The sequence below is a fragment of the Alcaligenes sp. YSL9 genome, from assembly GCF_030515105.1.
Taxonomy (GTDB): domain Bacteria; phylum Pseudomonadota; class Gammaproteobacteria; order Burkholderiales; family Burkholderiaceae_B; genus Alcaligenes; species Alcaligenes phenolicus.
Map to the genome: position 1 here is coordinate 288,358 of NZ_JALXJU010000002.1, position 57,671 is coordinate 346,028.

The 57,671-nt window shown below is 56.4% G+C and carries 49 protein-coding genes and 1 other RNA gene (1 of these 50 running past the window's edge); 12 read left to right on the plus strand and 38 right to left on the minus strand.

Annotation, left to right across the window (positions count from 1 at the left end):
- Both M2Q46_RS09475 and M2Q46_RS09480 read right to left on the minus strand, forming a co-directional pair.
- Positions 1-232 carry the 5' portion of a response regulator transcription factor gene (locus tag M2Q46_RS09475; RefSeq protein ID WP_009457946.1) on the minus strand. 434 nt of this gene lie to the left of the window's left edge, so the window shows 232 of its 666 coding nt (coding positions 1-232); the start codon lies at positions 230-232; the stop codon falls past the left edge of the window.
- Position 233: 1 nt separating this feature from the next.
- Positions 234-782 (minus strand): PepSY domain-containing protein, encoded by a 549-nt coding sequence (locus M2Q46_RS09480; protein ID WP_052159339.1) that lies wholly within the window; start codon positions 780-782, stop codon positions 234-236.
- A gap of 223 nt (positions 783-1,005) precedes the next feature.
- Here M2Q46_RS09480 and M2Q46_RS09485 point away from each other — a divergent pair, with 223 nt between their 5' ends.
- Together M2Q46_RS09485 and M2Q46_RS09490 are read left to right on the plus strand one after the other, a co-directional pair.
- On the plus strand, positions 1,006-1,422 hold the full coding sequence (locus M2Q46_RS09485; RefSeq protein WP_035270962.1) for a hypothetical protein: 417 nt from the start codon (positions 1,006-1,008) through the stop codon (positions 1,420-1,422).
- Between the two features lie 209 nt (positions 1,423-1,631).
- On the plus strand, positions 1,632-3,257 hold the full coding sequence (locus M2Q46_RS09490) for an acyl-CoA synthetase (RefSeq protein ID WP_035270964.1): 1,626 nt from the start codon (positions 1,632-1,634) through the stop codon (positions 3,255-3,257).
- Between the two features lie 230 nt (positions 3,258-3,487).
- On the opposite strand, the gene pstB is transcribed toward M2Q46_RS09490, so the two are convergent.
- The 5 genes from pstB to ppk1 all read right to left on the minus strand — a co-directional run bounded on the left by pstB (position 3,488) and on the right by ppk1 (position 9,548).
- Positions 3,488-4,267: a phosphate ABC transporter ATP-binding protein PstB gene (gene pstB, locus M2Q46_RS09495; protein ID WP_009463840.1), complete on the minus strand. Its 780-nt coding sequence runs from the start codon at positions 4,265-4,267 to the stop codon at positions 3,488-3,490.
- Between the two features lie 33 nt (positions 4,268-4,300).
- Positions 4,301-5,164: a phosphate ABC transporter permease PstA gene (pstA, locus tag M2Q46_RS09500; RefSeq protein ID WP_022983498.1), complete on the minus strand. Its 864-nt coding sequence runs from the start codon at positions 5,162-5,164 to the stop codon at positions 4,301-4,303.
- 12 nt (positions 5,165-5,176) lie between these two features.
- Entirely contained in the window at positions 5,177-6,115 is a 939-nt protein-coding gene (pstC, locus tag M2Q46_RS09505; protein WP_026485253.1) for a phosphate ABC transporter permease subunit PstC, read from the minus strand.
- Positions 6,116-6,335: 220 nt separating this feature from the next.
- Positions 6,336-7,379, minus strand: a complete 1,044-nt coding sequence (gene pstS / locus M2Q46_RS09510) for a phosphate ABC transporter substrate-binding protein PstS (RefSeq protein ID WP_035270965.1) — start codon at positions 7,377-7,379, stop codon at positions 6,336-6,338.
- A gap of 96 nt (positions 7,380-7,475) precedes the next feature.
- Positions 7,476-9,548 (minus strand): polyphosphate kinase 1, encoded by a 2,073-nt coding sequence (gene ppk1, locus M2Q46_RS09515; RefSeq protein ID WP_009463101.1) that lies wholly within the window; start codon positions 9,546-9,548, stop codon positions 7,476-7,478.
- 239 nt (positions 9,549-9,787) lie between these two features.
- Between ppk1 and M2Q46_RS09520 the strand changes: the two genes are divergently transcribed.
- Positions 9,788-11,278 carry a Ppx/GppA phosphatase family protein gene (locus tag M2Q46_RS09520; RefSeq protein WP_026485250.1) on the plus strand — a complete coding sequence of 497 codons (1,491 nt, stop codon included), beginning with the start codon at positions 9,788-9,790 and terminating at the stop codon, positions 11,276-11,278.
- A gap of 282 nt (positions 11,279-11,560) precedes the next feature.
- Here M2Q46_RS09520 and M2Q46_RS09525 read toward each other — a convergent pair whose 3' ends face one another.
- The 5 genes from M2Q46_RS09525 to M2Q46_RS09545 all read right to left on the minus strand — a co-directional run bounded on the left by M2Q46_RS09525 (position 11,561) and on the right by M2Q46_RS09545 (position 17,280).
- Positions 11,561-12,343 (minus strand): GNAT family N-acetyltransferase, encoded by a 783-nt coding sequence (locus M2Q46_RS09525; RefSeq protein ID WP_009463097.1) that lies wholly within the window; start codon positions 12,341-12,343, stop codon positions 11,561-11,563.
- 68 nt (positions 12,344-12,411) lie between these two features.
- Positions 12,412-13,755: a phosphoglucosamine mutase gene (gene glmM, locus M2Q46_RS09530; protein WP_302357138.1), complete on the minus strand. Its 1,344-nt coding sequence runs from the start codon at positions 13,753-13,755 to the stop codon at positions 12,412-12,414.
- Positions 13,752-14,594, minus strand: a complete 843-nt coding sequence (folP, locus tag M2Q46_RS09535) for a dihydropteroate synthase (protein ID WP_031232995.1) — start codon at positions 14,592-14,594, stop codon at positions 13,752-13,754. Before folP ends, glmM begins: the two co-directional genes overlap by 4 nt.
- Positions 14,595-14,620: 26 nt before the next feature.
- Positions 14,621-16,534 carry an ATP-dependent zinc metalloprotease FtsH gene (gene ftsH / locus M2Q46_RS09540; RefSeq protein ID WP_009463092.1) on the minus strand — a complete coding sequence of 638 codons (1,914 nt, stop codon included), beginning with the start codon at positions 16,532-16,534 and terminating at the stop codon, positions 14,621-14,623.
- Between the two features lie 107 nt (positions 16,535-16,641).
- Complete coding sequence (locus M2Q46_RS09545; RefSeq protein WP_009463090.1) at positions 16,642-17,280, minus strand: RlmE family RNA methyltransferase; 639 nt, start codon at positions 17,278-17,280, stop codon at positions 16,642-16,644.
- A gap of 17 nt (positions 17,281-17,297) precedes the next feature.
- On the opposite strand from M2Q46_RS09545, the gene M2Q46_RS09550 reads away from it, so the two are divergent.
- Positions 17,298-17,894 carry a YhbY family RNA-binding protein gene (locus M2Q46_RS09550; RefSeq protein ID WP_026485246.1) on the plus strand — a complete coding sequence of 199 codons (597 nt, stop codon included), beginning with the start codon at positions 17,298-17,300 and terminating at the stop codon, positions 17,892-17,894.
- A 96-nt stretch (positions 17,895-17,990) separates the two neighbouring features.
- Here M2Q46_RS09550 and greA read toward each other — a convergent pair whose 3' ends face one another.
- Together greA and M2Q46_RS09560 are read right to left on the minus strand one after the other, a co-directional pair.
- Complete coding sequence (greA, locus tag M2Q46_RS09555) at positions 17,991-18,467, minus strand: transcription elongation factor GreA (protein ID WP_022983494.1); 477 nt, start codon at positions 18,465-18,467, stop codon at positions 17,991-17,993.
- A 407-nt stretch (positions 18,468-18,874) separates the two neighbouring features.
- A complete protein-coding gene (locus M2Q46_RS09560) occupies positions 18,875-20,200 on the minus strand; it encodes a solute carrier family 23 protein (RefSeq protein WP_035270974.1) in 1,326 nt (441 codons plus the stop codon).
- A 319-nt stretch (positions 20,201-20,519) separates the two neighbouring features.
- Here M2Q46_RS09560 and M2Q46_RS09565 point away from each other — a divergent pair, with 319 nt between their 5' ends.
- On the plus strand, positions 20,520-21,158 hold the full coding sequence (locus M2Q46_RS09565; RefSeq protein ID WP_302357139.1) for a histidine phosphatase family protein: 639 nt from the start codon (positions 20,520-20,522) through the stop codon (positions 21,156-21,158).
- Between the two features lie 294 nt (positions 21,159-21,452).
- On the opposite strand, the gene M2Q46_RS09570 is transcribed toward M2Q46_RS09565, so the two are convergent.
- From M2Q46_RS09570 to carA, 4 genes are all read right to left on the minus strand, one after another.
- Complete coding sequence (locus tag M2Q46_RS09570; RefSeq protein ID WP_302357140.1) at positions 21,453-22,223, minus strand: SDR family oxidoreductase; 771 nt, start codon at positions 22,221-22,223, stop codon at positions 21,453-21,455.
- Positions 22,224-22,236: 13 nt separating this feature from the next.
- A complete protein-coding gene (gene lpxO, locus M2Q46_RS09575; protein WP_026485242.1) occupies positions 22,237-23,133 on the minus strand; it encodes a lipid A hydroxylase LpxO in 897 nt (298 codons plus the stop codon).
- Positions 23,134-23,274: 141 nt separating this feature from the next.
- On the minus strand, positions 23,275-26,517 hold the full coding sequence (gene carB / locus M2Q46_RS09580; RefSeq protein WP_035270977.1) for a carbamoyl-phosphate synthase large subunit: 3,243 nt from the start codon (positions 26,515-26,517) through the stop codon (positions 23,275-23,277).
- An 8-nt stretch (positions 26,518-26,525) separates the two neighbouring features.
- The gene (gene carA, locus M2Q46_RS09585; protein WP_256868629.1) at positions 26,526-27,653 is read right to left on the minus strand and encodes a glutamine-hydrolyzing carbamoyl-phosphate synthase small subunit; all 1,128 of its coding nucleotides are present in this window, start codon (positions 27,651-27,653) and stop codon (positions 26,526-26,528) included.
- Positions 27,654-27,858: 205 nt separating this feature from the next.
- Between carA and tal the strand changes: the two genes are divergently transcribed.
- Positions 27,859-28,821 (plus strand): transaldolase, encoded by a 963-nt coding sequence (gene tal / locus M2Q46_RS09590; protein WP_302357141.1) that lies wholly within the window; start codon positions 27,859-27,861, stop codon positions 28,819-28,821.
- Between the two features lie 141 nt (positions 28,822-28,962).
- On the opposite strand, the gene M2Q46_RS09595 is transcribed toward tal, so the two are convergent.
- From M2Q46_RS09595 to M2Q46_RS09655, 13 genes are all read right to left on the minus strand, one after another.
- On the minus strand, positions 28,963-30,063 hold the full coding sequence (locus M2Q46_RS09595) for a YncE family protein (protein WP_226349561.1): 1,101 nt from the start codon (positions 30,061-30,063) through the stop codon (positions 28,963-28,965).
- An 85-nt stretch (positions 30,064-30,148) separates the two neighbouring features.
- Positions 30,149-32,572: a TonB-dependent receptor gene (locus M2Q46_RS09600; protein ID WP_302357143.1), complete on the minus strand. Its 2,424-nt coding sequence runs from the start codon at positions 32,570-32,572 to the stop codon at positions 30,149-30,151.
- 194 nt (positions 32,573-32,766) lie between these two features.
- The gene (locus tag M2Q46_RS09605; RefSeq protein WP_302357145.1) at positions 32,767-33,753 is read right to left on the minus strand and encodes a FecR domain-containing protein; all 987 of its coding nucleotides are present in this window, start codon (positions 33,751-33,753) and stop codon (positions 32,767-32,769) included.
- A complete protein-coding gene (locus M2Q46_RS09610; RefSeq protein ID WP_088450973.1) occupies positions 33,743-34,246 on the minus strand; it encodes a sigma-70 family RNA polymerase sigma factor in 504 nt (167 codons plus the stop codon). The genes M2Q46_RS09605 and M2Q46_RS09610 overlap by 11 nt, the downstream gene beginning before the upstream one ends.
- A 352-nt stretch (positions 34,247-34,598) precedes the next feature.
- The gene (locus tag M2Q46_RS09615) at positions 34,599-35,393 is read right to left on the minus strand and encodes an ABC transporter permease (RefSeq protein WP_009463067.1); all 795 of its coding nucleotides are present in this window, start codon (positions 35,391-35,393) and stop codon (positions 34,599-34,601) included.
- A gap of 1 nt (position 35,394) precedes the next feature.
- Positions 35,395-36,201, minus strand: coding sequence for an ABC transporter ATP-binding protein (locus M2Q46_RS09620; RefSeq protein ID WP_115634139.1), 807 nt, complete (start codon positions 36,199-36,201; stop codon positions 35,395-35,397).
- Complete coding sequence (locus M2Q46_RS09625) at positions 36,194-37,234, minus strand: ABC transporter substrate-binding protein (RefSeq protein ID WP_035271448.1); 1,041 nt, start codon at positions 37,232-37,234, stop codon at positions 36,194-36,196. The genes M2Q46_RS09620 and M2Q46_RS09625 overlap by 8 nt, the downstream gene beginning before the upstream one ends.
- A gap of 105 nt (positions 37,235-37,339) precedes the next feature.
- The gene (gene recR, locus M2Q46_RS09630) at positions 37,340-37,951 is read right to left on the minus strand and encodes a recombination mediator RecR (protein ID WP_003803396.1); all 612 of its coding nucleotides are present in this window, start codon (positions 37,949-37,951) and stop codon (positions 37,340-37,342) included.
- Complete coding sequence (locus tag M2Q46_RS09635) at positions 37,951-38,277, minus strand: YbaB/EbfC family nucleoid-associated protein (RefSeq protein ID WP_009463063.1); 327 nt, start codon at positions 38,275-38,277, stop codon at positions 37,951-37,953. Before M2Q46_RS09635 ends, recR begins: the two co-directional genes overlap by 1 nt.
- 41 nt (positions 38,278-38,318) lie before the next feature.
- Positions 38,319-40,724, minus strand: coding sequence for a DNA polymerase III subunit gamma/tau (gene dnaX / locus M2Q46_RS09640; RefSeq protein ID WP_302357148.1), 2,406 nt, complete (start codon positions 40,722-40,724; stop codon positions 38,319-38,321).
- A 115-nt stretch (positions 40,725-40,839) separates the two neighbouring features.
- Positions 40,840-40,937, minus strand: an RNA gene (gene ffs, locus M2Q46_RS09645) — signal recognition particle sRNA small type.
- 16 nt (positions 40,938-40,953) lie between these two features.
- Positions 40,954-44,256 (minus strand): exodeoxyribonuclease V subunit beta, encoded by a 3,303-nt coding sequence (locus M2Q46_RS09650; RefSeq protein WP_302357149.1) that lies wholly within the window; start codon positions 44,254-44,256, stop codon positions 40,954-40,956.
- Entirely contained in the window at positions 44,256-46,904 is a 2,649-nt protein-coding gene (locus M2Q46_RS09655) for a PD-(D/E)XK nuclease family protein (RefSeq protein ID WP_302357150.1), read from the minus strand. Before M2Q46_RS09655 ends, M2Q46_RS09650 begins: the two co-directional genes overlap by 1 nt.
- 108 nt (positions 46,905-47,012) lie before the next feature.
- Between M2Q46_RS09655 and M2Q46_RS09660 the strand changes: the two genes are divergently transcribed.
- Positions 47,013-47,825, plus strand: coding sequence for a TOBE domain-containing protein (locus M2Q46_RS09660; RefSeq protein ID WP_137431442.1), 813 nt, complete (start codon positions 47,013-47,015; stop codon positions 47,823-47,825).
- Here M2Q46_RS09660 and M2Q46_RS09665 read toward each other — a convergent pair.
- Genes M2Q46_RS09665 through modA form a run of 3 tightly spaced genes read right to left on the minus strand, consistent with a single transcriptional unit; the run spans position 47,815 to position 49,961 of the window.
- Positions 47,815-48,516 (minus strand): sulfate/molybdate ABC transporter ATP-binding protein, encoded by a 702-nt coding sequence (locus M2Q46_RS09665; protein ID WP_035270991.1) that lies wholly within the window; start codon positions 48,514-48,516, stop codon positions 47,815-47,817. The two genes, M2Q46_RS09660 and M2Q46_RS09665, sit on opposite strands and share 11 nt — an antisense overlap.
- Complete coding sequence (gene modB / locus M2Q46_RS09670; protein ID WP_009461324.1) at positions 48,513-49,193, minus strand: molybdate ABC transporter permease subunit; 681 nt, start codon at positions 49,191-49,193, stop codon at positions 48,513-48,515. The genes M2Q46_RS09665 and modB overlap by 4 nt, the downstream gene beginning before the upstream one ends.
- An 18-nt stretch (positions 49,194-49,211) precedes the next feature.
- Complete coding sequence (gene modA / locus M2Q46_RS09675; protein WP_266108091.1) at positions 49,212-49,961, minus strand: molybdate ABC transporter substrate-binding protein; 750 nt, start codon at positions 49,959-49,961, stop codon at positions 49,212-49,214.
- Positions 49,962-50,148: 187 nt separating this feature from the next.
- Between modA and xerD the strand changes: the two genes are divergently transcribed.
- The 3 genes from xerD (at position 50,149) to M2Q46_RS09690 (ending at position 53,107) form a co-directional block, all read left to right on the plus strand.
- The gene (gene xerD, locus M2Q46_RS09680) at positions 50,149-51,045 is read left to right on the plus strand and encodes a site-specific tyrosine recombinase XerD (RefSeq protein WP_302357151.1); all 897 of its coding nucleotides are present in this window, start codon (positions 50,149-50,151) and stop codon (positions 51,043-51,045) included.
- Between the two features lie 15 nt (positions 51,046-51,060).
- Positions 51,061-51,555, plus strand: coding sequence for a Cys-tRNA(Pro) deacylase (ybaK, locus tag M2Q46_RS09685; protein ID WP_035270993.1), 495 nt, complete (start codon positions 51,061-51,063; stop codon positions 51,553-51,555).
- Positions 51,556-51,883: 328 nt separating this feature from the next.
- The gene (locus M2Q46_RS09690; protein WP_302357152.1) at positions 51,884-53,107 is read left to right on the plus strand and encodes an MFS transporter; all 1,224 of its coding nucleotides are present in this window, start codon (positions 51,884-51,886) and stop codon (positions 53,105-53,107) included.
- Positions 53,108-53,329: 222 nt separating this feature from the next.
- Here the strand turns inward: M2Q46_RS09690 and M2Q46_RS09695 are convergent, their stop codons facing one another.
- A complete protein-coding gene (locus M2Q46_RS09695) occupies positions 53,330-53,809 on the minus strand; it encodes a nuclear transport factor 2 family protein (protein ID WP_083054084.1) in 480 nt (159 codons plus the stop codon).
- A gap of 16 nt (positions 53,810-53,825) precedes the next feature.
- Positions 53,826-54,437, minus strand: coding sequence for an NAD(P)-dependent oxidoreductase (locus M2Q46_RS09700; RefSeq protein ID WP_009461315.1), 612 nt, complete (start codon positions 54,435-54,437; stop codon positions 53,826-53,828).
- A 151-nt stretch (positions 54,438-54,588) separates the two neighbouring features.
- On the opposite strand from M2Q46_RS09700, the gene M2Q46_RS09705 reads away from it, so the two are divergent.
- On the plus strand, positions 54,589-54,978 hold the full coding sequence (locus M2Q46_RS09705; RefSeq protein ID WP_203145041.1) for a helix-turn-helix domain-containing protein: 390 nt from the start codon (positions 54,589-54,591) through the stop codon (positions 54,976-54,978).
- A 62-nt stretch (positions 54,979-55,040) separates the two neighbouring features.
- Here the strand turns inward: M2Q46_RS09705 and M2Q46_RS09710 are convergent, their stop codons facing one another.
- Positions 55,041-55,466 (minus strand): PACE efflux transporter, encoded by a 426-nt coding sequence (locus M2Q46_RS09710; RefSeq protein ID WP_009461311.1) that lies wholly within the window; start codon positions 55,464-55,466, stop codon positions 55,041-55,043.
- A gap of 325 nt (positions 55,467-55,791) precedes the next feature.
- Here M2Q46_RS09710 and M2Q46_RS09715 point away from each other — a divergent pair, with 325 nt between their 5' ends.
- Positions 55,792-56,403 carry a hypothetical protein gene (locus M2Q46_RS09715; protein ID WP_302357153.1) on the plus strand — a complete coding sequence of 204 codons (612 nt, stop codon included), beginning with the start codon at positions 55,792-55,794 and terminating at the stop codon, positions 56,401-56,403.
- A gap of 28 nt (positions 56,404-56,431) precedes the next feature.
- Here the strand turns inward: M2Q46_RS09715 and M2Q46_RS09720 are convergent, their stop codons facing one another.
- Complete coding sequence (locus M2Q46_RS09720) at positions 56,432-56,911, minus strand: low affinity iron permease family protein (RefSeq protein WP_026485221.1); 480 nt, start codon at positions 56,909-56,911, stop codon at positions 56,432-56,434.
- Positions 56,912-57,671 lie beyond the last annotated feature (760 nt).

Here is a 57,671-nt window from a genome sequence, read left to right on the forward strand (position 1 = left end):
GAATCAGCACCGGCATATTGATATCCGAAGCACGCCAACGACGCAAGACTGATACCCCATCCATGCCCGGCAAACCCAGATCCAGAACTACCGCATCAAAGGCTTCTACCTCGCCTTGATAATGGCCTTGCTCACCATCATGAGCCACCTGAACGGCATAGCCAGCCCGTTCCAGAGCCTGCTGCAATTGCGCTGCCAAGGTAGGTTCGTCTTCAACAACCAGTATCCGCATCTTAATGTCCTCGGGAATGCGAGCGTTTCACGCCGCGCACAAGCAGCACTTTGGCGGTCAAGGCGTCCACTTTCAGACGTAACAGGCGGTTGTCATCAACCAGCATGCGCAAGTCATACACCCAAAGCTCAAAGCGCTCGTCATATTCAAACTGCACACGCAGCACTCGTCCGGGATAGGTCTCGCGCACCCGCTTCAAGACTTCCCGCAGCGGCAAGGCTTCACCACGGCGCACGGCTTCGCGGGCCTGATCGTGGCCCCGATAGGCCGGGCCCGGAGGCCAGTACGGGCTGGGGCCGAAACGCTCATTAGGAGGGGGAGGCGGGGGGGGAGGCGGCGGAGGGGGCAAACGACGAAAACAGTCATCGTCCCCGAGGTAATCATGTCCAGACCAATCCGAACGCTGATCCCTGTCCCACGACGAATCACCCTTCTGCTTTTTGCTGCCGCAGTCAGGGTAATCGTGAGAATGGGCCAGTGCCAATGGCATCACCGCCGTCAAAACGGCGGCCAAACTCATCAGCAAGGCGGATTGTTTAATGGACGTCATAAGAATCGGTACGTGCAGAAAAAAAAGAGGGATCAAACGATCACTCCCCCTTATATAGCAAGCTGCGGATGAACATAACATGAACAGCGGCTTCAGTTTAGATTCAGAGCCACCTGTCCATAATGGGCACCAGGCTGACAGGACAAACAAACCTTCCCACCTCAAAAGGAAGCTACCCAGGAATCTGACAGCACCACTTTTTGATTACATGAAGGAGCTATACATGAAACGCACTTCCCTCTTTTCTGCCCTTGTATTGAGCGCAAGTCTGTTGGGTGGCACCGCTGCCATTGCACAGGAAGCCACAAGCGCAGCCCAAACACAGAGCACGCAGAAACAAGCCCGTCAGGCCCGCGACCACAAACCGCTGACCGCTGATCAAGTCACCGATATCGGTCCCGCCTACCAGCGCCTGAAAGATGCCGGCTACACCAAAGTGGGCAGCCTGCATCAGCGAGGCGACAACATCATGGCCATGGTGGTCGATAAGGACGGCAAGGTTGTACGTGTCCGTTCCGAGGGTGCCAATGGCGAGTTTACGGTTGTAGAGCGCAAGAACGACGGTCAGCATCGTCGCGGCCACCGCTCCGGTCACGATCAACAACGTGACAGCGCCACGAAAGAGGCCACCAAGTCCTGATCATCACATCACTTTCCCCTAAGCAGTTGATGTTCGCAAGCAGTAGCAGTGACAACACGCAGTTGTTTTAGCAGTAGAAGTCGGTAGCAGGACGAAAAACGGCGCCCCCCCAGCGCCGTTTTTCTTTTCTACTGATTAGCCCGGATAGGGTCATCCCGCTCAAGGCGTTAGGATGGGAGTCTGTTTCACCTTTGGGAAAAGTGTCTCTCATGCTGTCTGCTGATTCGGTTTACTCACAAAGCTACTCGGAATTTCACTGGTCCATCCCCGAGCACTACAACATCGCTCACGACACCTGCGACAAATGGGCTGACGGGTCCGGGCGTCTGGCCCTGATCCAGCAATTGCCCGATGGTCAGATCAAGCGCTACACCTTCGATCAGCTCAAAGCCTGGTCCGATTCTTTAGCGGCTGCCTGGCAAGCCCAGGGTATTCAGGCAGGCGACCGTATCGCCATCTTTCTGGCTCAAGGACTCGAAACGGCGCTGGCGCATTTGGCGACCTACAAGATTGGCGCCATTGCCATGCCCTTGTTCACCCTGTTTGGTACGGATGCGCTGCGCTATCGTCTGAATGATTCCGGCGCCAGCACCTTGATTACCGATCAACAAGGCCTGGAGACGGTGTTGCCCTTGCGCGAGCACCTGCCACAGCTCAAACATCTTTACCAAAGTGACAGCCAGCAGGATCAAGGCGATGCACTTTCCTTATGGCAAGCCATTGCCGCCCACCCCGAACCGGCACCGCGCACATTGAACACCCGCGCAGACGACCCTGCCGTGCTGATCTATACCTCCGGCACCACAGGTTCGGCCAAAGGTGCTCTACATGCCCACCGTGTGCTGCTGGGGCATCTGCCGGGCGTAGAGATGTCGCACAACTTCCTGCCCACAGGCGAAGGCCTGATGTGGACACCTGCCGATTGGGCCTGGATTGGTGGCTTGCTGGATGTGCTGCTACCGGCCTGGCATCACGGCATACCCGTACTGGCCTACCGCTTCCCCAAATTCGATGCCGAGGCTACCTGGAAACTGATGTCCGAGCACGGTGTCACGCATACTTTCCTGCCCCCTACTGCCCTGAAAATGCTGCGTCGCAGCCAATGGTCACGCGAGCAATGGCCTTTGAAGCTGCAATCCATTGCCAGTGGCGGGGAGTCACTAGGCGTACAGTTGCTGGATTGGGCGAAGCAGGAACTGGGCATCACCATCAACGAGTTCTACGGACAAACCGAGTGCAATATGATCGTGTCCTCTTGCTCGGCCTGGTTTCCAGGACAGGCGGGCAAGATCGGCAAGGCCGTGCCTGGTCACAAGGTCGCGATTGTGGATGATCAGGGGCAAATTCAGAAACCCGGCATCGAAGGCCATATTGCCGTGCAGTCCCCCGATCCGGTTATGTTCCTGGGTTACTGGCAACGGCCTGAAGCCACTCGCGAGAAATTTGTGGGTGACTGGCTGCTGACCGGCGACAAAGGCATGCAGGACGAGGATGGCTATATCCAGTTCGTAGGCCGCGATGATGATGTCATCACCAGCTCCGGCTACCGCATTGGGCCCGGCCCGATTGAGGATGGCCTGATGGGGCATCCCGCTGTCGCCATGGCGGCAGTGATCGGTGTCCCCGACCCCGAACGCACCGAAGTCGTGAAAGCTTTTGTGGTGCTGAAGGAGGATATCGAACCGTCCCAGGAGCTGGTCAAGGAGATTCAGGAGCACATCAAACGCCGGGTGGCTGCACATGAGTACCCACGGCTGATTGAGTTTGTCGATGCCCTGCCCATGACAACCACCGGCAAAGTCATACGTCATGCTTTACGCAAATTGAGCCAGTAAAGGCACAAGCTGCAGGCGGCACCCGCACAACACAAGGCCGTCGCTACTCCCTTTACTGGAGCCAACACTGTATCGCCGCCCCAATGGATAAAAAAACACCCCAATCCTTGGACGTAAATCCAGCGATTGGGGTGTGTGCCACACAGGAACGACTGTCCCGATGTGGGGGTATGGCTTTATTCAAACTCCAGGCAAAGCGCCGCAAGGCCGCTCTGCCCGCATCCGTCTGATTAACCGAAACGACCCGTGATGTAGTCTTCGGTTTCCTTGCGAGCGGGCTTCACGAAGATCTGGTCAGTTTCACCAAATTCCATCAGCTCGCCCAGATACATATAGGCGGTGTAATCCGAGCAACGAGCCGCTTGCTGCATGTTGTGGGTCACGATCACCACGGTGTAATCCGCTTTCAGTTCAGCAATCAGCTCTTCAATCTTGGCCGTGGAAATCGGGTCCAGTGCCGAGCAAGGCTCGTCCAGCAGCAGAACTTCGGGTTTGATCGCCACACCACGGGCAATGCACAGACGCTGTTGCTGACCACCGGACAGGCCGTTACCGCTTTGGTGCAGCTTGTCTTTCACTTCGTTCCACAGCGCAGCTTTGGACAAGGCCCATTCCACACGCTCGTCCATTTCGCCTTTGCTCAGGCGCTCGAACAAACGCACGCCAAAGGCCACGTTGTCATAAATGCTCATGGGGAACGGTGTCGGTTTCTGGAACACCATGCCCACTTTGGCGCGGATCAGGGAAATATCCTGCTTGGAAGTCAGCAGGTTCTCATTGTCCAGCAGGATTTCACCTTCAGCGCGCTGGCCGGGGTACAGCTCGTACATGCGGTTCAGCGTGCGCAGCAAGGTGGATTTACCGCAACCGGATGGTCCGATAAAGGCCGTGACCTTCTTTTCCTTGATAGACATGTTCACATTGCGCAGGGCATGGAATTTGCCATAGAAGAAATTCAGGTTGCGGATTTCAATCTTGGTCGATTCGTCGGAGGTAATAATTTGACTCATAGCGTTGGCCGACTAGGGCGCTCCGTGAAAACGTTATTTTTGGCGGAAAAGGCTGCGAGCCAGGATATTGATACCCAAGACCAGCAAGGTAATCAGCACCGCACCTGCCCAGGCCAGACGGTTCCAGTCCTCAAAGGGGCTGGCAGCATATTGGAAAATCACCACCGGCAAGTTGGCCAGCGGCGCGTTCATGTTCAGGGACATGAACTGGTTGTTCAAGGCGGTGAACAACAAGGGAGCCGTTTCACCCGCAATACGAGCCACAGCCAGCAGAACGCCCGTCACGATACCGGGCAAGGCAGCACGGTAGGAGATGGACATCACAATCTTCCACTTGGGGCAGCCCAGAGCCGCCGCGGCTTCGCGCAGACCGTTGGGAACCAGCATCAACATATTGTCTGTGGAACGTACCACCACGGGGATCACCAAAATAGCCAAAGCCAAGGAACCGGCCCAACCCGAGTAGTGCCCCACCTGTGCCACGTATACGGCATAGATGAACAGACCAATAATGATGGACGGTGCCGACAACAGCACGTCGTTCAAAAAGCGGGTGGCCGGAGCCAGCCAGCCACGCTGACCGTATTCGGCCAGATAGGTGCCGGCCAGAATGCCGATAGGTGTGCCGATCAGAGTACCGACGCCAGCCATCATGACGCTGCCGACAATGGCGTTCAGCAAACCACCCTCACCACCAGGAGGCGGGGTGCTTTCAAACAGCAGGGACCAGGCCATGGCACTGCTGCCCTTTTCGATCAGGGTCCAGATGATCCAGAACAGCCAGAAAAGGCCAAAGATCAAGGCAGTAAAAGACACACCCAGCATCAGGCGGTTAAACACCTGCCTGCGTTTGTAAATCGGGTTGCTCAGACTAATTGCGGATTTTTTATCAAACATGGTAGGTGATCCTTAGCGCGACGTGCCTTCGTTCTTGGCCAGACGCAACAAGAGCAACTTGGAGATCGCCAATACAACCGTGGTGATCAGGAACAGGATCAGACCCAGCTCCAGCAAGGCGGATTTCTGCATGCCACCGGCTTCGTTAAACTCGTTGGCCAGTGCAGACGCAATCGAGTTCGAGGGCGAAAACAGCGAGCTTGGCAAGTTAAAGGAGTTACCAATCACAAAGGTGACAGCCATGGTTTCACCCAGCGCACGTCCCAGACCCAACATGATCCCGCCAATCACCCCGTTCTTGGTGAAAGGCAGCACCACACGCCACATCACTTCCCAGGTCGTGCTGCCCAGACCATAAGCGGACTCCTTGAGCATGGGAGGCACCAGCTCGAACACGTCGCGCATCACGGCGGTAATGAAGGGGATCACCATAATGGACAGAATCAGACCGGCGGTGAACACACCAATCCCGAAGGGAGGGCCCGCAAAGATCTGACCCAGCACTGGCACCCCGTCAAAAAAGGAGATCAGGCCAGGCTGTACATAGCGCTGGAACAGGGGCACAAAAACAAACAGGCCCCACATACCGTAAATAATGGAGGGAATCGCAGCCAGCATTTCAATGGCCGTACCCAGAGGGCGACGCAACCAGGCTGGCGAGAGCTCTGTCAGGAACATCGCAATGCCAAACGAGACCGGCACGGCAATACAGAGTGCGATGAAAGAAGTCAGCAAGGTACCGGCAATGGGCACCAATGCGCCATATTCGTTATTGACCGGATCCCAGTTATTCGTCCAGAGAAAAGAGAAACCGTATTCGGCAATGGATTCCCGGCTTCCATAGATCAGGGAAATAGAGATGGCAGCCAGCAATATGAACACGAGAAACGCAAACGAGCGTGTCATGTTCTTGAAAATGCCGTCCATAAAGGCGTTCTGATTTGATTTCATGTAGACAGATGAAGGGTCAGGCCGGAATAGGACGAACGCACTGCAACCGATTCACAGATTCTGTAACAGCCAAGGCTGCTCCAGCCCAACAAACCGGATAACGCTATGCGCTGTGCGTTCAAGACAAAACCGTAATTTTTACATAATAAAGACGGCACCACCTAGAGGTGGGCCGTCTCGCAGGATCAATTTACAACTGACCTGTATTTGAACACGAATCTTACTTCCAGACCGCAGCGCCGTCTTTGGACTTGATCTCCGATGCCCAGGCCGCCTTGATCTGGTCGGTTACGTCCTTAGGCAACGCAACGTAATCCAGCTCTTCAGCAGATTTGGCACCGTTCTCGAAGGCCCAGTTAAAGAAGTTCAGCACTTCTTTACCGTTCTCGGGCTTGTCCTGCACCTTGTGCATCAGGATGAAGGTAGCCGAAGTGATAGGCCAGGACTGTGCGCCAGGCTCTTCGGTCAGAATCACACCCATGCCAGGCGTACCGGCCCAGTCTGCGTTGGCAGCGGCGGCAGCAAAGCTTTCCTGACCAGGCTGGACGAATTGGCCGTCCTTGTTCTGCAACTGGGTCCAGGACAGTTTGTTTTGCTTGGCGTAAGCGTATTCAACGTAGCCGATCGAGTTCTGCAGCTGGCGTACGTAAGCAGCCACGCCTTCGTTACCCTTGCCACCTTGACCGGTAGGCCACTTCACAGCCTTGCCTTCACCAACCTGGGACTTCCAGTCCGGGGACACTTTGGACAGATAGTTGGTCCAACCGAAAGTGGTGCCCGAACCGTCGGAGCGGTGAACCACCACGATGTCCTTGTTAGGCAAGGTCAAATCGGGGTTCAGTTCCTTGATGGCTGCATCGTCCCACTTGGTGATCTTGGCCAGGTAGATATCGCCCAGTACTTTACCGGACAGTTTCAGCTTGCCAGGCTCAATGCCTTCGACGTTGATCACAGGCACCACACCACCGATCACGGCGGGGAACTGCAACAGGTTTTCTTTTTCCAGTGTTTCGACCTTCATTGGGTCGTCCGAAGCACCGAAATCCACGGTCTTGGCAATAATCTGCTGCTGACCACCACCCGAACCAATCGACTGGTAGTTGACGCGGTTATTCGTTTGTTTGGCGTATTCAGCCGCCCATTTGGCATAGATTGGGTAAGGGAACGACGCACCAGCACCGGTTACGTCTGCAGCTGTGGCAGTAGCCGCAAAAGCGCTGAACGCCAGAGCAATACTTACCTTGTTGAATACACGTTTTAACATCGAGAAATCCTCTTGATGATAGTCAGATCACAGGCCCACCCTGTATGTGTCGTCATAGTAAACAGACTATATGACACGTTCATGACAGTCTGTATTTCACACACCGCCCAAGCGCTGCATCATGCTCAGATGCAGATTGAACGGGGCACCGCGACTGCGGATGCGGTTATAAGTGCCATCCGGATTGGCCTTCCAGGACAACTGGTTGTCACGCAAGGCATAGGTGAAGGCTTCGGCAATGACCCGCTTTTTCAGGCTGCGGTCCAGCACTGGCACACCCAGCTCCACGCGGCGGAAGAAGTTGCGGTCCATCCAGTCGGCCGAGGAAATAAAGACCTCTTCCTGACCGCCATTGTAGAAATAGAAAACACGCGAGTGCTCCAGAAAGCGTCCGATGATTGAACGTACCTGGATGTTCTCCGACAAACCCTTGACCCCCGGACGCAAGGCGCAAGCACCACGCACGATCAGGTCTACCCTGACTCCGGCCTGGCTGGCATCATAAAGCGCCTGAATGATCTTGGGCTCCAGCAGCGAGTTCATCTTGGCCATGATGCGGGCTTTCTTGCCTGCCAGGGCGCGCTCGGTTTCCGCCTGGATGCGATCCATCATGCTGTCATGCAAGGTGAACGGCGACTGCAGCAAGCGCTTCAGGGGCCGCCAGGCACCCAGCCCGGTCAGCATGGAAAACACCTTGTCCATGTCCTCGCAAATTTCCTGATTAGCGGTAATCAGGCCAAAGTCCGTGTACAGGCGAGCGGTGCGCGGGTGATAGTTACCCGTACCCAAATGGCCATAACGCCGGATCGACCCCCCTTCACGACGCAACACCAGGGCCATCTTGGCGTGGGTCTTGTGCCCCACCACCCCGTAACTGACGTGTGCTCCCACCTCTTCCAGCTTGGCGGCCCAATTGATATTGGTCTGTTCGTCAAAACGAGCCATCAGCTCCACCACCACCGTTACCTCTTTGCCAGCACGCGCCGCCGACAGGAGGATATTCATCAACTCCGAATCTTCACCAGTACGGTAAATCGTCTGCTTGATACCGACGACTGCCGGGTCCGCCGCTGCGGCACGCAAGAAGCTCAAGACGGGCTGGAAGGACTGATACGGATGGTGCAGCAGTTGGTCTTTGCGGGAAATCGCCTCAAAAAACTGTGCGGGGGATTCAAATGAAGAATCAAACGGCGCCGGAATAGGCGCACGGTAATCCGGGAACAGAAGATCCGGACGGTCTGGCACATTACACAGCTGCATCAGGCGCGTCAGATTGACCGGGCCGCTGACGCGATAAGTATCTGGCACATCCAGCGAAAACTCGCTTTGCAAAAAGCGCTCCAGGCGCTCGGGCATGGAACGGTCAATTTCCAGACGTACGGCCGCACCAAAGTTACGTTGCGACAGCTCACCCTGCAAGGCGGCGCGCAAGTTGGTAACTTCTTCCTCGTCCACAAACAGATCGCTGTTACGGGTAACGCGCCACTGATAGCAGCCCTTTACGTCCATGCCGGGAAAAAGCTCGCCCACAAAAACGCTGATCAGGGAAGTCAGCAGCATATAGCCCTGGGGAATGCCGGCGATATCATCTGGCACACGAATCACACGTGGCAAGGCACGGGGTGCCTGCACAATGGCAATCGTGCCGGTGCGGGCAAAGGCGTCTTCACCGCTCAGCTCAACAATGTAGTTCAGGCTTTTGTTGTAGACGCGCGGAAAGGGATGCGCCGGGTCCAGACCAATAGGCGTGAGCAAAGGCATAACGTCACGCAAAAAGGTTTGATATGCCCATTCACGCTGAGCAGGTGTCCATAGCGCGGTCAGCAGCAACCCTATGCCTTCATCCATCAAGGTCGGCAAGACCTCGTCCATCAGCAAGTCGTTTTGTTTCTCGACCAACTGGTGAGCCGCAGCCTGCACCTTGTCAAACGCTTGTTGAGGCAAAAACCCGTCATCCCCCACTTGATGAGGATTTTGCAAGATCTGTTCTTTCAGACTGGAAATACGAATTTCAAAGAATTCATCCAGGTTAGAACTCACGATACAGATGTAGCGCAAGCGCTCCAGCAAAGGCGTGGTCGAATTTTCGGCCATGGCCAGCACTCGCTCATTGAACTTGAGCAAGGACAACTCACGGTTTAGCAAGGTTGAATCTGGAGAAGGCAGCATGGTGAGGTCGTTAAAAAGCCAAAGAAAATGGGATCGTGAGACTTTTACTACATGAATGTTACAGCTCTATGACCCGTAGCAATTCAAGTCTAAAACAGCTCTGCCTGGCAGGAGCGCAAATATCACATCGCCTTTCCCAAGATGCTTTCATCTAACTTTTCTTAATTTTCCGGTTTATGTAACAAAACCCATGATTAATGTCCTTATAATCGCACAGTAATCATCCCGAGCGATGCCTCATGGAACAACTTCTTGCCGCTGTGGACCTGGGCTCCAACAGCTTTCGTTTATCCATTGGACGAGTGGTTCAGCACAACGGTCATGCCCAGATCTACACCATTGACCGACTGAATGAATCCGTCCGACTCGCCGCTGGCATGGGTCCCGACAAATACATCAGTCCCGATGCCATTGAACGCGCCGTAGTCATTCTGAAACGCTTCAACGAACGTCTGGCCGGTTTTCACCCCAATCGCGTTCGCGCTGTGGCCACCAATACCTTTCGGGTGGCACGCAATTTAAGCGAGGTTCTGCCGGCTGCCGAGGCGGCCTTTGGCTTTCCTATCGAGGTCATCTCCGGCCACGAGGAAGCCCGCCTGATTTTCTCGGGGATCAGCAACGAGCTGCCCCCCTCCCCCAATCGCCGTCTAATGATCGACATCGGCGGCGGTTCGACCGAAGTCATTATTGGCAAGGGCCTCAAACCTCTGCTGCTGTCTTCGCTCTACATGGGCTGTGTCAGCTATACCGACAAGTTTTTCTCCGATGGCGTGATCACCGAAGAGCGCATGAGCAATGCGATCCTGACGGCTCGTCGCGAACTGGAAGGAATTACGCGCCAATACCGCAAAACGGGCTGGCAGGAAGCGTATGGCTCCTCCGGAACCGCCAAGGGTCTGATCGCCATCCTGCAAGAGAACGGCATGTCCAAAAAGGGGATCACCCTGGAAGGCATGGAATTGCTGCGCAAACGCCTGGTACACGATGGCAAGGTGGACACACGCAATCTGAGCGGCATCAAGCCTCACCGCGCGCCCGTGCTGGCGGCAGGTCTGGCCATTATGATGGCCGCCTTCCAGGAGCTGAAGATTCGCCAGATGCTGCCTGGTGAAGGCGCACTGCGTGTGGGTGTGCTCTACGACATGCTGGGGCGCGAATCGGAACACGATCAGCGTGACCAGACCGTTCAGCAAATGATGAAACGCTATCAGGTCGACACACGCCAGGCCCATCGTGTGCACGACGCGGCGATGAAGTTCTTCGCACAACTGAAGCTGCCCGACACCCCTGAAGTGCAGGAACTGCAGCGTCAATTGGGCTGGGCCGCCGATCTTCATGAAGTGGGCCTGAGCATTGCACATGCGGATTACCACAAGCACACGGCCTACGTGCTGGAACATGCCGATATGCCCGGTTTTTCCAACGACGACCAAGCCTTGTTGAGCTTCCTGAGCCTGGGTCATCAGGGCAAGCTGGGCAAGCTCAAGCGCTTTGAGTCCAATAACGCCTGGTGGCTGACATTGCTGAGCCTGCGTCTGGCCGTCATGCTGATGCGCCGTCGCGAGGACAGGGAAACCTTGCCGCTGAGCCTGCAAGCGCGTGGCAAAACCGTCATGATTCATCTGGATCACGAATGGATGGCCAGCCATCCCCTGTCCCAGGCCTCCTTGCTGGCTGAAGTACAGGCTTGGCAAAGCGATATCAATGATTTGAGCCTGGAGCTGGTCTGACAAGGCCTGCTGGACGTGTAGCGGCCAGGTGGGCCTGTTGAAAAACACTCCACCCAGCTTACAGCCCCGATAGCCTTGCTGACAGGCCCGTTGATTGGAGTATGGCGACACTAGCTGGCCGAGCCGCTCATTGACAGCGCCAAAGCCTGCCAAGCCCGAGCCAAGCAGATCATCAGAACCTAAAAAACCCCCGAAAGTTGGATAGCCATCCAACTTTCGGGGGTTCTTTTTATTCGCAGGCCCTATTCAGGCCCGACTTGGTCAGGCCTGAGCAATACGCAATCAGACCAGGCCAAAGTGACGTTTATAGCGCTCGTCCATGGCTTCCAGATCCAGCAGGACAGGAAAGTCTGCCGTATTGAAGTCCGGATCCCAGGCAGGCTCACCACAAATCGTGGCACCCAGCTTCAGGTAGCCTTTGATCAGCGGTGGAATGCGCGCTGGCAAATCGCTGTTCAGTCGTTCAACCGGATAGCGATTCAAGGGCTGCACATGCGGAATGTGCTTGTTGTCCTGCATGGACTTCTGGGCCACACGCCAGACTTCGGCGGCGGTGACGCCATCGTCACGCAAACTGACACTGGCACAACCCAGAAGGTAACGGTAACCGCCTACACGCGTCAGGGCAGCAATGCCACCCCACAGCATCATGATGGCCGAGCCATTACGGTAGTCGGGATGGATGCAGGAGCGCCCAACCTCAACCAGGCTGGGGCGCAGCGCATCCAGGGCGCTGATATCGAATTCGGACTCTGAGTAATAGCCGCCCGCTTTATTGGCATTTTCAGGGGTCAGCAAGCGGTAGGTTCCTACAACCCGGTTTTCCTCGGGTTCGGTAACCATGAAATGCTCGCACCAGGGGTCGAAGCGGTCTATATCCAGACCATTGTGCTGGTCTGGAAAGACGGCGTTCATTTCCTGGGTGAAAACCTGAAAACGCAAGCGCTGAAGGCATTCAAGCTCAGCCTGGGTACGAGCCAGGCGCAAGGCCAGGCCTCCAACGGTATGACCTGCCCAAGTATTCGCCCAATCCACTTCAGTACGTTCGCGCTCAAGATTTAGCATCGTGATGACTCCAAACACTTTCGTGCATCATGCACAAACAATGTTTCAGGTATTTGATAGCCACATTACTATTTCATTAAATCCACTGCAAGCAAGGTATCGATGCCTGCTTGAGCCAGATCGGCTTGTTCTGCTTCCACCATCAAGCGCAGCTTGGGTTCTGTACCTGATGCACGAATAAGCACTCGCCCACGGTCACCCAACATTTGCTCCACTTCACGGGTTGCCTGTTGCAAACCCACATGGTTTTTCCAGTCCTGGCCCGCTTGCAATGGCACGTTAACCATAATTTGCGGGTACATCTTCAGGCCTTCCATCAGTTCTGGCAGGCTCTTGCCGCTATGGCACAGGGCGGTCAGCACTTGCAAGGCGGCAATAATACCATCGCCTGTGGTGTGCCAGTCCAGGCACAGCAGGTGACCGGAGCTTTCGCCACCGAACACCCAGCCGTTTTGCTGCATCAATTCCAGCACGTAACGGTCGCCCACTTTGGCGCGGGCAAACTCCACGCCCAATTCCTGCATTTTCTTCTCGAAACCCAGGTTGGTCATCAGCGTGCCGACCACACCTTTTACAGGCTGGGTCTGCAGATGATCAGCAACAATTAGATACAATAGTTCGTCGCCATTGTAGATGCGCCCCTGGGAATCGACCATTTGCAGACGGTCTGCGTCACCATCCAACGCAATCCCCAAATCTGCGCCGTGCTTGCGTACTTCTTCGGCCAGCTTCTCGGGATAAGTCGCGCCCACTTCCTGATTGATGTTGAACCCATCAGGCTGAACACCCACGGCAACCACTTCGGCACCCAATTCGCGGAACACGTGCGGAGCGATGTTGTAAGCCGCGCCATGAGCGGCATCCACAACAATCTTGAGCCCATTCAGGTTCAAGTCGTTCGGGAAGGCACTCTTGCAAAATTCAATATAACGGCCAGCCGAGTCAGCCAGACGACGGGCGCGGCCCAGGGACTCGGACTTCACCCAGTGCATGGGCTGGTCAATGGCTTGCTCGATTTTCAGCTCGATCTCGTCAGGCAGCTTGGTGCCCTGTGCGGAAAAGAACTTGATACCGTTGTCGTAATACGGGTTGTGCGAGGCAGAGATCACGATACCGGCCGTCAGGCGCAGCGTACGCGTCAAATAGGCCACAGCGGGCGTAGGCACAGGGCCAGCCAGCAATACATCGATCCCGGCGGCCGACAAACCGGCTTCCAGCGCCGATTCCAGCATGTAGCCAGAAATACGGGTGTCCTTGCCAATCACCACGGTGGGGCGGCCTGTACCTTCATACTGGGCAGCCAGAACCTGCCCGGCAGCGTAACCCAGGCGCAAAGCGAACTCGGGGTTAATCGTTGGGCCACCTACTTCACCGCGGACACCATCGGTGCCGAAATACTTACGATCGCTCATTCAGAGACTCCACATTCAACCGCGTTCCACACATCCAGCGCTTCGCGCGTGGCGGCTACATCATGGACACGGACAATTTTTGCGCCCCGTGCCACGCAGGCAAGGGCTGCCGATAGACTGCCAATCAAACGCTCACTGGCGGGTTTCCCCGTGACATGGCCAATCATGGATTTGCGCGACAAGCCGATCAACCAGGGGTAACCAGGCACTGCCGCCTGCTGCAAATCCCGTAGCAACTGATAATTATGTGCCGCTGTTTTACCGAAGCCAAAGCCGGGATCCAGCATGATACGCTCGGATTGAATGCCTGCGCTCACTATGGCGTCACATCGTTGTTGCAAAAAATGACGTACATCAACGACCACATCATCGTAGTGAACCTGCTCTTGCATGGTCCGGGGCTCACCTTGCATGTGCATGATGCACAGACCGCAATTGGAGTCCTTGACGGCCTCGATGGCACCGGGCATGCGCAAGGCATAGATGTCATTGATCATGTCTGCACCGGCCGCCAGGCTGGCGCGCATGACCTCAGGCTTGAACGTATCCACCGACAAGGCCACACCGCTGTCGCGCAAGCCCTCGATCAGAGGGATGACACGCTCAAGCTCTTGTTCCAGGGAAACGGGTTCGGCACCGGGACGAGTCGACTCGCCACCAATATCCAGAATGTCTGCGCCTTCGGCGATTAATTGACGGGCGTGGTCCAGCGCCCGAGGCAAATCATTGTGTGCGTTGCCGTCATAAAAGGAGTCTGGGGTGACATTCACAATCCCCATAACCAAAGGGCGCTCCAGCCCAAACTGGAAGCGCCCACAAGACCACTCAGGGTAATTCATGAAATAGGCATGGCCTATGTTGTAAGTTAAGCAACCGGCGTTGTCGCCGCGGCACCCTTGTCATCGGCTGGGCGAGGACCAGCGGCTGGTGGCGTGGAGCCATCGGAGGGTGTGTTGTCATTGCTGTTGGGCACGTGTGGAGCCCGTGGTGGCAAACCTTTCATGATGTCGTCGATCTGGTCGGCATCAATGGTTTCCCACTCCAGCAAGGCCTTGGCCATGGCATGCATCTTGTCCATATTGTCTTCGATCAGCTTGCGGGCAACCGCGTACTGCTCGTCGATAATCTTGCGGATTTCGAAGTCCACTTTCTGCATGGTGGCTTCGGACACATGGGTGGTTTTGGTGACGCTGCGACCCAGGAACACTTCGCCTTCGTTCTCGGCGTACACAACAGGCCCCAGGGAGTCTGTCATGCCGTAGCGAGTCACGATGTCACGCGCAATTTGCGTGGCACGTTCAAAGTCGTTCGATGCGCCCGTGGTCATTTGATTCATGAACACTTCTTCAGCGATACGACCACCGAACAGCACGGCAATCATGTTCAACAGGCGCTCTTTGTCCATGCTGTAGCGATCGCCTTCCGGCAACTGCATGGTGACACCCAAAGCACGACCACGAGGAATGATGGTGACTTTGTGAACCGGGTCCGTCTTGGGCAGCATGCAAGCTACCAAGGCGTGACCGGCTTCGTGGTAAGCGGTGTTGCGACGCTCTTCCTCGGGCATGATCATGGTGCGACGTTCTGCACCCATGATGATCTTGTCCTTGGCGCGCTCGAAGTCCTGCATATCCACGGTGCGACCATTACGGCGCGCGGCGAACAAAGCGGCTTCGTTGACCAGGTTGGCCAGATCAGCACCGGAGAAACCGGGAGTACCACGAGCCAGCACCACGGCGTCCACGTTGGGAGCCAAAGGCACTTTGCGCATGTGCACTTTCAGAATCTGCTCACGACCACGGATGTCAGGCAGGCCAACAACCACTTGACGGTCAAAACGGCCAGGACGCAGCAAAGCGGGGTCCAGTACGTCAGGACGGTTGGTTGCAGCAATGACCAGTACGCCTTGGCCGGTTTCAAAACCGTCCATCTCGACCAGCAACTGGTTCAGTGTCTGTTCACGTTCGTCGTTACCACCGCCCAGGCCTGCGCCACGCTGGCGGCCCACGGCGTCAATTTCGTCGATAAAGATGATGCAAGGCGATTGCTTCTTGGCGGTCTCGAACATATCGCGAACACGGGAAGCACCCACACCCACAAACATTTCCACGAAGTCGGAACCGGAAATGCTGAAGAAAGGCACTTTGGCTTCGCCTGCAATGGCACGAGCCAACAGGGTCTTACCTGTACCTGGCGAGCCAACCATCAGGATACCGCGTGGAATGCGGCCACCCAGACGCTGGAAGCGGCTTGGGTCGCGCAGAAAGTCCACCAGTTCCTGTACGTCTTCCTTGGCTTCGTCGCAACCGGCCACGTCCGCAAAGGTAACAGGGTTGGAGTTCTCGTCCAGCAAACGTGCACGGGATTTACCGAAGCTGAATGCCCCGCCCTTGCCGCCACCTTGCATCTGACGCATGAAGAACACCCACACGCCAATCAGGAGCAGCATGGGGAACCAGGAGATGAACAGGCTGGTCAGGAAGGAAGGCTCTTCACGGGCTTTACCCGATACCTGCACACCGGATTTCACCAGTTCAGGCACCATCCACAGGTCACCGGGGGACGTCAGCGAGTAGCTGCGGCCAGAATCCGGCGTGACATGCAGGGTATCGCCCTGAATATCCACCTTGCTGATGCGGCCGGAGCGGGCATCATTCATGAATTGTGTGTAAGTGACGCCATCAGTGGCTGGTGGCCGGCCGTCAAACTGCTTGAAAACAGTAAACAGCACCAGCGCAATAACCATCCAGATCGCGACTTTGGAAAACGAATTGTTCAAAGCCAATCTCCTGCGATTGCGATAACTTGCTCCATATGCTTACACATACCTGAACAAGCGCCATACATAGTTCATTCTACCCGATTCAAAGCCCGGCAAGTCATAAATTACCTGCGCTTCAAGCCACGGGCAACGAGAAAGGTTTCGGAGGATTTATCACGCGAAGCCTTGGGTTTACGCTCGACGACTCTGACAAAATTCTGCTTGAAAGACTCCACGATCTGGGAAAACCCGCTGCCGTGGAAGGCTTTGACGATCAGTACCCCTTCATCGGTCAGATGCTGCAGGGCAAATTCCTGTGCCAGCTCGCATAAATGCTGGATGCGGGCGGAATCGGCCGATGCCACACCAGACAAGTTGGGGGCCATATCCGAAATCACAAGGTCTACCGCCGCACCTTTTAAGGAATCTTGCAATTGCTCCAGTACAGAGTCCTCGCGAAAGTCGCCTTGCATGAACTCTACCCCGGCAATTGGTTCCATTTCCAATATATCCAGTGCGATAATGCGACCATTGAGCACACCGCCAGGGCCGACCATGCGTTCCCGTATCAATTGCGACCAGCTGCCCGGCGTAGACCCCAGGTCCACCACCACCTTGCCCTGAACCTGAATCTTCTCCAGATCCAATATTTCACTGAGCTTGAAGGCCGCACGCGCGCGATACCCTTTTTGTTGCGCCAATTTGACGTAGGGGTCATTTATATGCTGCTGAACCCACTCTTTAGAGAATTTTTTCTTGGCCATTCCCGTACAATCTCTTTATGCCAAAACTCAACCTTACACCTCATGAGCGCAGCGAACTTCGTGCTGCTGCTCACGCTCTGCGCCCAGTTGTCCTGATTGGAGACAATGGCCTGACCGACGCCGTGATCAAGGAAATCACCGTCCACCTGCAGGCTCACCAGCTCATCAAGATCCGTGTGGCCGGTGATGACCGTCAGGCTCGTCTGACCATGTTAGAACAAATCTGCGATGCGCTCGATGCTGCCCCTATTCATCATCTGGGCAAAATCCTGACTATCTACAGACCCAATATCGAACGCCCCCCTGTTTTGGGAGCGCCTGTTGAAAAACCTACCCGTGCGGTACGCAAGCCTTCGGAGCCTTACACGCCCAAAAAGCTGGCCGCTTCCGGTGTTCAGCGTACGCGCAAGACGGAACGTGCTCGCCGTGCTGAAATGCAAGCTGAACGCAGCAGCACCCAGGAGAAGAAAGCCTCGGCCGCACCACGCAGTGTTCAAAAGTTCTCGGCAGTCAAACCTGCTGCCGCGCCCCGTAGCAATACCAACCGTCCTGGCAGTGCCATGTCCTTGCGGGCAGGTGCTCGTCGCGGACTGGGCGGTTCGGGCAAACGCTAAACTGCCGTAAATTATAAGGCCCCCGCACAATGTGCAGGGGCCTTTCTTTTGCGTGCTCGAATCAACAGCAGGGCAAGCCTGCTGTCAGAAGCAAGGTCAAACGTAACTGATCGACAGGATTTCGTATTCACGAATACCGGCGGGCGCCTTGACCTCGACCACATCACCTTCGCTCTTGCCGATCAGGGCACGAGCCACAGGGCTGGAGATGGAGATCTTGTTGGCACGGATATCGGCCTCGACGTCACCCACAATCTGGTAAGTCACGGTGTTGCCGGACTCCAGGTCCTCGATTTCAACCGTAGCACCAAATACGATGCGGCCATCCGCCTGCAGCGCGGCCGGTTCGATAATCTGGGCATTGGACAAAGTGCCTTCCAATTCGGCAATCCGACCCTCGATAAAGCCTTGGCGCTCGCGCGCGGCATCATACTCGGCGTTCTCGGACAAATCGCCTTGTGCTCGCGCTTCGGCGATGGCGTTAATTACATCCGGGCGTTCCACCGTCTTGAGGCGGTGTAATTCGACTTGCAAACGTTGTGCGCCCTGCGCAGTCAATGGGATCGCAGACATAGTATTCCTGCTCAACAAGTAAAAGACGCTCCGTAGCAGGAGCGCCTGGAAGATAGGGGGATAACGATGATGGGGCAAACAATCAAACAGGTTGAATCGGCCGACTTGAAAGTCCTGCTGACCCTACAGCGTACATTCAAACACACTGCTCAAGCCAAACCTGCCGGCTGCCCCAATATGGCTTTTCCGACACAGAGAAATTCTGCGGCAGAAAAAAACCCCGCGAAGAACCGGGGTGTGAGATCTATTGTCGGCAAACTGCCTGAAAATAGCAAGCCCCTGAAACCCCTGTGTAAAAAAACAGAAGCTCAAGGGCCACGGGTTTAGAGCAGGCTATGTCAAGACTGGCGACAGGCTGAGGGCCAAACTAGTCAGAGCCAGGCCAGTCTTGATTCGCCTTGGGCCGACTACACCATATTCTGGCGACGGCCTCGCAACAAAGCGTGCAGCAAAATAGCACCAAAGGTGGCGCAGCCAATGCCGTCCAGACGAATTACGCCAAACTGCAAGGAGAAGTTACCAGCCCCCAGAATCAGGGTGACGGCTGCCACCAGCAAATTGCGGTTATCGCTGAAATCCACCTGGTTCACCACCCAGATACGGGCGCCGGCAATAGCGATCAAACCAAACACCACGATGGACATGCCACCGAGTACAGGGCCAGGAATGGACTGGATCACGGCACCGAACTTGGGCGAAAAGCCCAGGAAAATCGCGATCACGGCAGCAAAGGCAAACACCAGCGTCGAGTAGATACGGGTAGCGGCCATCACGCCGATATTCTCAGCATAAGTCGTCACACCAGTGCCGCCTACGGAGCCGGACAGCATGGTCGCCACGCCATCACCCACGAAAGCACGACCCAGATAACCGTCCAGATCCTGACCGGTCATGGCGCTAACCGCCTTGATGTGACCCAGGTTCTCGGCCACCAGAATAATGGCCACCGGCACAATCACGGTCATGGCATGAGCCTGGAACACAGGCGCAGAAAAGCTGGGCAGACCCAGCCAGGCGGCTTCAGCAACCGGCGCAAAGTTGATTGGGGTGCCGTAGCCCATCACATTGGTGAAAACCCAATACAACACGCAAGCCAGAGCCAAACCCACCAGAATCAGCAAGCGCTGAGCCACCCCACGGGTGTAGACCGCAATACCACCCACGCACAACACGGTCATCAAGGCCATCATGGAATCGAAGGTGCCGCTACCCATCGCGCCCTTGGCCGCAATAGGAGCCAGGTTCAGGCCAATCACCGCCACAATCGAGCCGGTAACAACCGGAGGCATCCAATGGTTGATCAAACGCGCTGCCCCACCCTGGGTACGGGCATTGAACACCCAGACCAGAACACCGATCAGCGTATAGACCAGACCACAGATAATAATGGCCCCCAAGGCCACGCCAATATTGGGATTCGGGCCGCTACCGGCATAGCCGGTAACCGCAATCACACCGCCAATAAATGCAAAACTGGAACCCAGGTAGCTGGGAACCCGGCCACCGACAAAAACAAAGAAAATCAGCGTACCAATACCGGACATCAAGATGGCCAGATTGGGATCAAAGCCCATCAACAAGGGGGCCAGAATGGTGGAGCCGAACATGGCCACCACGTGCTGCGCACCCATGGCAATGTTTTGCGGCGTGGCTAGACATTCGTCGGGCTGCACAACCGCACCGGGTTCGCTGCCGGACACTCGGCGCCAACGCGGGAAGTAAGACTGAGACATAAAGGGTTCCAGAAAAGGAATAAAGAAATACAGCGCAATTCGTCAGACGGTCGCGCAGTGCTCCCTGAGGCACTGGCTGATTCGTTGAGGCATGATTTTAAACGTGAAAGACTCAACAAGGCACCTGAAAATAAGGCAGTACGCGGTAAACCCCAACATGGATCCAGCCAATACAGGTTTCAAACTGCCTTTTGACGTCGATGCTCGCGCTATATGCGGTATATACCCCCTCTATCTGCCTGTGCTTGACTGGCCCATTACAATAGACAATCAGCCTGCCTTTGGCAGTCCGATTCCCTAGCAGAGTGATTACGCCAGCATGAGTACGTCTATTTGTCTGATCCGCCATGGTGAAACCGCCTGGAACGCCGTACGCCGTTTACAGGGCTGGCAGGATATAGAGCTGAACGAGACCGGCCGCGAACAGGCCCGTGCCCTGCAAAGTTACCTGAGCTCCCCGGCGTTTCACATGCCTGTGGATGCCGTCATCAGCAGTGATCTGCAACGCGCCTCGGAAACTGCGGCAATTGCCTGTCAGCATTGGGATATTGAAATCCAGCAAGTCCAGGGACTGCGCGAACGCGGCTTTGGCAAGCTGGAAGGCCAGGCCTGGGATGCGGCAGGCCGCCATGGGCCGGATCAGCCCGACGATACCGTCGATATCGATTACGCCGTAGAGGGCGGCGAATCACTGCGTCAGTTTCAAACACGGGTTCTGAGCTGCTTTGAGGCGCTGGCGCAGGACAATGCGGGCAAAAACCTGCTGATCTTTGCCCATGGCGGTGTCATTGATATGGTTTGGCGCAAGCTGAACCAGCAGGCGCTGAATGCCAAGCGCACTCACGCAATTCTGAATACCAGCCTGAACTTCTTCAGCATTGATGCGGACTTGAACTGGACCTGTACGCAGTGGGGGCAGTTGCCACATCTGAATACGGCACTGGACGAGCAAGTCTAAGCCATACATAGCCATGATCAGGCAGGTACCCGCAGATCGGATTAGCTGCAGCGTTCGATAAACCAGCCTGAGACTTGTGCGGAGTCCTGTCCGCCTGACTCACCTCATCAGTTCCTGACAGTGTCTCCAGCGCCACACCCGCAACCTTCATCCTTACGATAGCGACGGCCCTATACCAGGAAGAGCCACAGGCACTATTGCGGTTGCGGTTGCGGTTGCGGCCATAAGCATAGCCCCCCTTCCAACCACGATGAGGCCAACAAGGACTTCAAAAATCAGCTACAGGGGGAATGATCAGTTTTTTTTGTTAAGTCGCGGCTTGCGCGGCGCCTGACGAGCCAAGCGGTCATACAGCCAATTAGGCAAAAGACGCATCAGGCGAGAGACAACTCCCATCTGCCACGGAATGACTCGATAGGACACGCCCTGCTCGATGGTCTTGCGAGCTTTGCGGGCAAAGTCCTCAGCAGGCATCAGAAACGGCATGGAGTAAGGATTCTGTGCCGTCATGGCCGTGCGAATATAACCGGGCGTAATGGTGACAACAGAGACACCGTACAGCGACAGCTCCAGCCGCAAGCTTTCGCAGTAGGCAATGACAGCCGCCTTGGAGCTGCTATAAGCCCCCGCACCGGGCAGACCACGAATACCCGCCACGCTGGCAATACCCACCAAGGTTCCCTTCCCCGCCGCTTTCATGGTGCCGATAAAAGGCTCGAAGGTCGCCACCATGGCCAGAAGGTTTGTATCCACAATGGCTTTGAAGACGGCAAAATCCTCGGTTTCTTCCGTCAAGGTGCCAGCGCTGATCCCCGCACTGGCAATGACCACATCAATTTTCTGCCCTGTGAACCGCAAAAAGTCCTGGGCCGCTTGATGCAAGGCGTCTCTGTCACGTACATCCGCCACATAGATACGGTGCACACCGGGCAAGCTCTCAGCCAGCGCCTGGAGTTCTTCCTGACGCCGGCCCAGCAAACCCAGGCAAGTACCTTGAGCGGCGTATTCCTGGGCCAGCGCTTTGCCCAGACCGCTGCTGGCACCCGTGATAAAGACGGTTTGCATCTTTGCCTGCTTTTTACAGGAAGATCAGGGCAGCAATGCCCAGCACCAGCAACCACTTGAGGATGTAGTACAGGGTTTCGTTCTTTTTCTTGATCGCCTTGCCGAAACGACGCACTGCATAAACCGTACCGAAAATACGGTTGATACCACCCGTGCGGTCGCCTTCCTGGTTAGGAGCGGCAGCGGCGCGCAGCAAGAAACCACCTACTGCGTGATTGATCGCCTGTGCCCAACGGTAACGCATGGGGCGCTCTACGTCCGCAAACAAGATAATGCGGTTCTGATCCGTTTTGTTCTCGGCGTAGTGAATAAAGGTCTCATCAAACACCACGGCCTCGCCATCACGCCAGTGGTAGCGCTGGCCATCCACTTCGATATAACAATCCGGACTATTAGGCGTCATCAGCCCCATGTGAAAGCGCAGCGAACCCGCATAAGGGTCGCGGTGACGCGGTAAACGGGCACCGGGTGGCAAGGAGGTGAACATGGCCGCCTTGATCGAAGGAATGTCCTTGAGCAGATTGGTCGTCACCGGGCACAGTTCGCGTGCCGAAGGATGATCCGCGTCATACCACTTCAGGTAAAAACGCGTCCAGCCGGTTTTGAAGAAGGAGTTGAAACCCGCATCGTTGTACTTGTCCGAGGCCTTGATATGGCCTTCGCCAAATAGCTGCTCGGCCTCGGCACGGATTTCATCGCAGTGCTCCAGCAGCTTGTTCAGCTCGGGAAAATGTTTCAAATCCAGATACGGCTCGTTCGGTACTGCCGAAAAGCCGTACATGAAGACGTTCAGAGGAGCCGTGAAGGTGGAATGATCCAGCAACTGGCGAGAAAACCGGTGCCTGACTCGACCCCTGAAGTGCACAACAATCGTGCACACGATGAACAAGGCAAGAATGAACCATTTCACGACATGATCTCCAAAGAAGAAAACTTCTGCACTGTGCAGGCGGTGGCCTGCGTGCTGCCCCAATACGACGGCTTGGTCTTGTCTGATGCAAGAACAAAAAAAGGCGCACCACTAAGGTGCGCCTTTCCAGCCGGGTAAGACTTAGTGTTTCGCGAGCAGAGCGTGCAGCTCTTGAACCGCGTAAACTTTCAAGCCCTCACCTTGGCTCAGATACTGCAAGCCTTGAACCGCCGCCACAGCACCGGCAATGGTGGTGTAGTAGGCCAGGTTGGCAGCCAGCGCATGTGTACGGATTGTACGCGAATCAACGATGGCGTTGCGACGCTCTTCAACCGTATTGATGACCAAGGAAACTTCACCGTTCTTGATCATGTCCACAATGTGCGGACGACCTTCGGTAACCTTGTTCACCACTTGAACAGCCAGACCGGCCTGCTCGATGGCGCTGGCGGTACCGCGGGTAGCCACAACCTTGAAGCCCAGCGAGATCAGGCCACGAGCCACTTCAACCGCTTGTGGTTTGTCCTGAGCACGCACGCTGATGAAGGCCAGACCGCCCTTGGGCAGGTTCACGCTGGCAGCCATCTGCGACTTCACGAAGGCTTCGGCAAACGAGGTGCCCACGCCCATGACTTCGCCGGTTGACTTCATTTCAGGTCCCAGAATGGTATCCACACCAGGGAACTTCACGAAGGGGAACACGGCTTCTTTCACGCTGTAGTAAGACGGCGTGACTTCTTCAGTAATGCCTTGCTCGGACAGAGTCTGACCAGCCATGGCGCGAGCGGCGATCTTGGCCAGCTGCAAGCCGGTAGCCTTGGACACGAACGGCACGGTACGCGAAGCACGTGGGTTCACTTCCAGCACGTACACATCACCATCCTGAATGGCGAACTGCACGTTCATCAGGCCCTTCACGTTCAAGGCCTTGGCCATGAGTGCGGTCTGGCGCTTGATTTCAGCTACGGTTTCGTCGCTGAGCGAGTAAGGAGGCAAGCTGCAAGCGGAGTCACCGGAGTGAACACCAGCTTGTTCAATGTGTTGCATCACACCGCCCACGAAGACGCGCTCGCCATCGGCCAGGCAGTCCACGTCCACTTCGGTAGCGTTGTTCAGGAAGTGATCCAGCAGCACGGGCGAGTCATTGCTGACCTTGACCGCTTCGCGCATGTAGCGCTCCAGGTCTTGCTGCTCGTGCACAATTTCCATGGCGCGGCCACCCAGCACATAGCTTGGGCGCACCACCAGGGGGTAGCCAATTTCAGCAGCCAGAGCAATGGCTTCGCCTTCGGTACGAGCCGTACGGTTTGGCGGCTGACGCAGACCCAGCTTGGTCAGCAGCTTCTGGAAGCGCTCACGGTCTTCAGCCACGTCAATGGATTCAGGGCTGGTACCGATGATAGGTACACCGTTGGCTTCCAGAGCACGTGCCAATTTCAGCGGAGTCTGACCACCGTACTGAACGATGGTGCCCACGGGTTTTTCGATGTGAACGATTTCCAGCACGTCTTCCAGAGTCAGAGGCTCGAAGTACAGACGGTCGGAGGTGTCGTAGTCGGTAGAAACGGTTTCGGGGTTGCAGTTGACCATGATGGTTTCGTAACCATCTTCACGCAATGCCAGAGCAGCGTGCACGCAGCAGTAGTCAAACTCGATACCCTGACCAATACGGTTAGGACCACCACCCAGAACAATGATCTTCTTCTTGTCCGTAGGATTGGATTCGCACTCTTCCTCGTAGGTCGAGTACATATAGGCCGTATCGGTGGAGAATTCAGCCGCGCAGGTGTCCACACGCTTGTAGACAGGACGCACGTTCAACTGGTGACGCAGTTTGCGCACTTCCGATTCCACGGTGTCCAGCAGGAAAGCCAGACGGCGGTCGGAGAAACCACGACGCTTCAGACCGAACAAGGTGTCGCGGTCCAGATCGGCCAGCGTCTTTTGCTCCAGAGCCAGTTCGATGTCCACGATCTCTTTGATCTGGGCCAGGAACCAGGGGTCGATCTTGGTCAGGTTGTGAACTTCGTCCAGGGTCAGGCCTTGAGCGAAAGCATCGCCCACGTACCAGATACGCTCTGGGCCGGGTTCGCCCAGCTCGACCTGCAGTTTTTCGCGGTCGGTGGTTTTCTGGTTCAGACCATCCACACCCACTTCAAGGCCACGCAGGGCTTTCTGGAAGGATTCCTGGAAAGTGCGGCCAATGGCCATCACTTCGCCCACGGACTTCATCTGGGTGGTCAGGCGCGAGTCGGCCTGAGGGAATTTTTCGAAGGCGAAACGTGGCACTTTGGTAACCACGTAATCGATGGTGGGCTCGAACGAAGCGGGGGTCGCACCACCGGTGATTTCGTTCAGCAGCTCGTCCAGGGTGTAACCCACGGCCAGACGCGCAGCAATCTTGGCGATAGGGAAACCCGTGGCTTTGGAAGCCAGAGCCGAGGAACGAGACACGCGCGGGTTCATTTCGATAACGATCATGCGGCCGTTATCGGGGTTCACCGCGAACTGAACGTTCGAACCACCGGTATCCACACCGATTTCGCGCAATACGGCGATCGATGCATTACGCATGATCTGGTATTCGCGGTCGGTCAGGGTTTGGGCAGGAGCCACGGTGATGGAGTCACCGGTGTGCACACCCATGGGGTCCAGGTTTTCAATGGAGCACACAATAATGCAGTTGTCGGCGCGATCACGCACGACTTCCATTTCAAACTCTTTCCAGCCCAGCAGGGACTCTTCAATCAGCAGTTCGTTGGTTGGCGATGCTTCCAGACCACGACGGCAGATGGTTTCGAATTCTTCAGGGTTGTAGGCAATACCGCCGCCCGTACCGCCCAGCGTGAAGCTGGGGCGAATCACGACGGGGAAACCGGCGGTGCCAATTTCTTCAGCGATACGCTTTTGAACCGCCCAGGCTTCGTCCATGCTGTGAGCCACGCCGGACTTGGCGGACTCCAGACCGATGGAGGTCATGGCGTCCTTGAATTTCAGGCGGTCTTCGGCTTTTTCGATAGCAGCGGCGTTGGCACCGATCAGCTCGACACCGAATTTTTCCAGCACGCCATGCTTGGCCAGATCCAGGGCGCAGTTCAGCGCGGTTTGGCCGCCCATGGTGGGCAAGAGCGCATCGGGACGCTCTTTTTCAATGATTTTCTCGACAGCTTGCCAGGTGATGGGCTCGATGTAGGTGACGTCGGCCGTATCCGGGTCCGTCATGATGGTGGCCGGGTTGCTGTTGACCAGCACAGTCCGGTAACCCTCGGCCTTCAGGGCCTTACATGCCTGGGCTCCCGAGTAGTCGAATTCACAAGCCTGACCAATGATGATCGGGCCTGCGCCAATGATAAGAATGCTTTTTAAGTCTGAACGCTTTGGCATAGTGCGATTTATTTATTGGCCTGGTGGGCAGCCATCAGGCTGATGAATTTGTCGAACAGCGAGGCAATATCGCGCGGGCCGGGAGTGGCTTCGGGGTGACCCTGGAAGCAAAACGCGGGGCGATCTGTCAACTCGAAGCCTTGCAGGCTCTGGTCGAACAAAGAAATGTGCGTGACCTTGGCATTGGCTGGCAAGGTGGTGGCATCCACCGCAAAGCCGTGATTCTGGCTGGTGATGAACACGCGGCCGCTGGCCAGTTCCTGCACAGGGTGGTTGGCACCGTGGTGGCCGTTTTTCATCTTCAAGGTCTGAGCACCTACGGCCAGACCCAGGATCTGATGACCCAGGCAAATACCAAACACAGGCAACTTGCGCTCCAGCAAGCCCTTGCAAGCTTCGATTGCGTAATCGCAAGGCTCCGGATCGCCAGGGCCGTTGGACAGGAACACGCCATCAGGTTCGTAAGCCAGCACATCGGCCAATGGAGTTTGCGCAGGCACGACGGTGACCTTACAGCCACGGTCCGCCATCAGGCGCAGGATGTTGGCCTTGACGCCAAAGTCGTAAGCCACCACGTGGAAGCGGTCGCCTTCGGGCTTGGAGAAACCTTGGCCCAGTTCCCACGAACCTTCGGTCCAGTTGTAGGACTTGTCGGTGGTAACCACCTTGGCCAGGTCCTGACCTTTCAGGCCAGGGAAAGAGCGGGCCAGTTCCAGTGCACGTTCGGCATCATCACCCACCAGGATGCAGGCACCCATGGAGCCTTTCTCGCGCAAAATGCGAGTCAGCTTGCGGGTGTCGATACCGGAGATGGCCACAACGCCCTGAGCTTTCAGGTAGTCGGGCAAAGACTGGGTGGAGCGGAAGTTGGACAGGCGGGCGGGACAATCGCGAATGACAAGCCCGGCAGCGTGGGCTTTGGTGGATTCGGAGTCCTCTGGATTGACACCGGTATTACCGATGTGCGGATAGGTAAGCGTAACAATTTGACCGCTGTAGCTTGGGTCTGTCAGGATTTCCTGATAGCCCGTCATGGCTGTATTGAAAACGATCTCAGCAACACAGTGCCCCTCGGCACCGATTGATACCCCTTTGAATAGGGTTCCATCCGCCAGGGCTAGGACGGCACTAGTGATAGTGCGGGACTCCTCAGGAAATAAAGACGGCAGCACGTTAAAAACCCCGGATTCTGAAATTAATATTAAACCTTCTAATTATATGCTCAAACGGGGTTTTTCCGGTAGTTTATCGGTAATAACACCGAAACCAGGCACGAAAACTTGGAAAATCGACTACAGTAATTGATTGGTTTGATGGCTTTGCGATGGACTAGTAACAGACATGACTACTCAGCTTGACTCCCTGCGCCAGTGCACAACCGTAGTGGCCGACACAGGCGATTTTGAAGCGATGCGTGCGTATCGCCCTACCGATGCAACAACCAATCCTTCCCTGATCTTGAAGGCTGTCCAGCAGGCGGCCTATCGCCCCTTGCTGGACCGTGTCATCGCCGACCACCCTCACGCCAGCCTGGCTGAAACCAGCGATCTGTTGCTGGTTGCCTTTGGCCAACAAATTCTGGACATTGTTCCCGGCCGCGTCTCCACTGAAGTGGATGCCCGCCTGTCTTTTGATACCCTGGCCAGTGTCGAGCGCGCCCGCCATATCATTCAGCATTACGAAAAGGCCGGTGTGCCGCGCGAACGGGTACTGATCAAGCTGGCCAGCACCTGGGAAGGCATTCAGGCCGCCCGTACGCTGCAAGCCGAAGGCATCAACTGCAACCTGACCCTTTTGTTCTGCCTGCCGCAAGCCATCGCCTGCGCCCAGGCCAAAGTCACCCTGATCTCGCCCTTTGTGGGTCGCATCTACGACTGGTTCAAGAAAACCGCTGGCCAGGACTGGGACGAAAGCGCCAACCAGGGCGAGAACGATCCCGGCGTGCGCTCGGTCCGCAGCATTTACGAATACTACAAAACCTATGACATCCCCACGGAGATCATGGGTGCCAGCTTCCGCAATGTCGGCCAGATCAAGGCGCTGGCCGGTTGCGATCTGCTGACCATCAGCCCGGATCTGCTGGGCCAGCTGAATGCAGCCCAGGGTGAAGTCCCTGCCATGCTGGATGTGGCGCGCGCCAAGGCGGTTGCCCCCGAATGGCGTGCCAGCAATGAAATCACTTTCCGCACGGATTTGAACCAGGACGCGATGGCTACTGAAAAGCTGGCCGAAGGCATCCGTCAGTTCACCGCGGATGGCATCAAGCTGGACTCCTTGATTCAGCAAGCGCGTCAGCAGGCTTGATCACTGGCACTGCGATATAAAAAGGCTTTGCATCCTGCAAAGCCCTGAAAGAAGCCCGCTGCTTGATCAACAACTTGAGCAGCAAAAAGAATCAGCCCGGCATTGCGCCGGGCTGATTTGCTTTGAACCTTCAGGCTGCAATCAGATCTTGCTCAGATCAATACGCACCACACTTTCGCGGGCGCTGACCTTATGGTCAGGCGTGAAGGGAGCTTTCACCGTGACATACAGTTGATCGTCCGGCCCCAGCAGCAGACTGTTGGGATGAGCAAGCAAGCTGTATTCCGCCTTTTTCGCATAGCTGCCCGCATCCAGCACAGACACCTTGCCCTGCTGGCGGTGCGACACATACAGCTCGTCACGCTTGGGGTTATAGACAATATCCAGCGCATCCCCTACGTCCAGTTGCTCCAGCAGCTTGCCTGTGCTGGCATCCAGCACATAAACCGTTTTCTGATGCTGGTTTTCCGTGGCGTATAAACGGTTGCGCTTCGGGTCCAGAGCAAAGTTGAGCAAGATCGCCGGCTTGTCCCCGGCAGGTTTCCAACGCTGTTGGATCTGGTTCTTGTCCGTATCAATCACCAGCACTTCACCGTCGCCATTGCCTGCGTACATACGGCGATGATCCGTGTCCAACAACAAGCCGGTCACCCATTTGCCCGCATTCTCAATGGTGTTCAGCACTTCCATGCTGCTCGTGTCCAGCACCCAGATTACCGCCGGATTGCCTACGCCCCCTACATAAAGACGCTTATGGGCCTCATCCAGCTTCACCGTACGTGGCCCCACCTTGAAGCCATCCGTCCCCATATTGCTGAAGGCCGTACGTTTCAAACCGCCCTTTTCGCCCAGCTCCACGCGCGCAACTGCCGGGTTCAGGCTGTTCGTCATGAACAGCACATTCCCCTCGGCATTGCTGCTCAAGCCAAAATTGCTTTCATCGGTGTGAATCACACCCAGCACATCCAGAGTCTGCGGGTCCAGCTTGTAGAGCGCCCCACCCCGCACACCATCAAGCATTTCTGCCGAGGCTACATACAGGGCCTTTTCAGACGCGCTGTAAGCCATCTGATAAATCCCGTAAGCCAGTTCCTTGCGCAAGGCGCCATCGGCCGTGATCGAGCTGCGCTGCGCCAACTCTGGACTCAAGGGCTGCACAGATGGCTGGGTAGGTTGAGCATACGCGGTCACGCTCAACAGGGCCGCCGACAGAACGGACATCAGAAAACATTGTTTCAACATTTTGTTTTTCCCTTCCAGGTCCAGGTAGGGCCAGGCGGTATCGAATACAGCCGCGAAGCCCTGCCTGACGTTAACAATCAGCAAATCAGAAATTTACGGAGGCCGACAACATGAACGTGCGCCCTGCCCCGTTCGTGGCAAAGTTGCTGGAGGCCAGCCAGTAGCGCTTGTCGGTCAGGTTTTCGATATTGGCGCGGATCACCACATCCTTGCCCGCAATATCGGTGTAGTAGCGCGCACCTACATCAAAGCGGGTCATGGCGGGCAGCTTCAAGGTATTGGTGTTGTTCAGATACTGGGACGAGGTATGAATCACGCGACCATTCAGGCTCAGGCCTTGTACCCAAGGCGTATCCCAATCCAGACCCAGGTTATAGGTGCTGGCAGGTACACCCGGTGCCCGGTTGCCTTCATTCACACCGTTCTGGGTTTTGGTGAGCTTGCCTTGGGTAAAGCCAGCACTGGCCATCATGCGCAAACCTGGCATCAATTCACCGTAGGCACTCAGCTCCAGACCACGGTTGCGCTGTTCGCCAAAGTAGCCATACACATTGTTTCCATCCTCTTGCCCTGCAGGTCGGGCAATCTGCCACAGGGAGGCCGAGGTCATGATGCCACCCCAATCCACTTTCACACCCGTCTCATACTGACGGGACTTGAAAGGCTTGAGAATCTCGCCACGATTCGCGTAGGTGTCCCCAACAATCGTGCCGCGCGTCAAACCTTCGGTGAAGTTGGCGAAGACCGAGACATTCTCCATCGGCTTGACCACAATCCCCGCCAAAGGCGAGATGGAGCTGGCCTTGTAATCGGAGGTTTTTACACCTGTAGTCGTATTGAAGCTGGTGACATCCACGGTCTGACGACGCGCCCCCACCGTCAGCAAGACACGGTCATCCGCAAAGGACAAGGTATCTGCCACGGCAAAGCTGAGCAGGCCGGTACTGGACGCTTTTTGTGGCGTCAGCCGCTCTGTTGGACCTGCCGGAATAGGCACAGGATTATAGATATTGGAGTCCGCCACTTCCGTACCAGGGCTGTAGGCATTGCCCAGCTCCTGATCCATATAGCTCACTCCGAAAGCCAGCTTGTGCGCCACGCTGCCCGTGTCGAAATCCACGCTCAAACCCGCATCGCTACTTAGCGTTTTGGAGTAGGAATCATAGAAGGTGGAGATCACGCTGAAATTGCCATCCGCATCCACAGACTGACGCACATTGGGGTTACCCGGTTTCACGTTCACCGGGAAAATCTGGCGATTCTTGCCGTGACGATAGCCCACCCCGATATGCCCGGTTACCGAATCGCTGAAGTCATATTCCAGACGGGACATGATGGTGTTGTCGCGCTGGGTCAGGCGAGTGCCGGGGTAGAAATTGGTACGGCCATCCGGAGGTGCAGGCAGCTCGGTCAGATCGCTTTGAAAGCCAATTTGTGAACGGATATTTTCCAGCGTGTCTTCCTGGTGGATGACATCCGCAGACCAGCGCAAACGGGCGCCTCTATAATCCACGCCCAGGGCGGCCATGCCCAGATCCTGCTTGCCGTCGCGTGACGTGGCTTCTCCACCGCGCTTGACGCCGTTAAAGCGCACGCCCCATTCCTTGTTTTCACCGAAGCGGCGACCCACATCCAGCTGTGCCGTCACATTTGCCTGGCTGACATAACTGGCCGTCACGCGGGTCAGCGGCTCGTCCTCGGCCCGCTTGGTCACCAGATTGATCGCCCCGCCTATACTCCCTCCGGGTGGGATACCGCGCATCAAGGTGCCGGGCCCTTTCAGGACTTCCACACGCTCCAGAATCTGCACGGGCACACGGCTGGAAGACACCAGGCTATACAAGCCGTTCACGCTGACATCACCACTGCCTACCGCAAAGCCGCGAATCACAAAGTCCTCACCAAAACCGCCGGTAGAAGTCGTCGTCCGTACAGCCGCATCATTCACCACCACATCGGCCAGAGTTCTGGCCTGCTGGTCATAGAGCAATTCGGAGGTGTAGTTGGTGGTGCTAAAGGGGTTGTCCATCACATCCACGGAACCCAGCAAACCCAGGCTACCCCCTGTTGCCACTTGCCCGCCCGCATAGGCAGGCGACAAGTCGCCCAGAATCCCGCCCTTGACGGTAATGGTGGACAGCTCGGCCACCGAGGAGGCCGGGTCCGGCGTCAGGCTGATGGTATTGCCCTTGCGCTTGTACGTGATACCCGTGCCCGCCAAGAGCTGCTGCAAGGCCTGCTCAGGGGAATAGCTGCCCGACAAGGCCGGCGCCTGATGGCCATCCACCAATTCCTGAGAAAAGAAAATCTGGACCGAGGCCTGCTGCCCCAACTGCAACAAGGACTTGCTAAGGGGCTGCACAGGAAGATTGATGGAGGTGGCTTGCGCCTGCGCACGTACGTCCAGCGGCAAGGCGCTGACGGCGCAGGCCAGGCTGATTGCCAGAATCGTCAAGCGTGTATTGATCGCGGGCTTGTTGCGCCACACAGAAAAGGTCGGTGTATTCACAGTCTGACTAGGTCCAAAGAGTAGCAAGGCACGTCCAAGGCGGCCTCAAGGCAAGGTGATGGGCGCTGCCGTCTGCGACATAAAACAGCTCCCCTTACTCTATCGACGAACCAGAATCAAAACACCAGAACAAAAATGAGAATTATTTTTGATAAATAAAAAACAGAGCCTGGATTGCCAGGCAAACTCGGGCTCTATTCGCTGATTCGCAGTTGTCCGCTGGGCAAGGTTTGAACTTTCACTGGCACCAGATCCGGCAAGGTATGGATCAGGGCCAAAGGCTCATTCACACTGAAAACCCCAGCCACCTTGTAGGAGGAAAAACGGGGTGCATCGAAAACGGCCGCTTGCGGCAAGTAACGATTGATCTGCGCTACCGCCTGCTCCAGCGGCGTGTTTTCGAACACAATCATGCCGTTACGCCACGCCAGGCTGGTATCCAGATCCGCCTTTTGTACCTCTCCCAGAGGAGCATCCTCAGCCGTGTGAACGGATTGCCCACGCTCCAGCAAGCGTGTATCACGGTCCCACCAGGCACCCTGCTGCACCTTGACTGAACCGGACTCCACCGTCACCTGTAATTGCTGCTGCTCATGCAGAACATTGAAGCGCGTACCTGTGACCACCACCCTGCTTTGCCCGGCATGCACTACAAACGGCCGGGACCGATCAGGCTGCACATCAAAGAACACCTCGCCTGCATACAGGTCAACGACACGCTCATTCTCGTAAAAACGAATCTGCGCGTGTGTGCCGGTATTGGCCATCAGGATAGAGCCATCGGGCAGACGCAATTCCTCGTGCAACCCGCGTGGGGTCGTCAATGTGGCTTGATAGGAAGGCTCAGTATCCAGGCTAGCCCGTATGCCCACAGCGGCAAGCACACCCGCCGCACACAGTCCTGCCGTCATGCCCCAGGCAAAACGACGACGTGGCTTGTTGACCGGAGCCGATGAGCGCGAAGCCCGCAAGGCAGCCCGCAGCTCGGACTCGGGAATCTGCAAGGTCGCTTGCCAGATCGCCTCCAGATGGCGGTAACAGCGATCATGCTCCTGATCGGACTGACGCCATTGCTCGAAGGCACGCCAATCCTCGGGCGAGGCATCACCCGAGCGCAGATGAGAAAACCAGGCGGCCGCCTGATCCTGTGCGGTCGCTGCGTTCAGGACATCAGGGGGCATACTTCTGTAACCTTGTACTCAAATGACGCAGCGCTTTGTTCATATGCTTTTCCACCATGGCACGGGAGATACCCAGTTCACTGGCAATCTCGGCATGGGAGCTTCCCTCCAGGCGCTGGTAAATATACACCTGCCTGCAAATGTCCGGCAGTTCATCCAGAACCGTTCTTAAATCATCGACCATCTGGCTGGAATAAACCTGGGACTCCGGGCCAACTGCCAGCGGATGCTCGGACTCATGCAGTTCATGCAAAGGCACCATGGGCAGCTTTTCCTCCCGTCTGTGTCGGTCGATCAGACCGTTGGAGGTACTGCGTTGCAGATAGGCGGCCGGATTATCGGCCGAAACCGAGCCGTTTTCCAGTATGCGCAGCACGGCGTCGTGCATGGCATCTTCCACATCGTGATCAACTTGAGATCGACGACGCCACGCCCCCAGCAGCTCACTGTAGTGAGCAAGCCAGGTTTTACGAAAGGCACGGCGGTCGGACATGAAAGCAAAGAGCCTGCAAGGAAATGAGAAGGCTGATAATAACAACAATTCTCATTTCCAAACAAATGAACGGATCTTGATCAAGGGTTATATATCAGCCTAAATAGGCCTGCTTTCTGCTTTGCGCTGAGTCCTATCCAAAGTGACTCTAAGCAGAAAAACGCCTCAAGCCGTGCATGGCTTCCTCAAGGCACGACGTGCTCCCCACTAGGCTTCAGTTTTCTAAACTTTCAGCGCTCACCAAAATGCCGAGCCACAAAAATGCCGGCACAAAAAAACCGGCCTCTCCAAAAAGAAGCCGGTTTTCGGGGCAAGCCCTGTCAGATCGCTATCTGACCGCAAGCGACATGAATCAGAGCTTTTCTGTACCACCACCTTGAGGCCGCCAGGCCAACAAGCGGTCTTCAAACACACTGACCAGTCCATCCAGAATCAGCGCAAATACCGTAAGCACCACAATACCGGCAAACACCGTATTCACGTCCAATGTGCCTTCGGCCTGCAGGATCAGGTACCCCACTCCACTGGCTGAACCCAGATATTCACCCACCACAGCACCCACAAAGGCCAGACCGACCGAGGTGTGCAGGCTGGAGAACACCCAACTGGTCGCCGAGGGAATGTAGACGTGGCGCAGTAACTGGCGACGGCTGGCACCCAGCATACGGGCGTTGTCCAGCAAGGTGGAGCTGACTTCACGCACACCCTGGTACACGTTGAAGAACACGATGAAAAACACCAGTGTCACGGCCAAAGCCACTTTGGACCAGATGCCCAGACCAAACCACATGCCGAAGATAGGCGCAAGAATCACGCGCGGCATGGAGTTGGCTGCGGTCAGATACGGGTCCAGCAAGGCGGCCGCACGCGGCGACAGGCCCAGCCACAGACCACAAGCCAGACCGGCAATCGTACCGATGGCAAAGGCCAGCAGGGTTTCGCTCAAGGTCACGCCCAGGTGCAGGTAAATATCACCGTTGGTGACGAACCAGGCCCAGATCACCTTGACCACTTCCAGTGGCTGGCCAAAGAAGAAGGCTACTTTGGGGTCCAGCGTAAAAAAGTGCCAGGCAGCCAGAATGACGATGAGCAGCGAGATTTGCCAGCCGCGCAGGGCCAGCTTGGATTGAGTAATAGATTTAGACATATCAGGCACGCTTTTGCTGGGCATAACCCTTCAGAACTTCATCACGCAAGACGGCCCAGATTGCCGCATGCAATTCGACAAAGCGGGGGTCGTTGCGTACTTCGGCCACGTCACGAGGGCGTGGAAGATCGACATGAAATTCGCCGATGGGATGAGTACCCGGCCCGGCCGACAGAACCACCACCCGATCGCTCATGGCAATGGCTTCGTCCAGGTCGTGAGTGATGAACAGCACGGCTTTACGCTGCGCCATCCAGATCTCCAGCACTTCGTTTTCCATCAATTGGCGGGTCTGAATGTCCAGTGCCGAAAACGGCTCGTCCATCAGAATGATGTCGGGATCACGAATCAGGGTCTGGGCCAGCATGACGCGTTTGCGCATACCGCCGGACATCTGATGCGGGTAACGATCCCCGAAACCACCCAGGCCGACTCGCTTGAGCCATTCCTGGGCACGCTCGCGGGCCTCATCCTGCGGAACACCGGCAAACTCCAGACCGGCCATCACGTTGGATTCGGCACTGCGCCAGGGCATGAGTGCTTCGCCCTGGAACATGTAGCCAGCGCGCTCGTTCACCCCTTCCAGGGGTTTGCCGAACACACGCACTTCGCCCGACGAAGGGCTCAGCAAACCCGCCCCTACGTTCAGGAGCGTGGATTTGCCGCAGCCCGTTGGGCCTACAACCGACACAAACTCGCCTGGAGCAATGTTCAGGCTGGCGTCACGAACCGCTGTGTACGTACCTTTGCCATCGCGGGAGGCAAAAACACAGCTGATGTTATCTAAAGAAAGTGCTGCCTCAGACATTGGGATACTTCTTGTTGGCTTTTTCAGCAAATTCGTTGGTGAAGATCTTGCTGGTATCAATCTTGGATGCGTCCAGATTCGGCACAAAAGCGGCCAGTGCATTCAAGGCGGTAGCGGGGCCATCAGCATCGACCAGACCATCTGGCGAGAGTGCTTCTTTATTGGCGTCCAGACATTGCTTGTACAGCTCTACATCACCCAGCAGGTAGGTGGCAGGCACGGTTTTGGCAATGGTTTCAGCGTCATTGGCCTGAATCCATTTGTCGGCGCGCACGATGGCGTTGGCCAGGGCCTGAGCCGTGTTCGGATTCTTGGTGATAAAGTCTTCAGAAGCGTACAAGCAGGCCGAAGGCATATTGCCGCCAAAAATGGTCTTGGTGTCGGCAACGGTACGGGTGTCAGCAATGACACGTACTTCGTTTTCCTTGAGCAAGGTGCCGATAACCGGGTCCAGGTTAGCCATGGCATCGATCTGACCCGTACGCATGGCAGTAACCGCACCCGCGCCAGCGCCTACGCCGATAAAGGCCACGTCCGAGGGTTTCAGACCGTTCTGTTCCAGATAGAAGTTGACCATCATATTGGTCGAGGAACCCGGTGCGGTCACACCGATTTTCTTGCCCTTCAAATCCGCAGGCGACTTATAGTCAGCCATCGTCTTGTTGGACACGGCCAAAACGATGGCCGGTGCGCGTCCTTGCTGCACAAAGGCACGGTACATCTGGCCTTTGGCCTGCAAGTTGATGGTGTGCTCAAAAGCGCCTGAGACGACATCGGCACTGCCACCGACAACCGCTTGCAGGGCCTTGGAGCCACCGGCAAAGTCGGCCACTTTGACCTTGAGGCCTTCATCATCAAAATAGCCGTTGATCTCGGCAATGGACAAAGGCAGGTAATAGATCAGCGCTTTGCCACCGACGGCAATCGTGATGCTTTTTTTCTCGATTTCCTGTGCACGGGCCAATGTTGGCAGCGACAGTGCCAATCCCGATGCTCCAACCAGCTTGAGTGCATGACGACGAGTCAGTTTCATGGCAATCCCCTTCTTGTTGTTGGTCATTAATTATTTAGGTCTGATACTTATACTAAAAAACAAAGGGGGGTGTCCCCCCCTTGTCCGCCAAGCGGTCAAACCCGTTTACGTGGCGCGACGCTCCATCAAGGCCCAGGCAATGGTGCTGGGGTCTACGTACTCCAGCTCGCTCCCGGCTGGCACACCGCGTGCCAGTCGAGTCACTTTCAAACCTTGGCTAGTGAGCATTTCCGCCAAATGATGGGCGGTGGTTTCGCCCTCTGCGGTGAAATTGGTCGCTAGAATCACTTCCTGCACTTGGCCATCACCGGCTCGCTCTAGCAAGCGGTCAAATTGCAAGGCATCCGGGCCTATGCCTTCCAGCGGCGTCAAACGCCCCATCAGCACATAGTAAAGGCCTCGATAGCCATGCGTAGCCTCGATCATGTTTTGATCGGCAGGCGTCTCCACCACACACAACAACGCCGGATCACGGCGGGGATTGGCACAGGTTTCACAGATAGGTTGAACAGTGAAACCATTGCAGCGCTGACAGTGCTGCAGTGCCGTCGTGGCATGTTCAAGAGCGCGGCTCAATTGGTCGGCGCCTACCAGGTCGTGTTGCAACAAGTGGTAGGCCATGCGGCGAGCGCTACGCTCGCCCACACCGGGTAGCCGACGCAGAGCCTGGATCAGAGCCCGAAGCGGTTCGGGCTCAGCGATCTGCGGTTCGTTCATTAGAACGGGAACTTCATACCGGGTGGCAGTGGCAGGCCAGCGGTAACACCCGCCATTTTTTCCTGCGACGTTGCCTCGGCTTTGCGCTGTGCATCGTTAAAGGCAGCAGCAATCAAATCTTCCAGCATCTCTTTTTCGTCTTCCAGCAGGCTGGGGTCGATAGAGACACGGCGCACATCGTGGCGGCAGTTCATGATGACCTTGACCAGACCACCACCGGAAACGCCCTCGACCTCGATATCGGCCAAGGCTTCCTGGGCCTTTTTCATGTTTTCCTGCATTTGCTGCGCCTGGCGCATCAAGCCGGCAATCTGACCTTTCATCATGGTTTGGTTTTCCTGATTGATATAAATTGACAAGGGGCCATTCAGGCGGCCCGCACCAAAGGAGTGGCCTTGATTGACCCGGCTTTGACGCTGCCGTCAAAGTCCTGGATCAGGCTCAAGACAAAGGGATCCTGGGCAACCTGCTCTTCAGCCTGCCGCTGGCGCTCGGCCAGCTTGGCCTGCTCCACGGCATGCGCGGTAGCATCGCCCGTATCCCCGTATTCGATCACCAACTGAATGGACTGGGCAAAGTATTCCGACAAAACGGTGCGCAAGCGCGCTTTGCCCTGGCTGCCTTCAGTGGCCTTGATTTTGGCACGCAGATGGATTTCCTGGCCTTTCACGCCCAGCCATTCGCTCTGGCGGGCCAATTCAGCGGCCCAGCCACTTAAGGGCAGGCTGGTTGCCACTTCGGGCCAGGTTTCCGGTTTCATGCCGCCCAGACGGACGGTACGCGGGCTGTCCGAGCCGCTTTGCGGTACAGGCAGGCCCAGTTCAGTATCGGGCATGAAGCGATCAGACAGGGACACAGACGGTACATCGCCGTCTTCTTCGGCACGAGCCGCGTCCATATCCAGAGGTTGGTAATTCTCGAACTCTTCGTCCATGCCCTCGGACAGCCAGGCGGGCTCTTCCGGGCCGTCCTGGGTGGAGACGGCTGGCGGCGCTTCTTCAGCCACGGGTTCTACTCGGGCGGCGGCCTGAGCCTGAGACGACATCAAGGGCTGAGCACTGCTCTTACCCTGGGCTTTGGAGGACTCTGCTACAGGGTCGGCAGAGGAGTCTGCCTGGGCTGCGGAAGTGGACTCTGCGGCTGGCTGGACGGACGGAACGGATGGAGTCGATGCCGCTTGGGCGGCCTCAACAGCGCTGCTGTCAGCAACTGCAGTCGCAGCTTCTTGAGGCTGACTGGTCGCGGAACCGGCGTCAAAGTTTGCATCTGCTGGGGCAGACTCTGAAGAGTCATAGCTGGCCCCTGCACCGGCAGGCTCGGGAGCATCTTCCCAGGCCGGGACAAAATCGTCGTCAGCAGGGATGGATTCTGCGACAGGCGCTGCTTGGGCTGCATGTGCACGGGCAACATCAGCGACCGGGGCGGCTGCAGAGGCAGAAGCCTGTGCCTGCTGAGACGCGGCCTGTGGGTTAACCGCAGGCTGAGTGGTTTGCGCTGCTTGTGCAGTTTGTGCGCTCGGCTCTGTTTGCGCACCCTGCGCAGCTTGCTGTAGAGGCGCGGCAGAGGCGGCGGCATCAACAGAGACAGCGAGGGCTGCCGCAGGAGCGGGAGCAGCCTGAGCCGCACCAGCACCAGCACCAGCAGTATCAGACCCCGAAGGCCCTGCTGGCGGCACATACGCCGAGACAGGCTCGGGCAGCAAAGCCAGCATGCGCAAGCACGCCATCACAAAACCGGCGTACTCATCCGGAGCCAAAGACAGCTCCTGACGGCTATGCACCGCTACCGAATAAAACAACTGCACATGATCGGGCGAGAGCATGGGCGCTAATTGCCGCACTGCCTCAGCCAGAGGATCATCATCAGAAATCGTGCCGGGAATGCGCTGCTCGATGGCGATACGGGACAACAAGGTTGCCAGATCAGCCAGAGCGCCCGAATAAGACAGGCCACGCAAGGCCAGATCATCGGCCACACCCATAATGGCCTGCGCATCATAAGCGACCAGCGCTTGCAGCAATTGCGCCAGGTGGCGTTGATCAATGGTGCCCAGCATGGCTTGTACAGCCTGGGCGCTAAGATCGCCTGCGCTATAGGCAATAGCCTGGTCGCTCAGCGACAAGGCATCCCGCATGGAGCCATCGGCTGCCTGCGCCAGCAAACGCAAGGCGGGCAGCTCGAACTGCATTTCTTCCTGGGTCAGAATGTCTTGCAGGTGACCCACAATCGCGGGCACTGTCATCTGCTTCAAATTGAATTGCAGACAGCGCGACAAGACCGTGACCGGAATCTTTTGCGGATCGGTCGTGGCCAGAATGAATTTGACGTGCGCTGGCGGCTCTTCCAGCGTCTTGAGCATGGCGTTAAAGGCGTGCCCGGTCAGCATGTGAACTTCGTCAATCATGTAGACCTTGTAACGGCCCGAGCTGGGGGCGTAGACCGCCTGCTCCAGCAGCTGGGTCATCTCTTCCACACCACGGTTGGAAGCGGCGTCCAGCTCTACATAATCAATAAAGCGGCCAGCATCAATCTCGGTACAAGCGCGGCAAACGCCACAGGGCTTGGAAGTGATGCCGGTTTCACAGTTCAGCGACTTGGCCAGAATACGCGACAAGGTGGTCTTGCCCACGCCGCGTGTGCCCGTAAACAGCCAGGCATGGTGCAGGCGCTGGGTATCCAGGGCGTGCGTCAAAGCGCGCACCACGTGGTCCTGACCAACCAAGGTGTCAAAGGAACGGGGGCGCCACTTGCGGGCCAGAACGAGATAGGTCATGCGAATTCCGGACGGCGTGAACCATCAATACAAATAAGCGAAAGGAAAAGTGTACCGGATTCGGTGCTGAAGGGAAGCAGATAGACCGGGCGCGCATAACCCGATAAGCAAATGAAGTGGCGAGCCTGACTCCGGCACTGATTCTGCACGGCTGTGGCTGCTTCGTTCCCGACCTGACCAGATTCACCGCCGAACCATGCGGAGGGGCCCGCCGACCAATAGTGTAGCATCAATACGGCAGCCAAAGATCGGCTCTCGGGAAATAAAGCGCAGCCTGCGCGGGCCGGCCATCCAGAGCCTGCACCTGCTCACAATACCGCTGCAATTGCGGCGCATAACGCTCCAGCATCCGTGCCTTGAAATCGTCCAGACTTTCATGCTCGGCAGGTCGTCCGGTCTTGTAATCCACCACCAGCCAGTGATCTTCCTGGGAAATGGCCAGGTCAATAATCGACACCCGGCCACTGACGTCCAGCAAGGACCATTCCCGGTAAGCTCGGCTGACGCCCAGCAGCCAGCGGCCCCGTTCCGTCTGTACGGTCGCAGTAATCGCTTCAAACAGGGATTGGGCGGCTTCATCCAGATAGGTCGCTGGCACACCAGCACGCAACAGTTGACGACGCATCACGGCGCGGCCTTGCTGCAAGCGTTCTACCGGCCATTGCTCCAGCCCTTCACGGCCCAGCTTTTCCAGCCAGTCGTGGGCAACCGTACCAATGGCTTTTTCATGAGTCGTGTCCAGGGACCACTGCCAGCTTTGATACTGCGGGCTGTCGGCCTGCAACTGCTCGGGCGGCGCGGCCGGCAAGCTCACCACTCGCTGCAACAATGCCGCGGAACCTTGCCCGGATTCCTCTTGCTGTCCGCCCTGCTCGGCTTGCCAAACAGGAGCCTGTGGCTGCTCCAGGACCGGCCAGACACGGCTCAGCAAGGAGCGGCCATCCGGCTCGCGCAGGCCCTTATCCTGGGTGATGCTCAATTCCGCAAACAGATGCAGCTCCTGACGGGCACGCGTCAGGGCCACATATAACAAGCGGTGGCTTTCCTGCTCGGCCCGGATACGCTCCCGCGCCGCCAGAAACTGCGACACCGGATCGCGCTGCTCGCTGCCCTTGTGACTGATCGGCCCCAGAATCAAGCGCTCGGCGCTGTGCTCCAGACGAATCAACGGCTCGGAGTCGGCTGCTGACTGCTTGTGCAAGCCAAACAAAATGACAGTTTCAAACTCCAGACCCTTGGACTTGTGAATTGTCATCACCTCCACGGCCTTGCCCGTGCCCTGCGGGGTGGCATACAGCGACTCCACACGGGCCTGCAATTGTTGCTGGTCGGGCGGTCCGTAAGGGCATAACTCCTCCAACAGACGCAAGACTTGTTCTGCATCCGCCTGATCAGCCAGGCTTGGATAGACTTGCGGCCCGCCCAAGCGCGTCCAGCATTCCTGCACCCAGGCAGCAAAAGGCATCAAGCCACTGCGATTGCCTTTGTCCAGCAAGATCTGGCAAGCAAAGAGCAGACGAGCACGCTCGTTGGCATCCCAGTCTTCGAAATCCTGATTGTGTGTAAGCTCGGCCAAGGTCTGTGTAGGATACAAGGCGCACAGGCGGTGCAGGCTCTCCAAACGCAGGCCGATCAATGGCGAGCGCAAGACAGACAGCCAAGCCAGTCGATCAGCCGGGTGCGCCAAGGCACGGACCAATTGCACCAGATCAGCCACCACAGGACGCTGTTGCAAAGGTTCCAGTTCTACGGCTCGACACGGTATGCCCTGCTCGCCCAGCTTGCGCACCAGACCATGCAAGTGCGAGCGTGCTCGCACCAGAATTGCCACCGGATGTTCGCTGTCCTGATAACGTTCCAGAGCTTGGGCCGCACACTGAACCGCCTCCTGCACTGCACGCTCTTGAGCCGCTTGCTGCGACGGCACAGCATCCTCTCCCCGAGCCACTCGGAAATGCCAGGACGGGTGAAAATGCACCGCCCACTCGGGAATATCGGGCTTGAAGGCGGTCGAATGTTCGTAGGTGACCATGCCCAGATCCGGGTCAGGTCGAGCCGGAAACAATTGCGCCCCCACCTTGTTCACCCATTCCACCAAGCGCGGATGTGAACGGAAGTTATTACTGAGATTCAGTGGTTCCAGCTCTACTTCGCCCAAGCGTCGAGCTTGCCAGACTTGCAAAAACAAACCCACTTCCGCCTTGCGGAAACGGTAAATGGACTGCATGGGGTCACCCACCAAAAACAGGCTGCGCCCGTCGCCCGGCTCCCAACCACTGGTCAGGCGTTCCAGCAACTGCACCTGGGATTGGCTGGTGTCCTGGAACTCGTCTACCAGCAAATGGCGTATGGACCTGTCCATGCGCAAGAGCAGCTCGCCCGGCTCGTCGGCATCACCCAAGGCTTGCAAGGCACGTTGGGCAATCTCGGTGAAATCGACCTCAGCTTTCTCGGCAAAGCGCAGTTTCAATTGCGCCGCAGCCAGCCACAAGACCTGAATCAGATTGGACAGGACTTCTTGCTGCTGGGGGGAGTATTGCTCGGGCAAAAGGCGTGCACTGGCCAGGCGAGCAATCCAGGGCTCTGCACCCAGACAATTGCTCAACCACTCCGTCAGCATTTCTTTTTGTGCCGTTTTCGGGGGAAAGCCATTACGCACCGTCAGGCTTTTGCGCAGATCGCCTTTATCCGTCAGCAACAAGGCTGCCAGACCACGCCAGCGCGGCAAATCGTCCATGACCGGGGCCAGGTTATCGCCTTGCCAATCCGCCAAGGCCAGCACATCGCCACTTTCCAGATTCGAGGCCGCAAAGCAGGCCAAAGGCGCCAAAGTTCGCGCCCAACCGGGTGGCAGTGAATCGCTTAGCTGCTGCAACTGCTGCTCCACCACCTCGCGCAAGCTGTCTTGCAAAAGCGCCACATCACCGCCCTGCCCCACCGCTGGCAACCACTGATCGCGGCTGGCCAACATACCGGCCAACAGAGCTTGCGCCTGCAGCAGGTTCACATCCATGTGTTCCAGAAAACGCGCCACGCTGGGCACGCTTTCCGCCATCTCCAGCGTGGCCCAAGCCGCCGCTTCGTAATGCTCCTGGGCCTTATCGGTAATGGCCGGAACCCCGCCCAGCCCCGTAATCCAGGGCATGGCGCGTACCAGGTGGGCACACAAGGAGTCGATGGTCCGGATGCTTAAACGGGCCGGGTAAGCCAGCAAATCCCACTGTTGCTCCTGATTACGCTGCATGGCGGCACGCGCCAGTTCCCAACTGCGTACCCGGTAGGGCTCGGCAGGCCGTTCCTGATTGGCAGCGGCCAACTTCTCCAGTACACGCGCATGCATTTCAGCCGCAGCTTTACGGGTGAAGGTAATGGCCACAATTTCTTCTGGCCGCTGCACGCGAGCCAGCAAGGCCAGAATCCGGTCGGTCAGCAGCTCTGTCTTGCCGGAACCGGCTGGGGCCTGGACCAGAAAGGAGGACTCGGGGTCCAGTGCCCGTGCACGGGCGGGGCTATCGCTAGGGACTGTCACCATTACACCTCTCCTCCATTGTCTTGGAGGTCTTCCTGGAACAAACGTAAAAAGGGCAAAACATCGCAATACAGCAGATCGTTGCGGTTCCAGATCTGATTGGCGGCCTGCCCTTGCAGGAACTCATCTGCCAAGCCTTCCACCGCCTGTTTCCACTGCGCGATTTGGGCGGTCCACTGCTGGGCGCTTTCCAATTCGGTCAGACCCTCAATATCCATGCCGGGCGCGGCCAAACCGCTTAAACCGACCTGTCGGGCATGCAAGCGTACAAAGGCCAAACCACTGACGCTACGGCCTTGATCCTGCAAGGCAGCAGCATAAAACGGCAATTGCAGATTCACGGGTCTGGGCCGCAGCCAGTCTTTATCGGGCCGCAGCTCGCCTATGCCGGTTTTGTAGTCCAACAGCAATTGCTCGCCATCAGCCAGATCATCCAAGCGGTCCAGACGCAGGTTCAGACGTAACAAGCCACGGTTCCAACTCAACTCATGCTCCGTCGCCCCCAGAGCAAACGGCGGGCGCTGGGCTTCCTGATGGGCGTACTCGTTCAAGACCGCCAGACCCCGCTCCATTTCCAGGCTGCGCAGCACCGGACCATAATCGGCCAGCTCCTCCTGAGCGGCCTGTTCGATACATGCTTGCACCACATCCAGCAGCGAATCCTCACCAATCAGCTCATGCAGGCTGTCCTGATCGTTCACACGCTGCCAGAACAATTCGACGGCGCGGTGCAGGAACATCCCGCGTGTATTCATATCGCCCACACGGGCGTAGTCGGGCAAGGCCTGACCATGTAGCCGAAACTTCACAAACGCCCACAAGGGATTGCGAGCCTGGGTATCCAGCACACTGATCCCGCCACGTATGCGCTCTTCCTGTTTCAAGCTGGGGCCTTGCTCGTCCAGCAAGGCTTCCTGTGCGACGGCCTGCTCTGCCTGCACCGCCCAAGGCATTTCAAGCACAGGCCAATGAGCAATCAAGGGACTGGGCCTCAGCTCCTGTTCGCCCTGATGCAAAGGTGCACTTAGCAAAACCTGATTGCCACAGCGTAGCAAGGCACTCAGCATCCAGCGCGCCCATTCCAGCTCCCGCTCTGGCGTACTGCGAGGTGCCGAGACTCGACGCAACACCTGGGCAGGAATCAAAGGATTGGGTTTGACCGCAGCAGGCAAAATATCATCGGTCAGGCCCAGCACCCATACGGCATCCCAGCGCCCGCCTTCCGCTTCCAGAAAACCCAGCACGTCCAGCCGGGAACGTGGGTCTCGTTGTGGCTGGAACAAATTTTCACGGGCCATGCGGGCCAAAGCGCTTTGTGCCTTCAAGGCACTGATGCGACCCAAGACCGGCGCTTGCTGCGCCAGTTGCAGCAGCAAGGCTTCCAAAGCCTCCAGAGTTTGAAACTGGGCACTATCCAGACGGTTAGTGCCCGGAAAGCCCAAAGCCTCCAGGCATTGGCGCATGACTGACGCCCAGGTATCCACTCCTTGAGCGCCTGCCGATACGGACTCGAAGCGTTCCACCGCCTTGCCCCAGGCCAGAGCCAGTTCGGGTGTGTGGAAGCTGAGCATGTCGGCAAATTCTTTACGGCTAACTTGTGTAATGCGGTTGTCGCGCCAGGCCTTGTCAATGCGGGCACGGCCACCTGCTTCAGACTGTTCTGCCTGACACGCTCCCAAACGCAAGGCTTCGCCCAGCATGGCGGGCTCAGCCTGCCCCTTGGTCGCCAAGGTAAACAAGGCCTTCAACCAGGCCATGGCCGCTTCAACCACTGGCCACTCAGCCAAGGATCGGGCTGCCGCCACGTTATAGGGCAAAGCACCTTGATCCGTGTGCATGGCCTGTCGCAAAAGACGATGCACCAGCGGCAATTGCGTTTCCAGCTGCGCGGCCACAATGGCTACTGTGCGATCCGGGTCCTCGTCCAATTGACGACGCGCCCACTGCACCGCCAGGCGCCATTCCGTATCCGCATCCTGCGCCTGCACCCGATACACCTCTGTCGCCGGAGCCTCTTCGTGCTGCAGCTGGAGAATCTCTACCCCCATGTCCTGCAAACCACTCAACAAACTTTGCAGGCGTGGCGAATATTCATGAAAACCATGCAGCACCATATGGCGATGACGCATGTGCAAGGCGCCTGCCTGCACCGCTTTGAGCACACGCTCCGCAGCCAGGTTTGCATCATCCAGATCTGCCTGCTCCAGGCTTTGCCGGTAGTGAGAGCGCCATTGCATGAAGCGCTCAAAATCCACGCTGGCCTCGCCGGGTTTCAGCTCGATATTCCATTCATCCAGCAAGGTATCGGCTTCACAAGCCAGACGCGCCGCTTGACCTACATCCAGAAAATAGCCTTCTTCCTCGCACTGCTCGATGCTGTGTTCCCAGCGCTGCAAAGCGGCAAAGCGATCCATCTGATGCGCGGCCGGTTGCCACTGTTCTGAAAAGCAGAGCTGATCGCTGGCCTGCGCCAGCCACGCGCCCAAAGGCACAATTTCCGGTACGGCAACCGTCCCGCCAGCACCCGCCAGACGGGCCGACAAATGTCCCAGCAGGCGGCGCGCATAGCGCTTATTCACGGTCAAGACAACCGTCTCGGCACTATTGAGCTCCTGCAATTGAGCCATGGAAACAGCAGAGGTGTCGTACATAGAAAAAACCAGTTAAGGTTGCAAGAAAACAGAACGGCCAGCAGCGCTGATCCGGCCATTGTACCGGCGCTCTATCCCTAGTTTGTTCCCGCCCTTACACTTATCATCATGTCTAGTTCACACACCCCCAATACCGAATTAACCGGCAGCCTGTCGCTGCGCACTGGCGACCATACCTGGGGTAGCGCCCGCCGTATGGCCTTGCTGGCCGCCATTGCCGAGCAGGGTTCGATCTCTGCCGCTGCCCGTCATATTGGCATCAGCTACAAGGCGGCCTGGGACGCCATCGACATCATGAACAATATGGCGGGCGAACCTCTGGTGCTGCGCAGTACGGGCGGTCATCGTGGTGGCGGTGCCACCCTGACGCCCAAAGCCGTCGAACTGCTGGAGCTGTATCAAACCTACGACCGGCTGCATCAACGCTTCATGAGCCGTATTGGTCGTTTAATGCCTTCCGTGGCAACTCAAATGGAGTTACTCCAAACCATGATCATGCAAACCTCGGCTCGCAACCAACTGCCCGGTATCGTTACCACGATCAAAACGGGAGCCGTCAACGACGAAATTCATGTGGATATTGGCCAGGGCCAAATCGTGGTCGCGTCCATCACACGAGAAAGCACGGAAAACCTGGGCCTGCGTGAAGGGCAGAAGGTTCTGGCCTTTCTGAAAGCGTCCTCGATCATGATTGGCACGGGCGACACCCGTAACTCCCTGTCCGCACGCAATCAACTGCCCGGCACGATTACCGATGTCATTACCGGTGCCGTCAATGCAGAAGTACGTCTGGAACTGCCGCAGGGCCTGACAGTCACCGCCAGCATCACCCTGGACAGCACACAGCGCTTGCACCTGGAAGCAGGCCAATCCGCCTATGCACTGTTCAAGGCATCCAGCGTGATGATCGCTACGCTGTAAGAACTTCCAGATCCGCGCTGGTACAGCATTCGATAATGCGTCCATCGCGAATACGATAGACCTCTTGGGCCAGGGCCCTGGCATCCTCAGGATCGTGCGTGATCAGGATAGTGGGAATATCGATCTGGCTTTGCAACTGAGCCAGTTCAGCCCGCAAACGCGCACGCAAGTCCTGATCCAGGGCCGCCAAAGGCTCATCCAGCAAAAGCAGCTGAGGTTCAATAGCCAAGGCTCGCGCCAAGGCACAACGCTGCTTTTGCCCGCCAGACAACTGGGCGGGATAGCTGCTTAATACCGACTCCAGCTGAAACGCTTCTACCCAACGTTGGGCAGCCGCAGGCATGTCTCGCACGGAGCGGTTGAACAAGCCCGTGTTCAGACCAAAGCAAATATTCTGTGCTGCGGTCAGATGCGGGAACAGGCCGTAGTCCTGAAACAGGTACGCCACCCGACGCTCGCGTGGTTTCAGGTTGATGCCTTTTTCAGAATCAAAATAGACCTGATCGCCAATTTGAATGCGGCCATGGTCGGGCCGCAACAAGCCCGCCACGCTTTGCACCGTCAAGGACTTGCCCGAACCCGAAGGCCCGTACAGGGCAATATGACGGGCTTCGGTTTGAATCTGGATATTCAAGTCAAAATGACGGGCCTCGCTGACCACGGTGCGTTGAATCTGTACAGTCAGGCTCATTGCATCCCTCTTTTACGGCGTACGTGACGGGGTGACAAGGCACTGGTACTCCACAAGACCAGCACACAAGTAATCGAAATAATAGCGACCAGCACCAATGCCTGCTGATCCTCCCCTGCCTGGACTGCCTCGTAAATGGCGATGGACATGGTTTGGGTGCGCCCCGGTATGCTGCCCGCGATCATCAACGTAGCGCCGAACTCGCCCAAAGCGCGGGCAAAGGCCAGCAAAACGCCTGCCATGATGCCACGCGCTGCCAAAGGCAGACTGACACGAAAGAAGATGGCCAGGGGTTTCAGGCCCAGCACGCTGGCCGCATTTTCCAGGCGGGGGTCCACGTCCTCAAAAGCCGCACGCGCTGCCTTCAAAATCATGGGAAAGGCCACGACAGTGGCGGCAATCACCGCCCCCTGCCAGGTAAAGACCAGCTCAATGCCCATGCTGGAGAGCCATTGCCCAAAGGCACTGCGCCGACCCAGCAAGACCAGCAGGTAATAGCCGATGACGGTAGGCGGCAAGACCATGGGCAAGGTCAAGATGGAATCAAGCAGGTCACACCAACGCGACTGCCAGCGTGACAAGGCATAGGCCACCCCTATACCCAGCACACAGGCAAACAAGGTCGCCCAACCGGCGACCTTGAGCGATAAGCACAGAGGAATCCAAAGTGAAGTCATCCGACGATCAAAATCCTATCAAGGCTTGGCAAAACCGTATTTTGCCAGCACTTGCTGTCCGGATTCAGACATGACGAAATCCTGGAAAGCCTGAGCCTTGTCATTACGGCCTTCGCGCTGCACCAAGGCGATCGGGTAAGTGACAGGTTCCGTGGTCTTGAGCACTTCCAGCACTTCCACCTTGTCTTTCATGATGGCCGCGTCAGTCGCGAACACGAAACCGGCTTCCACTTCACCACGAGCGACATAATCCAGCACCTGACGCACGTTCTGGCCCAGAATTTCACGCTGTTTGACTGCATCCCACTGACCGGCCTTCTCCAGAGCGGCCTGAGTATAACGACCCACAGGGACGACAGCCGGATTACCCAAAGCAACGCGTTTGACTTCCGCCTTGCCCAGATCGCCAGCGTTCGTAACCTTGGCAGGGTTGTCGCTAGGCACAATCAGCACAACCTGATTCTGCACAAAATTCTTGCGGGTAGCAGGATCCACAGCCTTGGCTTCTTCCGCCTTGTTCATGGCTTTCTGGTCGGCCGAGGCAAACACATCCACCGGAGCACCATTGACGATCTGCTGCAGCAATACATCCGATGCGGCGAAGCTGGTCAGCACCTTGGTGCCGGGGTGCTCTGCCTCAAACTGGCCAGCCAATTCCTTGAAGGCGTTGGTCAGACTGGCGGCGGCGGCCACAACCAATTCATCGGCTTGCGCGGTGCCTTGCAAGAACAGGGATAAGGCAGCGACCGATACGACACGTTTGAACATTGTTTTCTCCTCCGGGACGGGTGTAACGAATTAGTATAATCAGGAAATATATATAGGTATATAGCGTAAATCTACCCCTCTACTGAATGAAGCTCATCATCCCGGAGTGATAGCATGAGGGCTTTCCTGCCTCATCCCGGCTCCCAAAAGCACGCCAACAGCCACGCTTTCCGAATTTTTCATCCTCATGACGCAAGCCAGTCTGATTTCCGATTTCATCACCATGCTCTGGTTGCAGGACGGCCTGTCTGCCAACACCCAACAAGCGTATCGGCAGGATCTGGAACGCCTGGAGGAATGGGCTCAACAAGAGCGCGAAGGCAAAGCGCTGGAACAGTTGGAAGCCAAGGATTTGCGGGAATGGATGGCCAGCCAGGCAGATCAGAGCAAGGCCAGCACAGCCAATCGCAGGCTGGCCACCTTACGTCGCTTTTACAACTGGACAGTGCAAGAAGGTATGCGGCAGGACGATCCCTGCCTGGAATTGAGCAGCGCCCGACAGGCCCCACGCGTCCCGCACACCTTGTCCGAAGAACAGGTAGAACGCCTGCTGGCTGCCCCGGACATACATAATCCCTTGGGGCTGCGCGATCGCAGCATGCTGGAAACCTTGTATGCCAGCGGTTTGCGCGTCACGGAACTGACTGAACTGCCCTTGCAGAACCTGAGCCTGAGCGATGGCGTGCTGCGCATCGACCAGGGCAAGGGGGGGAAGGACAGGCTGGTGCCTTTGGGACAGGAGGCCCTGCACTGGATCGAACGTTATATGCAGGAGTCCCGCCCTGCCTTGCTGGGCCAGCGCCGCAGCGACTTTGTATTTATTACAGGACGCGGCACTTGCATGAGCCGCCAGTCTTTTTGGTTGATCGTCAAGAAATATGCGGTTCAGGCCGGTATTCTGGCCCCCTTGTCCCCGCACGTTTTACGTCATGCTTTCGCGACCCATTTGCTCAATCACGGCGCCGACTTGCGCGTGGTGCAAATGCTCTTGGGACACGCCGACATTTCCACGACCCAGATTTATACTCATGTGGCACGTGAGCGCTTGAAAGCCTTACACGCAGCCCATCATCCACGCGCCTGAGCGCACTACCAAGATATGGCTAAAGAAAAACACGTTAGCGAAACACCGGCCACACAGTGGCTACGTAAAAATGGCATTTCCTTTACCGAGCATAGCTACAACTATGTCGATCATGGCGGAGCCATGGAAGCGGCAGCCCAGCTGGGTCTGGACCTGCACCGGGTGGCCAAGACCCTGATCATGGAAGATGAAAGCGCCAAGCCCCTGATCATCGTGATGCACGGCGACCGTGAAGTCTCCACCAAAAATCTGGCTCGTCAAACCGGCGCGAAAAAGATCGCCCCCTGCAAACCGGATGTGGCCCAACGCCATTCGGGCTATATGGTTGGCGGCACCTCTCCCTTTGCCACCCGCAAGGCCATGCCCGTATGGCTGGAAGAAGAACTGCTGGAGTTTGACACCATTTACATCAATGGTGGCCGACGCGGCTATTTGCTGGGTATCAATCCCCAGGTTCTGATCGACAAGCTGGGGGCACGCCCCGTACAGGCTGGCCTGGAAAAAGGCTGATCTTACTTGGCAGCAGGTATAAAAAGACGGCGCAGTCAGCCCGTCTTTTTTTTGTCACGCAATTGCTTGAACCCTCAAACGTCACAATAAACAGCCTGGTTCTGCTCCCTGCACTTCCTGCCACGCGCAGCCACCACCACCACCACCACCACCACCACCATCACCACCACCTCCTCCTCCTCCTCCTCCCGCAACTGGAACTAGAACTGGAACTGGATAGCAGCGGATTACAACACTGTCCGCTCCATCGCTCTTCACAAAAGCAGGAGATTGCACCTGTGTGACATTTCGCCAGATAATTCAAACCTGAATAATAAGAGGGGACCCCATGTTTCAATCCTTGCGCCAGCCCGCCGTCATGACGGTGACTTTGGCGGCTGCTGGCATCCTGATGGTTACCATGGGGATACGCCAATCCTTTGGCCTGTTCGTTGGCCCCATTGATAAGGCAACCGGCATGGGCATCATGTCCATCAGCTTTGCCATGGCCGTGGGCCAACTTGCCTGGGGGGCCATCCAGCCTATTGCCGGTGCCTGCTCCGACCGCTGGGGCCCGGACCGGGTTCTGATCGCGGGCCTTCTGATTCTGGCACTGGGCTGTGCGGTAACGCCGTTTATTGGTACCGGGCTAGGGCTGACCCTGACGCTGGGCCTGCTGGCCAATATTGGTTCGGGCGCGGCCAGTTTCTCCACCTTGATTGGCGCTGCCGCCCAACGTATTCCGGATCACGCCCGCGGTCAGGCCTCGGGCCTGATCAATGCCGGCGGCTCCTTCGGGCAGTTCGTCTTTGCCCCCGTGGTGCAAAAGCTGATCGGCTGGGTCGGCTGGATGTCGACCTTTTGGGTTCTGGCCCTGACCGCCCTGCTGACCCTGCCTCTAATTCGCAAGCTAAGTCCGGGCAGCAAGCCCGAAAAAGCCGCAGCCACCCCAGCACCTGTTGTCAGCAGTCCCGGTCTGGCCGAGACACTGAAAAGCGCCATGAAGGATCGCAGCTACTTGCTGCTGAGTCTGGGCTTTTTCACCTGCGGTTTTCACATTGCTTTTCTGGTCACCCACTTACCGGGGGAAATTGACTTGTGCGGGCTGCCACCTTCGGTGGCAAGCTGGTCGCTGGCCTTGATCGGCCTGGCCAATATCTTTGGCAGTATTGCCGCCGGTTCCTGCATTGCCCGCTGGCGCAGCAAATACGTGCTGGCACTGATGTATGCCTCGCGCGCCGTGCTGATCCTGTGGTACTTGATGATGCCTAAAACCGATCTGGTGTTTTACATCTTTGCCATCGGCCTGGGGCTGACCTGGCTGGCTACCGTGCCCCCTACCGCTAATATCGTCGCCAAGCTGTTTGGCACGCGCTATCTGGCAACCCTGTTTGGTCTGGCCTTGTTCTCGCACCAGATCGGCGGCTTTCTGGGCGCATGGCTGGGGGGGATCGCCTTGACCCGCTTTGGTGACTACAGCTGGATGTGGTGGGCAGATATTGTCTTGGCCGTACTGGCGGCCATCGTCAATCTGCCGATTCGCGAAGCCAAGATCAAGATGCAGGCGGCTTAGACAACTCGCAATCGAAACTTCACCAAGCAACAGCACAAACGGTTGCCCAAAGAAGAACTCCGTTCACCCCCCTCATCAAAAAGACCCGCCATGGCTTGCGGGTCTTTTATTTGGCGTAAGCATAAGTCCTCGTTATAACGGGGCAAAGTCTCGCCCCCTTTCGACGCCGCGCAAGGCTGCTGCCGTATCGGTGGTAAAGAACGGGTTGCCCGAATAGTGAGCTTAGAACATGGTATTGCTGTTGGCCGCCTGCTCGGGCACGGCCTGAATCACATCCCAGTGCTCCACAATCTTGCCGTCTTGCACCCGGAAAATATCCATCACAGCCTGCCCACGATCGGCCTTGCCATTGGTCGAATGCACATGCAGATAAACCAGATCGCCGTCTGCGGCACTACGCACAATCCGTGCGCGAGACTGCGGGTTCTCTTTGAAATAGCCATCAAAATACCCCACGAAAGGCGCTTTTCCGTCCGGCACCTCCGGGTTGTGCTGGATATAGTCCTCAGCTACGACCGCCGCCGCTTCCTGCACCTGATGCTTATTAAAGAAGCTGTCGTAAAAATCGACCACCAGCTTGCGATTGCTCTCTTCCTGAGCCACATCACGAGTCGGCGAATTGGCAGCCAACGCTGCATTTGTGCTCAACAAGAAAGAGCCCGCTAGTAAAACTGGAGATACCCATCGGATTAAACCTTTCATCAGTCCCACTCCCTATTCAATAACCTACGGTGAAGCGCTGGCGCGAATGGGCAGGACGTTCAATCTCGTCCACCAAAGCGATGGCGTAATCCTCATAAGAAATCTTGCTGCCTTGGTCGGAGACCAAAAGGCTGTCTTTGCCGATACGGAATTTGCCCGTGCGCTGACCGGGGCCAAACTCTGCCGAGGGCGACAGGAAAGTCCAATCCAGTTCTTTTTCCTGACGCAACTGATCCAGAAAGGCAATGCCACCCAAGGCCTCGGTCCGGTAAGCGTCCGGGAACGCAGGCTGATCAATCAATCGCTGACCGGGGGCCACTTCAAGGCTGGCGGCACCGCCTACCACTAGATAACGCGGCACACCGGCCGCACGAACCGCCGTAATCAGCTTGGAAGGATCTGACGACGCAAAACGAACCGCGCTAATTGCAATATCGTGCCCTTTCAATAGCGCAATCAAACCATCCAGATCATTCACATCGCCCTGAACTGCGGTGACATTGGGCAGGCTGGCAATTTTTTCAGTATGGCGAGCAATCGCTGTCACCGTATGACCGCGATCCGAGAGTTCTTTCAAAAGGCGCGAACCGACTTCGCCAGAAGCACCTATCAATGCAATACGAGACATAACAGCTCCTTGTGTGCTCAAATAAAGACCTGGTCTATAAAGTAGACCATTAAGCGTGATGCTAGACAGTTTTTTGACAGTCCACAAGAAGTCACGCAGGCCATACCAGGTCACACGGAAGTGACTATTGAACACAGGAAAGCAAGCCGCCATGTCCTCATCAAGCGCAGCCACATTGGCTTCCAGCCCCATACAGGAAGAATTTGAGCAACCCTGTCCCATCCGGGATGTACTGGATCGGATTGGTGACCAATGGAGCCTGCTGATCCTGGAATCGCTGGCACCGGGCACCCTACGCTTTAATGAGCTGGGTCGGGAAATCGGTGATATTTCCCGTCAAATGCTCTCACGCACACTCAAGCGGCTGGAAACTGATGGATTTGTACAACGAACCTTGTACGCCGAAGTACCGCCCCGCGTGGAATACACGCTCACCGAATTGGGGCAGTCTTTTCTGGTACCTATGCGAGAACTGGTGAAGTGGGCAGACGTACACCACGCCCGTATCTGTCAGGCGCGGCGGGAAGCTCAGGTGCAGTGATAAAGCCAATCCAGCAGAAACAAAAAAAGCCGCATTACGCGGCTTTTTCTTGGACGACGGGGTCAAGCCGCACTGGCCGGCAAACCGAATACCCGGTCAAAGGTCCAGCTGAAAATAAAGGAATAAATCAGAAAGAACACCAGAATGGCTACTTCCATACGCAAGGCTTCCAGCAAGCCGACCTGATACCACCACATATACAAAGGCACGATAGCAATCACCAGGCCAGCCTCAAAGCTGATGGCATGCACACTGCGGCGCAGCAGACTGCGGCCTTTGACAGCTTGGCGGGATTCCCAATGTTCGAACGCCGTGTTGAACACGTAGTTCCAGACAATCGCAATCACCGAGATCGCCACAGCAATGGGCGCGGACTCTGAAGCCTCCCCACCGGCAAAGTACGCCAGCAAGAAAGAAGAAAAAACAATGGCAAAAAACTCGAACAAACCCACGTAAAAAACGCGGCGTTTCCAACCCTGGAGTGTCATGACTACCCTGCTGCGGTGCATCAGCCTGGCACTGAAAGAGATTCAGCCGGACGAGACGATGCGTTCAAAAATGAAGCGGCAAATCCGATGCACAGGCCGTCAGCCCGCATCGAAGCTGCGATAAAGCGCACAATCCTACCACAGGCAAGCAGACGGTTTGCAGGGCAGCTCCAATAACCCTTTTCAAACCCGATCGGGCAATATTGTTACCCAAGCCTTACGCCATTCACAGCCCGTATCACTCCTCATCAAATCGCATAATCTGTACGCCCCGCAGCATTTATGGTGTCAGTTCCAACCCTCAACCTCTGGACTGGAGCGAACAATGACATTACATAAAGCCAACACCGAACAGCTGCATGAACTCTTGTATCAAGCCCTGGAAACTGAATTGGGTGGGGAGCAAGTCTATAAAGCAGCCATTTCCTGTGCCAATAACGAGGACCTGAAAAAAGAATGGGAAGGCTACCTGGAAGAAACACTGACACACCAACAGGTGCTGAAAAGTATCTTTGAGGAGCTGGCACTGGACCCCGCCAAACAAACACCCGGCCGACAAGTACTGAAACAGATCGCCTCTGCACTGGTCAAGGCCATGGGGTTGGCCAAACAGGCAGGGGATCCGAAAGCGGCAGAGCTGGTCGCATCCGAATGTGTCATTCTGGCCGAAACCAAAGACCATCTGAATTGGCAGTTGATTGGCTTGGTTGGCGAGCAGAGCAAAGACAAGAAACTGGCGACTTTACTCAAACAGGCTCATGACGCCGTCGCTCCCGATGAGGGCCATCACCTGTACCATACCCAGGGTTGGTCTCGCGAGCTGTGGATTCAATCCTTGGGATTTCCTGCCGTGCTGCCCCCGCCAGAAGAGCAAAAGCAAGTCGAAACGCCGATCGGGGCCTCGCGGGCCGAGCAGCAACGCAACAAGATGCTGTAAAAAAAAGGGCCGCAAGGCCCTTTTATCTTTATGTATCGCCGTCCAGACGTCGGCGTGCTTTCAACGCGATGGAGGAATAATAGGCCTCCAATTTCTTGAGCTGCTTTTCATCCAGCTCCTCAACATCAATCAAGCGCTCATTGGCATCGGTCAGTGAAATAATCAGCTCATCAAGTTTTATATGCAGTGCCTTGCTATCTTTATTCTGATTTTGCTGAATTAAAAACACCATCAAGAAAGTAATAATCGTGGTTCCGGTATTGATAATTAACTGCCAGGTCTCCGAATAATTAAAATAAGGCCCGGACAAGGCCCAGACCAGCACGGCTAAAACAGCAACAGAGAACATGATGGGCGAGCCGGCAAAGCGGGTCACGGTCTTGGCAAAGCAGTCAAACAAACTGTCTACAGAATCTGGCTTGCAAGGTTTAACCACGGGTGGCTCCTCCTGCCTGCACGCAGAGGAGGAAAACGGGTCTTTTTCCAAGGAACGCTTGTCGTTTTTCATGGCAAATTCCTTATAAATAAAAGCAGTTTAGTCGGGAGCCCGCCTCATATATTTCAAATAAAAACGAAACTGGGCAAAATTCAAACAGAGCTCGATCAAGGACAAACCTGATTTTCCTGCCACCGACTTGAGTCACACCGACGACAAGCCAGCCAAACGATTTGACCCAGCCTTATCCCCTTGTCTGATGCAAGGATAGACAAGAACTCCTCTATTTTTTTTACGGGTATTTCCGAACGAAATATCCTTTTACAGCTGACACTACCCAAGCCCCAACAAGATTTGTAAGATGCAGGCGGACTATCTTGCTTTCAGTTTGATAGTTTTTGTAGAAAGTACATTGCTGTCTTTTTTTAAAACACGCTATTTCCCATAGCCTTTATTTAAAAAGGAGCAAGAAGTGGGCAAGATTGACCATAAAACCATGTGTATTTTGTGCCAGACTCTGCCGCTTTCCAAAGCGTATACACCTAAGCATGCTTATATGGAACGCGTCACCAAAACAGAGGACTATGGAGACCAGGGAGCACAGAGCCTGTTTCGCTGCTCCGTTTGCCAAACTCACTGGCTTTATCAACAAGACAAATGGAAAAGTTGTCTGGGATTCAAGCTCTGGACCGGGAATGTAGATGACTATCTGTCCTCAACAAGAAATCCCGGCAAAGCATGGGGACAGCAACACAACCCCAGAAGCTCATCTCCGGGTTTTGACAATCGACCGTTCCATTAGCGCCTCCCGCATTCCATAGCGCGCATGACT

Bases quoted from the DNA above. Each gene is read 5' to 3' on its own strand.
- M2Q46_RS09485 (WP_035270962.1), top strand. From the start codon at position 1,006: ATGAAACGCACTTCCCTCTTTTCTGCCCTTGTATTGAGCGCAAGTCTG.
- M2Q46_RS09695 (WP_083054084.1), bottom strand. From the start codon at position 53,809: ATGAAAGGTTTAATCCGATGGGTATCTCCAGTTTTACTAGCGGGCTCT.
- M2Q46_RS09700 (WP_009461315.1), bottom strand. From the start codon at position 54,437: ATGTCTCGTATTGCATTGATAGGTGCTTCTGGCGAAGTCGGTTCGCGC.
- folP (WP_031232995.1), bottom strand. From the start codon at position 14,594: ATGAATTACCCTGAGTGGTCTTGTGGGCGCTTCCAGTTTGGGCTGGAG.
- M2Q46_RS09715 (WP_302357153.1), top strand. From the start codon at position 55,792: ATGACATTACATAAAGCCAACACCGAACAGCTGCATGAACTCTTGTAT.
- M2Q46_RS09605 (WP_302357145.1), bottom strand. From the start codon at position 33,753: ATGCCCCCTGATGTCCTGAACGCAGCGACCGCACAGGATCAGGCGGCC.
- M2Q46_RS09550 (WP_026485246.1), top strand. From the start codon at position 17,298: ATGCCAAAACTCAACCTTACACCTCATGAGCGCAGCGAACTTCGTGCT.
- M2Q46_RS09595 (WP_226349561.1), bottom strand. From the start codon at position 30,063: ATGTTGAAACAATGTTTTCTGATGTCCGTTCTGTCGGCGGCCCTGTTG.
- M2Q46_RS09710 (WP_009461311.1), bottom strand. From the start codon at position 55,466: ATGACACTCCAGGGTTGGAAACGCCGCGTTTTTTACGTGGGTTTGTTC.
- M2Q46_RS09620 (WP_115634139.1), bottom strand. From the start codon at position 36,201: ATGTCTGAGGCAGCACTTTCTTTAGATAACATCAGCTGTGTTTTTGCC.
- glmM (WP_302357138.1), bottom strand. From the start codon at position 13,755: ATGAGCGATCGTAAGTATTTCGGCACCGATGGTGTCCGCGGTGAAGTA.
- modB (WP_009461324.1), bottom strand. From the start codon at position 49,193: ATGACTTCACTTTGGATTCCTCTGTGCTTATCGCTCAAGGTCGCCGGT.
- pstA (WP_022983498.1), bottom strand. From the start codon at position 5,164: ATGTTTGATAAAAAATCCGCAATTAGTCTGAGCAACCCGATTTACAAA.
- M2Q46_RS09660 (WP_137431442.1), top strand. From the start codon at position 47,013: ATGTCTAGTTCACACACCCCCAATACCGAATTAACCGGCAGCCTGTCG.
- M2Q46_RS09665 (WP_035270991.1), bottom strand. From the start codon at position 48,516: ATGAGCCTGACTGTACAGATTCAACGCACCGTGGTCAGCGAGGCCCGT.
- M2Q46_RS09650 (WP_302357149.1), bottom strand. From the start codon at position 44,256: ATGGTGACAGTCCCTAGCGATAGCCCCGCCCGTGCACGGGCACTGGAC.
- M2Q46_RS09720 (WP_026485221.1), bottom strand. From the start codon at position 56,911: ATGAAAAACGACAAGCGTTCCTTGGAAAAAGACCCGTTTTCCTCCTCT.
- tal (WP_302357141.1), top strand. From the start codon at position 27,859: ATGACTACTCAGCTTGACTCCCTGCGCCAGTGCACAACCGTAGTGGCC.
- carB (WP_035270977.1), bottom strand. From the start codon at position 26,517: ATGCCAAAGCGTTCAGACTTAAAAAGCATTCTTATCATTGGCGCAGGC.
- M2Q46_RS09520 (WP_026485250.1), top strand. From the start codon at position 9,788: ATGGAACAACTTCTTGCCGCTGTGGACCTGGGCTCCAACAGCTTTCGT.
- ybaK (WP_035270993.1), top strand. From the start codon at position 51,061: ATGGCTAAAGAAAAACACGTTAGCGAAACACCGGCCACACAGTGGCTA.
- M2Q46_RS09655 (WP_302357150.1), bottom strand. From the start codon at position 46,904: ATGTACGACACCTCTGCTGTTTCCATGGCTCAATTGCAGGAGCTCAAT.
- M2Q46_RS09570 (WP_302357140.1), bottom strand. From the start codon at position 22,223: ATGCAAACCGTCTTTATCACGGGTGCCAGCAGCGGTCTGGGCAAAGCG.
- M2Q46_RS09690 (WP_302357152.1), top strand. From the start codon at position 51,884: ATGTTTCAATCCTTGCGCCAGCCCGCCGTCATGACGGTGACTTTGGCG.
- recR (WP_003803396.1), bottom strand. From the start codon at position 37,951: ATGAACGAACCGCAGATCGCTGAGCCCGAACCGCTTCGGGCTCTGATC.
- M2Q46_RS09615 (WP_009463067.1), bottom strand. From the start codon at position 35,393: ATGTCTAAATCTATTACTCAATCCAAGCTGGCCCTGCGCGGCTGGCAA.
- ppk1 (WP_009463101.1), bottom strand. From the start codon at position 9,548: ATGCTGCCTTCTCCAGATTCAACCTTGCTAAACCGTGAGTTGTCCTTG.
- pstC (WP_026485253.1), bottom strand. From the start codon at position 6,115: ATGAAATCAAATCAGAACGCCTTTATGGACGGCATTTTCAAGAACATG.
- greA (WP_022983494.1), bottom strand. From the start codon at position 18,467: ATGTCTGCGATCCCATTGACTGCGCAGGGCGCACAACGTTTGCAAGTC.
- pstB (WP_009463840.1), bottom strand. From the start codon at position 4,267: ATGAGTCAAATTATTACCTCCGACGAATCGACCAAGATTGAAATCCGC.
- M2Q46_RS09705 (WP_203145041.1), top strand. From the start codon at position 54,589: ATGTCCTCATCAAGCGCAGCCACATTGGCTTCCAGCCCCATACAGGAA.
- M2Q46_RS09545 (WP_009463090.1), bottom strand. From the start codon at position 17,280: ATGGCCAAGAAAAAATTCTCTAAAGAGTGGGTTCAGCAGCATATAAAT.
- pstS (WP_035270965.1), bottom strand. From the start codon at position 7,379: ATGTTAAAACGTGTATTCAACAAGGTAAGTATTGCTCTGGCGTTCAGC.
- M2Q46_RS09490 (WP_035270964.1), top strand. From the start codon at position 1,632: ATGCTGTCTGCTGATTCGGTTTACTCACAAAGCTACTCGGAATTTCAC.
- M2Q46_RS09560 (WP_035270974.1), bottom strand. From the start codon at position 20,200: ATGTCTCAGTCTTACTTCCCGCGTTGGCGCCGAGTGTCCGGCAGCGAA.
- modA (WP_266108091.1), bottom strand. From the start codon at position 49,961: ATGTTCAAACGTGTCGTATCGGTCGCTGCCTTATCCCTGTTCTTGCAA.
- M2Q46_RS09525 (WP_009463097.1), bottom strand. From the start codon at position 12,343: ATGCTAAATCTTGAGCGCGAACGTACTGAAGTGGATTGGGCGAATACT.
- M2Q46_RS09610 (WP_088450973.1), bottom strand. From the start codon at position 34,246: ATGTCCGACCGCCGTGCCTTTCGTAAAACCTGGCTTGCTCACTACAGT.
- M2Q46_RS09635 (WP_009463063.1), bottom strand. From the start codon at position 38,277: ATGATGAAAGGTCAGATTGCCGGCTTGATGCGCCAGGCGCAGCAAATG.
- M2Q46_RS09480 (WP_052159339.1), bottom strand. From the start codon at position 782: ATGACGTCCATTAAACAATCCGCCTTGCTGATGAGTTTGGCCGCCGTT.
- xerD (WP_302357151.1), top strand. From the start codon at position 50,149: ATGACGCAAGCCAGTCTGATTTCCGATTTCATCACCATGCTCTGGTTG.
- dnaX (WP_302357148.1), bottom strand. From the start codon at position 40,724: ATGACCTATCTCGTTCTGGCCCGCAAGTGGCGCCCCCGTTCCTTTGAC.
- M2Q46_RS09625 (WP_035271448.1), bottom strand. From the start codon at position 37,234: ATGAAACTGACTCGTCGTCATGCACTCAAGCTGGTTGGAGCATCGGGA.
- M2Q46_RS09565 (WP_302357139.1), top strand. From the start codon at position 20,520: ATGAGTACGTCTATTTGTCTGATCCGCCATGGTGAAACCGCCTGGAAC.